Source organism: Streptomyces sp. NPDC060064 (assembly GCF_042736455.1).
GTDB lineage: Bacteria > Actinomycetota > Actinomycetes > Streptomycetales > Streptomycetaceae > Streptomyces.
Genome location: NZ_JBHWWF010000003.1, coordinates 171,428 through 226,439, shown reverse-complemented (window position 1 = coordinate 226,439; position 55,012 = coordinate 171,428). Strand labels below are relative to the sequence as shown.

General features: G+C 70.0%; 55 protein-coding genes and 4 pseudogenes (1 of these 59 only partly in view). 30 read left to right on the top strand and 29 right to left on the bottom strand.

The window, feature by feature from the left end; genetic code table 11:
- On the bottom strand, nt 1-640 hold the 5' portion of the coding sequence (locus tag ACFWDI_RS05330) for an MFS transporter (RefSeq protein ID WP_385301445.1). 656 nt of this gene lie to the left of the window's left edge; the window shows 640 of its 1,296 coding nt (coding positions 1-640); its start codon is at nt 638-640; its stop codon lies beyond the left edge, outside the window.
- Nucleotides 637-1,173, bottom strand: coding sequence for an ArsR/SmtB family transcription factor (locus ACFWDI_RS05325; protein ID WP_385301444.1), 537 nt, complete (start codon nt 1,171-1,173; stop codon nt 637-639). Before ACFWDI_RS05325 ends, ACFWDI_RS05330 begins: the two co-directional genes overlap by 4 nt.
- 138 nt (nt 1,174-1,311) lie before the next feature.
- Between ACFWDI_RS05325 and ACFWDI_RS05320 the strand changes: the two are divergent.
- Nucleotides 1,312-1,818, top strand: a pseudogene (locus ACFWDI_RS05320) (recombinase family protein); the annotation flags it as partial.
- On the opposite strand, the gene ACFWDI_RS05315 reads toward ACFWDI_RS05320, so the two are convergent.
- Nucleotides 1,771-2,004 carry a hypothetical protein gene (locus tag ACFWDI_RS05315; RefSeq protein ID WP_385301652.1) on the bottom strand — a complete coding sequence of 78 codons (234 nt, stop codon included), beginning with the start codon at nt 2,002-2,004 and terminating at the stop codon, nt 1,771-1,773. The pseudogene ACFWDI_RS05320 and the gene ACFWDI_RS05315 overlap by 48 nt on opposite strands.
- 103 nt (nt 2,005-2,107) lie before the next feature.
- Between ACFWDI_RS05315 and ACFWDI_RS05310 the strand changes: the two genes are divergently transcribed.
- Genes ACFWDI_RS05310 through ACFWDI_RS05290 form a run of 5 tightly spaced genes read left to right on the top strand, consistent with a single transcriptional unit; the run spans nt 2,108 to nt 9,376 of the window.
- On the top strand, nt 2,108-2,578 hold the full coding sequence (locus ACFWDI_RS05310) for a hypothetical protein (protein ID WP_385301636.1): 471 nt from the start codon (nt 2,108-2,110) through the stop codon (nt 2,576-2,578).
- Entirely contained in the window at nt 2,548-3,966 is a 1,419-nt protein-coding gene (locus ACFWDI_RS05305) for a hypothetical protein (protein WP_385301635.1), read from the top strand. Before ACFWDI_RS05310 ends, ACFWDI_RS05305 begins: the two co-directional genes overlap by 31 nt.
- Nucleotides 3,963-5,438, top strand: coding sequence for a VWA domain-containing protein (locus ACFWDI_RS05300; protein WP_385301443.1), 1,476 nt, complete (start codon nt 3,963-3,965; stop codon nt 5,436-5,438). The genes ACFWDI_RS05305 and ACFWDI_RS05300 overlap by 4 nt, the downstream gene beginning before the upstream one ends.
- A 12-nt stretch (nt 5,439-5,450) precedes the next feature.
- Complete coding sequence (locus tag ACFWDI_RS05295; protein WP_385301442.1) at nt 5,451-6,563, top strand: AAA family ATPase; 1,113 nt, start codon at nt 5,451-5,453, stop codon at nt 6,561-6,563.
- Nucleotides 6,560-9,376 carry a hypothetical protein gene (locus ACFWDI_RS05290; protein ID WP_385301441.1) on the top strand — a complete coding sequence of 939 codons (2,817 nt, stop codon included), beginning with the start codon at nt 6,560-6,562 and terminating at the stop codon, nt 9,374-9,376. Before ACFWDI_RS05295 ends, ACFWDI_RS05290 begins: the two co-directional genes overlap by 4 nt.
- A gap of 268 nt (nt 9,377-9,644) precedes the next feature.
- On the opposite strand, the gene katG is transcribed toward ACFWDI_RS05290, so the two are convergent.
- Together katG and ACFWDI_RS05280 are read right to left on the bottom strand one after the other, a co-directional pair.
- Nucleotides 9,645-11,876, bottom strand: coding sequence for a catalase/peroxidase HPI (gene katG / locus ACFWDI_RS05285; protein ID WP_385301440.1), 2,232 nt, complete (start codon nt 11,874-11,876; stop codon nt 9,645-9,647).
- 33 nt (nt 11,877-11,909) lie between these two features.
- Nucleotides 11,910-12,253, bottom strand: a pseudogene (locus tag ACFWDI_RS05280) (Fur family transcriptional regulator).
- Nucleotides 12,254-12,470: 217 nt separating this feature from the next.
- Between ACFWDI_RS05280 and ACFWDI_RS05275 the strand changes: the two are divergent.
- Entirely contained in the window at nt 12,471-12,881 is a 411-nt protein-coding gene (locus ACFWDI_RS05275) for a Fur family transcriptional regulator (RefSeq protein WP_385301439.1), read from the top strand.
- Here the strand turns inward: ACFWDI_RS05275 and ACFWDI_RS05270 are convergent.
- Nucleotides 12,878-13,009 (bottom strand): hypothetical protein, encoded by a 132-nt coding sequence (locus ACFWDI_RS05270; RefSeq protein ID WP_385301438.1) that lies wholly within the window; start codon nt 13,007-13,009, stop codon nt 12,878-12,880. The genes ACFWDI_RS05275 and ACFWDI_RS05270 overlap by 4 nt on opposite strands.
- Nucleotides 13,006-14,325, bottom strand: coding sequence for a hypothetical protein (locus ACFWDI_RS05265; protein WP_385301436.1), 1,320 nt, complete (start codon nt 14,323-14,325; stop codon nt 13,006-13,008). The genes ACFWDI_RS05270 and ACFWDI_RS05265 overlap by 4 nt, the downstream gene beginning before the upstream one ends.
- A 272-nt stretch (nt 14,326-14,597) precedes the next feature.
- Between ACFWDI_RS05265 and ACFWDI_RS05260 the strand changes: the two genes are divergently transcribed.
- Nucleotides 14,598-15,023, top strand: coding sequence for an acyl-CoA thioesterase (locus ACFWDI_RS05260; protein WP_385301435.1), 426 nt, complete (start codon nt 14,598-14,600; stop codon nt 15,021-15,023).
- Nucleotides 15,024-15,077: 54 nt separating this feature from the next.
- Here ACFWDI_RS05260 and ACFWDI_RS05255 read toward each other — a convergent pair whose 3' ends face one another.
- Nucleotides 15,078-15,977 carry a hypothetical protein gene (locus tag ACFWDI_RS05255; protein ID WP_385301434.1) on the bottom strand — a complete coding sequence of 300 codons (900 nt, stop codon included), beginning with the start codon at nt 15,975-15,977 and terminating at the stop codon, nt 15,078-15,080.
- A gap of 140 nt (nt 15,978-16,117) precedes the next feature.
- Here ACFWDI_RS05255 and ACFWDI_RS05250 point away from each other — a divergent pair, with 140 nt between their 5' ends.
- Together ACFWDI_RS05250 and ACFWDI_RS05245 are read left to right on the top strand one after the other, a co-directional pair.
- Entirely contained in the window at nt 16,118-17,182 is a 1,065-nt protein-coding gene (locus ACFWDI_RS05250; RefSeq protein WP_385301433.1) for a nitrous oxide reductase family maturation protein NosD, read from the top strand.
- 32 nt (nt 17,183-17,214) lie between these two features.
- Nucleotides 17,215-18,282, top strand: coding sequence for a methyltransferase (locus ACFWDI_RS05245; protein WP_385301431.1), 1,068 nt, complete (start codon nt 17,215-17,217; stop codon nt 18,280-18,282).
- An 84-nt stretch (nt 18,283-18,366) separates the two neighbouring features.
- Here ACFWDI_RS05245 and ACFWDI_RS05240 read toward each other — a convergent pair whose 3' ends face one another.
- From ACFWDI_RS05240 to ACFWDI_RS05210, 7 genes are all read right to left on the bottom strand, one after another.
- The gene (locus tag ACFWDI_RS05240; protein WP_327326751.1) at nt 18,367-18,699 is read right to left on the bottom strand and encodes a TcmI family type II polyketide cyclase; all 333 of its coding nucleotides are present in this window, start codon (nt 18,697-18,699) and stop codon (nt 18,367-18,369) included.
- Between the two features lie 27 nt (nt 18,700-18,726).
- On the bottom strand, nt 18,727-19,206 hold the full coding sequence (locus ACFWDI_RS05235; RefSeq protein ID WP_327326750.1) for an SRPBCC family protein: 480 nt from the start codon (nt 19,204-19,206) through the stop codon (nt 18,727-18,729).
- A 1-nt stretch (nt 19,207) separates the two neighbouring features.
- On the bottom strand, nt 19,208-19,462 hold the full coding sequence (locus tag ACFWDI_RS05230; protein ID WP_327326749.1) for an acyl carrier protein: 255 nt from the start codon (nt 19,460-19,462) through the stop codon (nt 19,208-19,210).
- A gap of 14 nt (nt 19,463-19,476) precedes the next feature.
- Nucleotides 19,477-20,727 carry a beta-ketoacyl synthase N-terminal-like domain-containing protein gene (locus ACFWDI_RS05225; RefSeq protein ID WP_385301430.1) on the bottom strand — a complete coding sequence of 417 codons (1,251 nt, stop codon included), beginning with the start codon at nt 20,725-20,727 and terminating at the stop codon, nt 19,477-19,479.
- On the bottom strand, nt 20,724-21,992 hold the full coding sequence (locus ACFWDI_RS05220) for a beta-ketoacyl-[acyl-carrier-protein] synthase family protein (RefSeq protein WP_385301428.1): 1,269 nt from the start codon (nt 21,990-21,992) through the stop codon (nt 20,724-20,726). The genes ACFWDI_RS05225 and ACFWDI_RS05220 overlap by 4 nt, the downstream gene beginning before the upstream one ends.
- Nucleotides 21,989-22,423 carry a cupin domain-containing protein gene (locus tag ACFWDI_RS05215; RefSeq protein ID WP_385301427.1) on the bottom strand — a complete coding sequence of 145 codons (435 nt, stop codon included), beginning with the start codon at nt 22,421-22,423 and terminating at the stop codon, nt 21,989-21,991. The genes ACFWDI_RS05220 and ACFWDI_RS05215 overlap by 4 nt, the downstream gene beginning before the upstream one ends.
- Nucleotides 22,424-22,493: 70 nt before the next feature.
- Entirely contained in the window at nt 22,494-23,615 is a 1,122-nt protein-coding gene (locus ACFWDI_RS05210) for a SchA/CurD-like domain-containing protein (protein WP_385301426.1), read from the bottom strand.
- Between the two features lie 267 nt (nt 23,616-23,882).
- Between ACFWDI_RS05210 and ACFWDI_RS05205 the strand changes: the two genes are divergently transcribed.
- Nucleotides 23,883-25,514, top strand: a complete 1,632-nt coding sequence (locus tag ACFWDI_RS05205) for an FAD-dependent oxidoreductase (protein WP_385301634.1) — start codon at nt 23,883-23,885, stop codon at nt 25,512-25,514.
- 316 nt (nt 25,515-25,830) lie between these two features.
- The gene (locus tag ACFWDI_RS05200) at nt 25,831-28,533 is read left to right on the top strand and encodes a SpoIIE family protein phosphatase (protein ID WP_385301425.1); all 2,703 of its coding nucleotides are present in this window, start codon (nt 25,831-25,833) and stop codon (nt 28,531-28,533) included.
- An 83-nt stretch (nt 28,534-28,616) separates the two neighbouring features.
- Here the strand turns inward: ACFWDI_RS05200 and ACFWDI_RS05195 are convergent, their stop codons facing one another.
- The 3 genes from ACFWDI_RS05195 to ACFWDI_RS05185 all read right to left on the bottom strand — a co-directional run bounded on the left by ACFWDI_RS05195 (nt 28,617) and on the right by ACFWDI_RS05185 (nt 30,756).
- Nucleotides 28,617-29,345, bottom strand: coding sequence for a DUF1775 domain-containing protein (locus ACFWDI_RS05195; RefSeq protein ID WP_385301424.1), 729 nt, complete (start codon nt 29,343-29,345; stop codon nt 28,617-28,619).
- Nucleotides 29,346-29,414: 69 nt separating this feature from the next.
- Nucleotides 29,415-30,005, bottom strand: a complete 591-nt coding sequence (locus ACFWDI_RS05190; RefSeq protein WP_385301422.1) for a hypothetical protein — start codon at nt 30,003-30,005, stop codon at nt 29,415-29,417.
- Nucleotides 30,006-30,180: 175 nt separating this feature from the next.
- Nucleotides 30,181-30,756 carry a histidine phosphatase family protein gene (locus ACFWDI_RS05185; RefSeq protein ID WP_327326741.1) on the bottom strand — a complete coding sequence of 192 codons (576 nt, stop codon included), beginning with the start codon at nt 30,754-30,756 and terminating at the stop codon, nt 30,181-30,183.
- A 262-nt stretch (nt 30,757-31,018) separates the two neighbouring features.
- Here ACFWDI_RS05185 and ACFWDI_RS05180 point away from each other — a divergent pair, with 262 nt between their 5' ends.
- Both ACFWDI_RS05180 and ACFWDI_RS05175 read left to right on the top strand, forming a co-directional pair.
- Complete coding sequence (locus ACFWDI_RS05180; protein ID WP_385301421.1) at nt 31,019-31,231, top strand: CbtB-domain containing protein; 213 nt, start codon at nt 31,019-31,021, stop codon at nt 31,229-31,231.
- 21 nt (nt 31,232-31,252) lie between these two features.
- The gene (locus ACFWDI_RS05175; RefSeq protein ID WP_385301420.1) at nt 31,253-32,026 is read left to right on the top strand and encodes a CbtA family protein; all 774 of its coding nucleotides are present in this window, start codon (nt 31,253-31,255) and stop codon (nt 32,024-32,026) included.
- A 102-nt stretch (nt 32,027-32,128) separates the two neighbouring features.
- On the opposite strand, the gene ACFWDI_RS05170 is transcribed toward ACFWDI_RS05175, so the two are convergent.
- From ACFWDI_RS05170 to ACFWDI_RS05160, 3 genes are all read right to left on the bottom strand, one after another.
- Entirely contained in the window at nt 32,129-33,016 is an 888-nt protein-coding gene (locus ACFWDI_RS05170) for an ABC transporter substrate-binding protein (RefSeq protein ID WP_385301419.1), read from the bottom strand.
- 112 nt (nt 33,017-33,128) lie between these two features.
- Entirely contained in the window at nt 33,129-34,250 is a 1,122-nt protein-coding gene (locus ACFWDI_RS05165) for a sensor histidine kinase (protein ID WP_385301418.1), read from the bottom strand.
- Between the two features lie 5 nt (nt 34,251-34,255).
- Nucleotides 34,256-35,026: a response regulator transcription factor gene (locus ACFWDI_RS05160; protein WP_385301417.1), complete on the bottom strand. Its 771-nt coding sequence runs from the start codon at nt 35,024-35,026 to the stop codon at nt 34,256-34,258.
- Nucleotides 35,027-35,169: 143 nt separating this feature from the next.
- Between ACFWDI_RS05160 and ACFWDI_RS05155 the strand changes: the two genes are divergently transcribed.
- The gene (locus ACFWDI_RS05155) at nt 35,170-35,565 is read left to right on the top strand and encodes a VOC family protein (RefSeq protein ID WP_385301416.1); all 396 of its coding nucleotides are present in this window, start codon (nt 35,170-35,172) and stop codon (nt 35,563-35,565) included.
- Here the strand turns inward: ACFWDI_RS05155 and ACFWDI_RS05150 are convergent.
- Together ACFWDI_RS05150 and ACFWDI_RS05145 are read right to left on the bottom strand one after the other, a co-directional pair.
- Entirely contained in the window at nt 35,505-36,275 is a 771-nt protein-coding gene (locus tag ACFWDI_RS05150; RefSeq protein WP_385301415.1) for a DUF6597 domain-containing transcriptional factor, read from the bottom strand. The two genes, ACFWDI_RS05155 and ACFWDI_RS05150, sit on opposite strands and share 61 nt — an antisense overlap.
- A 101-nt stretch (nt 36,276-36,376) precedes the next feature.
- Entirely contained in the window at nt 36,377-37,558 is a 1,182-nt protein-coding gene (locus ACFWDI_RS05145) for a YihY/virulence factor BrkB family protein (protein ID WP_385301414.1), read from the bottom strand.
- Nucleotides 37,559-37,575: 17 nt separating this feature from the next.
- Here ACFWDI_RS05145 and ACFWDI_RS05140 point away from each other — a divergent pair, with 17 nt between their 5' ends.
- The 14 genes from ACFWDI_RS05140 to ACFWDI_RS05075 all read left to right on the top strand — a co-directional run bounded on the left by ACFWDI_RS05140 (nt 37,576) and on the right by ACFWDI_RS05075 (nt 50,976).
- Nucleotides 37,576-39,210 (top strand): acyl-CoA dehydrogenase family protein, encoded by a 1,635-nt coding sequence (locus ACFWDI_RS05140; protein ID WP_385301413.1) that lies wholly within the window; start codon nt 37,576-37,578, stop codon nt 39,208-39,210.
- 269 nt (nt 39,211-39,479) lie between these two features.
- On the top strand, nt 39,480-40,763 hold the full coding sequence (locus ACFWDI_RS05135; protein WP_385301412.1) for a GAF domain-containing protein: 1,284 nt from the start codon (nt 39,480-39,482) through the stop codon (nt 40,761-40,763).
- 143 nt (nt 40,764-40,906) lie between these two features.
- Nucleotides 40,907-41,473, top strand: coding sequence for a GNAT family N-acetyltransferase (locus tag ACFWDI_RS05130; protein WP_385301410.1), 567 nt, complete (start codon nt 40,907-40,909; stop codon nt 41,471-41,473).
- 98 nt (nt 41,474-41,571) lie between these two features.
- Complete coding sequence (locus tag ACFWDI_RS05125) at nt 41,572-41,655, top strand: putative leader peptide (protein WP_351448512.1); 84 nt, start codon at nt 41,572-41,574, stop codon at nt 41,653-41,655.
- A 117-nt stretch (nt 41,656-41,772) separates the two neighbouring features.
- Complete coding sequence (locus tag ACFWDI_RS05120; protein WP_385301409.1) at nt 41,773-43,470, top strand: nitrite/sulfite reductase; 1,698 nt, start codon at nt 41,773-41,775, stop codon at nt 43,468-43,470.
- The gene (locus tag ACFWDI_RS05115) at nt 43,467-43,646 is read left to right on the top strand and encodes a hypothetical protein (protein ID WP_327326729.1); all 180 of its coding nucleotides are present in this window, start codon (nt 43,467-43,469) and stop codon (nt 43,644-43,646) included. The genes ACFWDI_RS05120 and ACFWDI_RS05115 overlap by 4 nt, the downstream gene beginning before the upstream one ends.
- Nucleotides 43,643-44,344, top strand: coding sequence for a phosphoadenylyl-sulfate reductase (locus tag ACFWDI_RS05110; protein ID WP_385301408.1), 702 nt, complete (start codon nt 43,643-43,645; stop codon nt 44,342-44,344). Before ACFWDI_RS05115 ends, ACFWDI_RS05110 begins: the two co-directional genes overlap by 4 nt.
- On the top strand, nt 44,341-44,898 hold the full coding sequence (cysC, locus tag ACFWDI_RS05105) for an adenylyl-sulfate kinase (protein ID WP_385301407.1): 558 nt from the start codon (nt 44,341-44,343) through the stop codon (nt 44,896-44,898). Before ACFWDI_RS05110 ends, cysC begins: the two co-directional genes overlap by 4 nt.
- Nucleotides 44,895-45,830, top strand: a complete 936-nt coding sequence (gene cysD, locus ACFWDI_RS05100; RefSeq protein ID WP_385301405.1) for a sulfate adenylyltransferase subunit CysD — start codon at nt 44,895-44,897, stop codon at nt 45,828-45,830. Before cysC ends, cysD begins: the two co-directional genes overlap by 4 nt.
- 2 nt (nt 45,831-45,832) lie before the next feature.
- On the top strand, nt 45,833-47,173 hold the full coding sequence (locus tag ACFWDI_RS05095; protein WP_385301404.1) for a sulfate adenylyltransferase subunit 1: 1,341 nt from the start codon (nt 45,833-45,835) through the stop codon (nt 47,171-47,173).
- 218 nt (nt 47,174-47,391) lie between these two features.
- On the top strand, nt 47,392-48,504 hold the full coding sequence (locus ACFWDI_RS05090) for an aliphatic sulfonate ABC transporter substrate-binding protein (protein ID WP_385301403.1): 1,113 nt from the start codon (nt 47,392-47,394) through the stop codon (nt 48,502-48,504).
- Between the two features lie 36 nt (nt 48,505-48,540).
- Nucleotides 48,541-49,341: an ABC transporter ATP-binding protein gene (locus ACFWDI_RS05085; RefSeq protein ID WP_385301402.1), complete on the top strand. Its 801-nt coding sequence runs from the start codon at nt 48,541-48,543 to the stop codon at nt 49,339-49,341.
- Nucleotides 49,328-50,221: an ABC transporter permease gene (locus ACFWDI_RS05080; protein ID WP_362677222.1), complete on the top strand. Its 894-nt coding sequence runs from the start codon at nt 49,328-49,330 to the stop codon at nt 50,219-50,221. The genes ACFWDI_RS05085 and ACFWDI_RS05080 overlap by 14 nt, the downstream gene beginning before the upstream one ends.
- An 8-nt stretch (nt 50,222-50,229) precedes the next feature.
- Nucleotides 50,230-50,976 carry a sirohydrochlorin chelatase gene (locus tag ACFWDI_RS05075; protein WP_385301400.1) on the top strand — a complete coding sequence of 249 codons (747 nt, stop codon included), beginning with the start codon at nt 50,230-50,232 and terminating at the stop codon, nt 50,974-50,976.
- 40 nt (nt 50,977-51,016) lie between these two features.
- Here ACFWDI_RS05075 and ACFWDI_RS05070 read toward each other — a convergent pair whose 3' ends face one another.
- The 3 genes and pseudogenes from ACFWDI_RS05070 to ACFWDI_RS05060 form a co-directional block, all read right to left on the bottom strand.
- Nucleotides 51,017-51,598, bottom strand: coding sequence for a TIGR03086 family metal-binding protein (locus ACFWDI_RS05070; RefSeq protein ID WP_385301398.1), 582 nt, complete (start codon nt 51,596-51,598; stop codon nt 51,017-51,019).
- A gap of 79 nt (nt 51,599-51,677) precedes the next feature.
- Nucleotides 51,678-51,776: pseudogene (locus tag ACFWDI_RS05065) on the bottom strand (disulfide bond formation protein DsbA); the annotation flags it as partial.
- A 3-nt stretch (nt 51,777-51,779) separates the two neighbouring features.
- Nucleotides 51,780-51,911 (bottom strand): annotated as a pseudogene (locus ACFWDI_RS05060) (2-dehydropantoate 2-reductase N-terminal domain-containing protein); the annotation flags it as partial.
- A gap of 36 nt (nt 51,912-51,947) precedes the next feature.
- Here ACFWDI_RS05060 and ACFWDI_RS05055 point away from each other — a divergent pair.
- A complete protein-coding gene (locus tag ACFWDI_RS05055; RefSeq protein WP_385301397.1) occupies nt 51,948-52,784 on the top strand; it encodes an aldo/keto reductase in 837 nt (278 codons plus the stop codon).
- A gap of 42 nt (nt 52,785-52,826) precedes the next feature.
- On the opposite strand, the gene ACFWDI_RS05050 is transcribed toward ACFWDI_RS05055, so the two are convergent.
- The 3 genes from ACFWDI_RS05050 to ACFWDI_RS05040 all read right to left on the bottom strand — a co-directional run bounded on the left by ACFWDI_RS05050 (nt 52,827) and on the right by ACFWDI_RS05040 (nt 55,007).
- Complete coding sequence (locus ACFWDI_RS05050) at nt 52,827-53,189, bottom strand: DUF4440 domain-containing protein (protein ID WP_385301396.1); 363 nt, start codon at nt 53,187-53,189, stop codon at nt 52,827-52,829.
- Nucleotides 53,182-53,730 (bottom strand): DUF1697 domain-containing protein, encoded by a 549-nt coding sequence (locus ACFWDI_RS05045; RefSeq protein ID WP_385301395.1) that lies wholly within the window; start codon nt 53,728-53,730, stop codon nt 53,182-53,184. Before ACFWDI_RS05045 ends, ACFWDI_RS05050 begins: the two co-directional genes overlap by 8 nt.
- Nucleotides 53,731-53,807: 77 nt before the next feature.
- The gene (locus ACFWDI_RS05040; RefSeq protein ID WP_385301393.1) at nt 53,808-55,007 is read right to left on the bottom strand and encodes a S8 family peptidase; all 1,200 of its coding nucleotides are present in this window, start codon (nt 55,005-55,007) and stop codon (nt 53,808-53,810) included.
- Nucleotides 55,008-55,012: the final 5 nt, after the last annotated feature.

The window sequence follows — 55,012 nt, the reverse complement described above, 5'->3', positions numbered from 1 at the left end:
AGGCCCCGGCCCGCGCCTGCCGAAGCAGCGACTCGCGGGCCTCCGGTACGGGCCGGGGCACGGCGGGAAGCGACCGTACGAGCAGTGCGGAGAGCATGAACGACACCGCGTCGGCGAGCAGCGGAACCGCCCGCCCGAGCGCGAGCAGGGCACTGCCCGCAGGCGGCCCCGCGAAGCCGGACATGGCGGTCTGGGCTCCGCGCAAGCGAGAGTTGGCTCGCTCCAAGAGTGCGGGGTCGCGGCCGAGTAGATCCGGAAGATAGGCCGTGGCGGCCGTGTCGAAGAAGAGTCCGCCGAGGCCGAGCAGGAAGGCGACGGCCGCGAGCAGTGGAATGCTCAGCACGTCGAGCGCGGCCGCTGCCGCCGGTATCGCGAGCAGCACCGCACGCGCTGCGTCCGTGACCCACATGGTGCGCCGGCGGTCCCAGCGGTCCACCAGCGCACCGCCGAGCACCCCGAAGAGCAGCCACGGCAGCGTTCCGGCGGCCGTGACGACGGCGAGCGCCATCGGATCCCGCGTCAACGTCAACGCGAGCAGCGGCAGCGCGGCATGCGACACCCCGTCACCGAGCGAGGACACCGTCTGCGCGGTCCACAGCCGTCCGAACCCGGTCGGCAACTTCCGAACGTCTGAGGTCACTTGGCGTCCCCTTCGGCCTGCTCGCGCGGTGCCGGATGGAACAGTGCGAAGACGAGTGACGCGTCCGGCAGCGACGGATCGGACAGCTCCTGGTACTCGTCCGCCAGTGCCTGCAGCCGCGCCCCCAGCTGCGCGAACTGCTCCTCGGTGAGCCGCAGATGCGCCATCCGTACGTGCCGCTCATCCACCGGCGACGCCTCCAGGTCCGCCACCGCATGGCGCATCAGCACATCCGGCCCTCCCTCGCCCGGATCCGGCAGCGCGATCGCCCGCGCGGCCATCGCGTAGTACCGCTCGGTGACACCCCGCACCTTCCGCGTCCGTACCACCTTCACCAGGCCGGCCCGCTCCAGCAGCCGCACGTGATAGCTGGAACTCCCCTTCGCGAGGCCCACCCGCTCGGCGATCTGCGTGATCGTCGCCGGCTCGAAGCGGAGCACGGCCATGATCCGGTGGCGCGTGAGATTGGAGACGGCGCGCAGTTGCTCGTCAGTGGTGACGTGAAACGTCTCGGGAAGATCATCGGTAGGCATGCGAGCAATGGTCAACGATTCTTGACCATTGAGCAAGGGGATTTCGCGCGGACCTCCAGAATCTGCCGTCCGGCGCGCGAGACCTTCTGTCAAAGCCCCCCACCCGCTGCCGATCCGGGGAGCTGTCAAAACGCCCGGGTGTCGACGGGCGGGCAGAAGCAGGAGCGGCAGCTCGACACGCTCATCGCCGCCGGGTGCCGGAAGATCTTCGCGGACAAGAAGTCCGGTAAGGACGCGCTCCGCCCCGAGCTGAAGGCGTGCCACGCCTTCCTCGACGCGGGCGACACGCTCGTGGTCCCCTCGCTCGACCGCTACGGTCGCAGCCTCCAAGACCTCATCAGCATGGTCGCCGAGCTGCGCGAGCGCGGCATCGGCTTCACCTCGCTGCACGAGAACCTGGACACGACGACCCCCGGCGGTCGGCTCGTCTTCCACGTCTTCGCCGCGCTCGCCGAATTCATCCGCGCACTCATCGTCATCGGCACCAAGGAGGGCCTCGCCGCGGCACGCGCCCGCGGGCGGGTCGGCGGACGCCCCACGGTCGCCACCGAGGAGATCATCCGCGCCGCCCGCGACCTGCTGCCCGACCCGGGCCGCTCAATCACCTCGATCGCCAAGCTGCTCGGCGTCTCCCCGGGCGTCGTTGACGTCGTTGACGTCGTTGACGTCATTGACGTCATTGACGTCATTGACGTCGGGAAGCCCCGTCTCGACCGAGACCCGCGCGGTGCTGGTGTTGTGGCTCGCCGCACTCCGCGGCCCCGTTTCCGGCTTCGCGAGCAGTGCGTGACGCGGCCGTGCGTCCGCGATCAGCGTTGTCAGTGGCCGCAAGTATGTTCAGTCGTGTCCCGCCGTTGTGGCGCGGAAGTCCCCTTGGTGCATAGGAGATGGCGCGTTGTCAGATTCAGATTGGGAGAGGTCGAGCACGGCACGGGTGGTAGCACCCGCACGGCCGCGCAAGCTCGCCAAGGTCCCGTTCGTCGAGCTGGCCGACGGACGCTTGCAGGGCGTGGTGTCCAGCGGCTCGGACATCGAGCGGGTCTATGTCTCGTCGGTCGCGGCCGGCACCTACGCGTTCGCTTGCAGCACCAACAACAACCGGCCCTGCGGCGGCGCGCGGGGCTCGTTCTGCAATCACATCCGGGCCCTGATCAACGAGGCGGTGCTGCAATACGGCGCCGAGCGCGTCGTCCGCTACCTGAGGGTCGAGAGCGTGGACGGGGAGCCGAGCGCGCAGACCATCGCCGCCGACATGAGCAACACACGTCCACCGCAGGGGGACTCCAAGGCCGCCGCACCCGTCTTCAGCCGGTTCCTGCGCCACCTGGCCTACCTGGAACTCGCCCCGACCACCGCGCCGTTGCCGGAGATGCAGTGGTTCCCGCCGACCAGGGCGGTGGCGTGATGCGCGCCGACCTGCTCGCCGAAACCATCTCCGGGCTCGACGAAGCCCTGGCGGTCGTCGACGCCTTCGACCGGGCTCTCGTCGTCGGCCTGCTCCGCCCCCAGCCTGCCCAGGCCGCCGGCCTGACAGAGCTCGCCCACGCCGTCACGGGGACGCCGCTGGCCGCCAAGGTCGCCGAGGCGGCCGAGAAGACGGCGGCCGGAGCCGCGAGCGAAGACCACTTCGTCGCCCTCGCCGCAGCCCGCACCGCACTGCTCGGCTCCGTCCACGACGCACTGATGACCCGCGCCGACGAGGCGACCGGTCGGCCCCGCAACGAGGAGACCGTCCCGGCGCCCGGCGGGCAGCAAGCGGCGAACCTGCTCGCCGCCGCCCGCTCCTGGCTGTCCGATCTGGCGCGCTCCGGGTGGCAGGGCATCGACCACGACGTGGTCTCCGGGTCGGCGCAAGTCGTCTCCGCGATGCTTCCGGACCCGGCGCTGCGCCGCCTGGCGACGCTCCTCGACGGCTTCGCCGCCGAACTCGCCGCGTCCTGCCCGGGCGCGGCCCTGGAACGCATCCCGGCACGCCGCTGGGCCGACCTGTGGTCGCGCGCGATGCTGCTGACCCTGCCCGGCGCGGCCGGCATACCCAAGACCGGTACGGCCACCGGACGCCTCCTGCCCCTCGGCGTGGACGTGCAGGAACACGCGACCGCCGCACAGGCCCAAGTCCACGCGGTGTTCGAGCCCGCCGACGGCACCGCGCCCCGCCTGGTGCGCGCCGGCGTGTCGGTGCCGAAGCCTGACACGGTTGTCGGAGCCGGCCTCTGGCAACTGCTCCGCCCGCACATGTCGCTCCTGGCGGCCGTCAGCGAAGGCCGCTCGATGGACCTCGCCGGTATGCCCGTCACCGCCGAGGGCGACCTGGTCTGGAGCGACGAGCACGCACGCCCGAGTGAGCCCGCCGACGCCTTCGCCACTGCCCGCGTCGCCCTGCCCACCGCCACCGACGCGGCGACCGCACCCCTGGACCGGCACCCGGCGCGCATCGCCGTACCCGTGTTCCTGGAGGGCTACGCCGCCCAGAAGGACGACGGCGCAGTGACGTTCACCGTCGCCGGACACCTTCTCGCTGTCGACACCGACCGCATTCCGACCGCCGGACCACTCACCCCCGAGGCCGTTGCGGCGTCCGGCGCGTGCATCGGGCTGCTCCGCTGGGACGCCGGGACGTATCGCGTCCAGCCTCTGGCCGTCGAGACGACCGTGCGGAAGAAGGCTGTCGCGATCCACGCCGGGGGATGGGCCGGGGGCACGACCGACAAGGCCGGCGTCAAGGCCGAGAAGGCCGCCACCGACGCCGTGACCGTGCTGCGGGAGCGTGCCGGGAGGCTGCTGCGGAAATGACGGACCACACGACCGGGCAAACGACCGAAACCGAGCAATCGGCCGACCGTACGAACCCGCAGAACCCCGAGGTGGACCCCCACGACAACCGCCGTCAGGCCCTGTACTGGCGGCTCCTCGCCCGCCTCTTCGACCACGAGGAGCAGGCCACGCTGGAATCGGCGAGCCTCGCCGTCGTCGAGGACATCGGTCTGCCGTCCGCGCTGCTGGACCCGCAGGCCTCCGTCGACTCGATCGTGCAGCGCCACCCGGAGCTGGCCGCCGAGTTCGACGGTCTGATGGCGCCCGCCCCCGACGCCGCCGACGGTGCCCGCGACCGGGCCGCCGAAGTACGGCGCGCGGCGCTGGTGTCGAAGGTGCTGCTCAACGTCTTCGCCTCCGACTCCGGCACAGTCACCGCCGGACAGCTGGCGCGCTGGCAGTCCGACGCGGGCTGGCTGGAGCGCGCGCTCGGCTGCAAGCCGGGCGAGCTGCGCGGCGGCCGCGCAGGCGGAGGTTCCGGGCGGGGCGCCGCAGGACCGGGTGTCAGCCCGACCGGCACCGGCGGCCCGGGCACGACGCCCGATCTCAGTCGGCTGATTCCGGCGATTGGCCCCGAACTCGGCGCCATCGAGGCCGACCTCGTCAAGCGGATGCACCTGCGCGAGGTGCTGGCCGACCCCAAGCTGGCCTCGCAGCTGACCCCGAGCATGTCGCTGATCGAGCAGCTGCTGCGGGACAAGAACAACCTCTCGGGCGTGGCCCTGGCCAACGCCAAGGCACTGATCCGCCGTTTCGTCGACGAGGTCGCCGAAGTGCTGCGCACCCAGGTGGAGAAGACCACGGTAGGCGCCCTGGACCGCTCCGTCCCGCCCAAGCGGGTGTTCCGCAACCTCGACCTCGACCGCACGATCTGGAAGAACCTCACCAACTGGAGCCCGGAGGAGGAGCGGTTGTACGTCGACCGCCTCTACTACCGGCACACCGCACGCAAGACGACGCCCCAGCGGCTGATCGTCGTCGTGGACCAGTCGGGCTCGATGGTCGACTCGATGGTGAACTGCACCATCCTGGCGTCGATCTTCGCCGGGCTGCCGAAGGTGGACGTCCACCTGATCGCGTACGACACACAGGCGCTCGACCTCACTCCGTGGGTGCACGACCCCTTCGAGAGCCTGCTGCGCACCAACCTCGGGGGCGGCACCGACGGCACAGTCGCCATGGCACTGGCCCAGCCGAAGATCGCCGAGCCCCGCAACACCGTTGTGGTTTGGATCTCCGACTTCTACGAATGGCAGACCGAGCCGCTGTTCGAGAGCATGGCCGCCATTCACCGCTCCGGAGCCAAGTTCATCCCGGTCGGCTCGGTGACCAGCTCCGGCCGCGGCAGTGTCAACCCGTGGTTCAGGGAGCGCTTCAAGGACCTCGGTACGCCGGTGATCTCCGGCCACATCCGCAAGCTCGTCCACGAACTCAAGACGTTCCTCGCTTAGAAAGGCCCTGTTATGTCCGACATGTTGCGCGCCCCTGCCGAGATCAAGTACGCCGAGGAACTGGACTGGCTGGAGTCCATCGACGACAACCCCAAGCCCTTCTCCTGGCGACTGTCCCCGAAGATGGTCCGGCTGTTCGTCCTGGGCTCCGAGCGCTCCGACGGTCTGGACCGGGAGATCTCGCAGAAGTGGTACGGAGATCGCAGTTTCGTCGAGCGCTCCATCGTCACGCTGGCCTCCGACCGCGGCCTGCTGCTCATCGGCGACCCCGGCACCGGCAAGAGCTGGCTGGCCGAGCTGCTGTCCGCCGCGATCTGCCGCAACTCCACGCTGGTCGTGCAGGGTACGGCCGGCACCACCGAGGACCACATCAAGTACTCCTGGAACGTGTCCATGGTCATCGCCAAGGGCCAGTCGCGGGAGTCGATGATCCCCTCGCCGATCATGACCGCGATGGAGAGCGGCGCGATCGGCCGTTTCGAGGAACTCACCCGCTCCACCAGCGACGTCCAGGACGCGTTGATCTCGATCCTGTCGGAGAAGTACATCTCGGTTCCCGAACTGGACAGCGAGAACATCGTCTTCGCCGAGCCCGGCTTCTCGATCATCGCCACCGCCAACAGCCGTGACCGGGGCGTCAATGACCTGTCCTCGGCGCTCAAGCGCCGCTTCAACTTCGTCCGCATCCCGGTGGTGACGAACAAGAAGAGCGAGGCGGAGATCGTCCGCTTCCGTACCGAGGAACTGCTGCGCCGCCACCAGATCGAGCTGGACGTGCCGCCGACGCTGCTCGACGTGCTGCTGCAGAGCTTCGCCGACCTGCGCGCCTCGGCGGCCGCGGCCGGCAGCGACGACGAGAAGCTGGAGTCCGCGCTGTCCACCGCCGAACAGATAGGCGTGCTCGAGGACGCGATCCTGCACGGCAATTTCTTCGGCGAGCGCGCGCTGACCGCCCACACGCTGGCCTCCTCGCTCGTCGGGTCACTGGCCCGGCGCGAGCCCGAGGACTTGGCCATCCTCAACAAGTATCTGCATGGCGTCGTCGAGCCGCGCAGCAAGGAAGAGGGCGGATCCTGGCCGGAGTTCCTGGAGGGCGGCCGCGACGCGATCGCCACCCTGTCATGAGCGGTACGCACGAGGGGACCTTCGAAGCGCTGCGCGCGCAGCTGCAGGAGGCCGCAGCCACGTTCGCCGACGGGCCCGGCGCACTGGAGGGCATCCTCCTCGGCCTCGTCGAGGACGTCGACCGCGCGGTGGGCGAGCCACTGGAGATCTTCCCCGTCTGTCACCACTCGCCCGCCTCGGCGCTCGCGATGGCACGCCGCCTGCGGGAGAAGCAGCCGAAGGTCGTGTACCTCGAGCTGTGCGAGGACATGGCGCCGCTGCTGACCGAACTGCGCAACTGCAGGCTCCCGGTGGCGGTTCAGGCGTTCGCGACCGAGGTCGACGGCTTCCCGGCCGAGTGGTCTCCGCTGTCGGTGGTCGCGCCGATCACCGAGGCCTCGGCCGAGTACCAGGCGATCGCCTACGCGCTGGACACGCCGGGTGTCGAACTGGTCCTCGTCGACCGTTCCTCGGACCATGTCTACCAGTGGGACGCGCGCGGGAGACACCCCGACGACCCGGCCGAGCTCGGCGCTGATCCAGGGGTGTCGGACACATCGCCCGCCGAGGAGGAGGCCGCGCTGCACGGCGACGCGGTGGGCGTGGGGATCGGCGACCTGCGGCCGCGCTTCGCCGAACTGGAGGAACACCTGCTGCGTCACGGCAGGGTGCGGCACTGGTCGGAGTGGTGGCACCAGTACGTCGAACTGCCGCTCGGCGACAGCGACCACGACACCTACCGGCAGGTCATGCTCCTGATCGGCAGCCTCTTCCGGCGCCTCGCACCCGGCGACCCCCATCGGGTGGACGTGGACGAGGACCGCGAGCGCTACATGTGGACGAGGATGCGCCAGCACCTGGCCGCGACCGGCACCGATCCCGCGGACTGCCTCTACATCTGCGGTGCCTTCCACGCGGCCAGCCGTGTCGCGGAGTTCGGCGTCCGTGGCACCGACACCTTCGAGATCAGCCCGCGCAGTGCCACCAAGTGGCAGCACGGCCTGATTCCGTCCAGCCACACAGCGATCGAGGCGCAGTTCGGCCTGGCCGCCGGCTCGGTGTCGATCGCCGCGACGGTCTGGGCGAAGAACGTCAGGCGCACGCGCGTGGAGCCGTACCGCCTGGCGGGACAGGCGGGCGCGAAGAAATCGAAGGCCAAGAAGGCCGCGGCCGCGGCGGCTCCCGTACCGGCGGTCCCGCCCTCCGACAAGCTGACCGGCTTCCTGCAGCAACCGCCCGTCCTGGACCGGCTGGACGAGACCGAACTGCTCGGCTGGTCGGTGGAGATCGTGCGCGCCGCGCGCCGCAACGGCTACCTCGCCTCCACCGCCGACGCCATCGCGGTGTTCGAGACGTCGATCCTGCTGGCCGGCATGCGTGACCGGGCCAAGCCGACGCCGTACGACTTCCAGGACGCGGCCGTCACCTGCATCGAGAAGGACACCGTGCCCGGCCGCCGCGACGTGCGCCGCCTCGTGGAGATCATGATGGGCGGCGACAGGACAGGCCAAGTCGGCTACGACGCGCTGCCACCCCTCGCCCGCGACGTGCACGACCGGCTCGCGCCCCTGAACCTGAAGCTCCAGCAGCGCGGTGTGCAACGGGCGTTGCTGGACATCGCCTCCCGGCCGGAACTGGGGCAGTGCTCCGACGTGCTGTGGATGCTGCGCTACCTGATGCCGCAGGGCGCCGCGCGGCCCATCATGGGCGAGCGGAGGCTCGGCGAGGGCTCGATCCAGGAGTCGTGGGACCTTGCGCTGGGCACCCACCAGCGTGCGCTCATCGAGCTCGGCTACGAGGGCGTCAGCATCGAGCAGGTCCTGGAACAGCGCCTGCGCCGCACGGCGTACGGCCCGCAGGCCACCGCGGCAACCGTCCTGGAAGCCGTCGAGAACGCGACGCTGTACCTGCGCAGCCGCCGGCTTGCCGACGAGCTGGGCACACGCGCCCTGGAAGTGCTGTCGGCCGAACGCAGCGTCGACGGCGCACCGGAGGTCCTGCGCCGGGTGCGGCGGCTGCTGGCGTACTACCGCACCAGTGAGCCGGTACTGCCGCCGTGGATCGAGTCCTTCGTCAAGACGGGATACGCGCACTACTGCACCCTGCTGCCGACGGCGTTCACCGACGACGACGCCACCGTCCGCCAAGTGGCGGCGATGCTGGGCTTCTTGTTCAGCATGGAGAGCCTGGCGCTGTCTCTGGGCTGCGACCGGACCCAACTGGAGCTGGCGGTCGCCCAGTCGCATCCACAGGACCAGTCGAAGACGGCGCTGCTGTGGGCGGCCCAGACGCAGCTCGGGCACCTCTCCCGCGCGGACCTTCGGGCGAGGTGTGACGAACTGCTGGGCAACCCCTTGGTGGTGCCCGCCTATCCGCGCTACCTCAGCGGCTTCGTACACGCCTTGGAGCCCGTCCCAGGCCTCACCGACTTCGTCGTGGAAGCGGTGTCGAACGCGTTCGGACGGCTGCCGGACCCGGTGCTCCTGCCGTGGCTGCCGACCCTGATCACCACCCTGCGATCAGGGGGCACCGAGCTGGCGCCGCTGCTGATCCGTGAGGCCGGACGGATCTTTCCCGGCCGGCTTGCAGCGCTGGACGAGTGGATGCCGCCGTGGCGGGCGCAGCCGGAAGCCGTGCATCCGGCTGGGCGCACGGACGGCAGCCGAGGTGGCACGCTGCTCGCTGCCCACCCCGCGACGTGCGACGCGGTGGCGAGACTGCTGGGCTGCGACGGGACGTGGGAAACGGCGGATCCTGGCCCGCAGGGCGCGGCGCTGGTAGGCCGCCATCCGGACACGGCGATGGCGCTGGAGGTGCTGCTGGCCGGCACCTGACTTCGGCGGGGTGAAACCCACGCAGCGGATTCGCCGCCGACGGCGACCCGAGCTGCGGGCGCCGCCGACGCGGCCCGGCAAGCGGGCCCAGGGCCCGCCGCAGCCGCGCGAAGTCCACGGTCGGCTGCCGGGCCACGGCCGCCGTTCACGTCCACCCGGGGCCAGGGCTCGGGCTCCGGGCCTGCCCGATCATCACCTGGTGTGCCGGAGCTGCGGAGCGGTCAAGGACGTCCAGGTCGGCCGGCGGGGGCCGACCTGGACGTCATGATCAGACGAGGTCGAACCGGTCGAGGTTCATCACCTTGTCCCACGCCGCGACGAAGTCCTTCACGAACTTCTCCTTCGCGTCATCGCTCGCGTAGACCTCCGCGAGCGCGCGCAGCTCGGAGTTCGACCCGAAGACGAGGTCGGCACGGCTGCCGGTCCACTTGACCTCGCCCGTGGCGGCGTCGCGACCCTCGAACGTGTTCGCGTCCTCGGACGTCGCCTTCCACGTCGTGCCCAGGTCGAGCAGGTTGACGAAGAAGTCGTTGGTCAGAGACCCGGGGGTCGTGGTGAAGGCGCCGAGCGACGACTGCTGGTAGTTCGCGCCCAGGACGCGGAGGCCACCGACGAGGGCCGTCATCTCGGGGGCGCTCAGGGTCAGGAGGTTCGCCCGGTCGGTCAGCAGGTACTCGGCCGGCAGCCGGTTGCCCTTCCCGAGGTAGTTGCGGAACCCGTCGGCGGTCGGCTCGAGCGCGGCGAACGACTCCACGTCGGTCTGCTCCTGCGACGCGTCCACGCGGCCCGGCGTGAAGGGGACCTCGACATCGAAGCCGGCGTCCTTTGCGGCCTGCTCGACGGCGGTACCACCGGCGAGCACGATCAGGTCGGCGAGCGAGATCTGCTTGCCGCCGGTCCGGGCGGCGTTGAAGGCCTCCTGGATCCCACCCAGGGTGCGCAGCACCGTCGCCAGCTGGTCCGGGTCGTTGACCTCCCACCCGCTCTGCGGCTGGAGGCGGATGCGCGCACCGTTGGCGCCGCCGCGCTTGTCGCTGCCGCGGAAGGACGAGGCCGACGCCCACGCGGAGGACACGAGCTGGGACACCGACAGGCCCGAGGCGAGGATCTGGCCCTTGAGGGAGGCGATGTCCTCGGCGTCGATGAGCTCGTGCGTCACCGCGGGGAGGGGGTCCTGCCACAGCAGTGTCTCGGCCGGGACCTCAGGGCCGAGGTAGCGCACGATCGGGCCCATGTCGCGGTGGGTCAGCTTGAACCACGCGCGGGCGAAGGCGTCCGCGAACTCGGCGGGGTTCTCCAGGAAGCGCCGTGAGATCTGCTCGTAGGCCGGGTCGAACCGGAGCGAGAGGTCGGTCGTCAGCATCGTCGGGGCGTGGCTCTTCGACGGGTCGTGGGCGTCGGGCACGGTGCCCGCCCCGGCGTCGTCCTGCGGCCTCCACTGGTGCGCGCCGGCGGGGCTCTTGTACAGCTCCCACTCGTTGCCGAACAGGATCTCGAAGAAGCTGTTGTCCCACGTGATCGGGGTGTTCGTCCAGATACCCTCGAGACCGCTGGTGATCGCGTCGCCACCCTTGCCGGTGCCGAACGAGTTCCTCCAGCCGAGGCCCTGCTCCTCGAGCGGGGCGGCCTCGGGGTCGGGGCCGACGCTCTCCGCCGGGCCCGCGCCGTGGGTCTTGCCGAAGGTGTGACCGCCCGCGATCAGGGCGACCGTCTCCTCGTCGTTCATCGCCATCCGGCGGAACGTCTCACGGATGTCGCGGGCCGCGGCGAGCGGGTCCGGGTTGCCGTTCGGGCCCTCCGGGTTGACGTAGATGAGGCCCATCTGGACCGCGCCGAGGGGGTTCTCCAGCTCCCGGTCGCCGGTGTAGCGCTCGTCGTCGAGCCAGGTGGTCTCGGGACCCCAGTAGACGTCCTCGTCGGGCTCCCAGACGTCCGGACGACCGCCGCCGAAGCCGAAGGTCTCGAAGCCCATCGACTCCAGGGCGACATTGCCGGCGAGGATCATGAGGTCGGCCCACGAGAGGCTCTGGCCGTACTTCTTCTTGACCGGCCACAGCAGGCGGCGGGCCTTGTCGAGGTTCCCGTTGTCGGGCCAGCTGTTGAGGGGGGCGAAGCGCTGCTGGCCGGCCCCGCCGCCGCCGCGGCCGTCGCTGATCCGGTAGGTACCCGCGCTGTGCCACGCCATCCGGATCATGAACGGGCCGTAGTGGCCGAAGTCGGCGGGCCACCAGTCCTGCGAGGTCGTCAGCACCTCCGCGATGTCCTGCTTCACGGCCGGGAGGTCGAGGGTCTTGAACGCCTCGGCGTAGTCGAACCCCTCGCCGAGGGGGTTGGCCACGGCGGGGTTCTTGGCAAGGATCTTCAGGTTGAGCCGCTCCGGCCACCACTGGCGGTTTCCGCCGCCCTGAGTCGGGTGCGGGGCGCGCCCGTGCGCGACCGGGCAGCCACCTCCGCCCTCCGTCTTCGCGTCTGTGACGATCGCATCATGGTTCTCAGACATGGGAATCCTTCCGAACTGGGCGGATCATGGTGCTCAGGAACTGCGGGCGGTGGAACAGTCGGGGCACAGGCCCCAGTGGGTGACCTCGGCCTCGTCGATCGAGAAGCCGTGGTCGTCGGATGCGGTCAGACAGGTGGCCTCGCCGACCGCGCGGTCGACGTCAGCGACGACACGAGGCGTCCCTCGAACCGGGCCGGGCTGCCGGCCGGATCGATGCGGCGTACGAGTCCCGCCACGGTGAGCGCGTGGAGGGCCTCACACACGACTTGAAGGGAGATATGGCCCACGCGATCGCGCACCCCGGAGGCAATCGCCTCGACACCGAGGCGGTCACCGTCCCGGACGGTCTCGAGCAGCGCGACGCGGGCGGCCGTCACCCGCAGGCCGGCACCGCGCAGCTCCGCGGCGGTGGTCCCGTCACGTCTCTGTCTCCTGTCTGTACTGGAGTCTTCCTGTCCCTTGGCTATCACCGGAACCGATCCTACGATGGACAGAATCCAAGTCAAGAAGTGCGCCAAACCCCTATCCAATCGGAACCCGGATGTCCACCAGTAAACTTCGGGTATCCCACCGAACCTGAATAGGTGAACCGATATGAGTGACCTGCTGGAGCGACTGCGAGGGCGTGGCTGGCGGATGACCTCCCAGCGGCGTGTCGTTGCGGAGGTCCTCGACGGCGACCACGTGCATCTCACGGCCGACGAGGTGCACGCCCGCGCGGTACAGCGGCTGCCCGAGATCTCCCGGGCGACCGTCTACAACGCCCTGGGCGAGCTGGTCTCCCTCGGTGAGGTCATAGAGGTCTCCACCGACGGCCGCGCCAAGCGTTACGACCCCAACGCGCACCACCCGCACCAGCACCTGGTGTGCTCCAACTGCGGCACCATCCGCGATGTCCACCCGACCGGCAGTCCGCTGACCGACCTCCCGGCGGAGGAACGGTTCGGCTTCACGGTGTCCGAGGTCGAGGTCACCTACCGCGGGCTGTGCCCCTCCTGCGCCTAGGCAACGCCTGCCCTGTCGAGGTCGGTCGCGGCCTGCCCGTTCGTCCCACCCGCCGCACAGCGCAGCACGATCTTCGCGAGCAGCGCCAGGAACTGCGCTGCCTTCGCCCACCTCGCCCACCGGGTCAACTGGGCCCGCTCCGCCTCGTCCAGGACGAGATCGCGCCGGATCCGGGCGGGGATTCGAGTGCGTCCCGCCTGGCGTCGTGCCACACGAGGCGGGACTGCCGCAGTCGGTCGAACACGTCGGCGTAGATCTCCGAGAGCAGGTCGACGGCCTGCCGCAGGAAGGCCGTGGTGCTGTCGTCGACCACGCGGACGAGGACGGCGTCGACCTCTTGGCGCTGCTGTTCGGTGGCGGACCGGATGGCCCCCTCGGCCAGCAGGCCACCGATCAGGCTGAACCCCGCGCCGTAGATCATCGGTACAGGTGCCGACCGGGCGAGGGCGATCATGTAGCCGACGATGGCGCCGCCCTGGGCGCCGAGCCGGGTCGCCAGCCGGGTCCTGGACAGGTCGGAGATCTCGCCGGAGAGCTGCGGTTCCACGGCGGGTCCGAGCCAGGCCGAGGCGGGGCCGTGGGAGGCACCGGGCAGCCGCCCGGCGACCTCGGCGTCGAGCCAGTCGGTGTCAGCGGTGAGGCCGGGCAGGACGGTGCGCTCGGATCGCTGGGCGAGCAGCGACAGTTCGTGCCGCAGCCGGAACGGCAGGTCCCGTTCCCACCAGCCACCCGGGTCCTGGGAGCGTTCCAGTTCCCAGCGCAGCCGCTCGATGAGACCGTCGCGTTCCTTCTGGATCTGCGTGCGCAGCCGGGTGGTGAGAGCGAGTTGACGCACCGTCAGGTCAATGCGGAGCTGCTCCCACTGCTGTTCCTCCTTCTCCAGCAACGTCTGTGCCTGCCTGGCCCGCTCGTCGGCCTCGGTACGCGACAGTTGCCCGGCCGCGATGGCTTCGGCGGCTATCCGGGTCATCGCCTCGCAGTGGTCGGCGACCTGGGCGGCGATGCGCCGGTCACGCCACAGCGCCCGTCCGCTGCCCCGGGTGAAGCCTTCGACGACTGAGCGCAGGACCGCCAGCTCCGGCTCTCCGCCGCCGGGCACCGGAGCCGGTATTACGGGGATGCGGCCGGGCAGGCCCTCCAGCCGCTGCCTGAGGTGCCGTACGGTCTCCTCGTGGTCCTCGGCGTCGACCAGGTCCATCATGGTCACCACGACGGCGGTGAACGGTACATGACGGCACAGGACCTCCTCCTGGAGGAGGCGGTGTTCCGTACTGCTCATGGGGGAAACGGCGGAGACGACCGCGCGGAGATGGCAACGCAACAGGTCCCGACGTTCGGCGGGGAGGCGAAGACTGCCGAGCAGGCCGTGGATCCACCGCAGATGTCCGTCGACCGCCGAGGCCCACGCCTCCCCCTGACCGTTCACCACCAGCTGTTTCGTCACGCCGCCAGCGTAGGAACGGCTGCTGGGTCAACTTCTCATCAGGCGATGGGATCGGCGCGATATGCCCCTCACCTCGACCCGGCCCACGGGCCCCCGGCGCCGACAAGGGGGAACCCCTCACCGCGTCCGGGGGACGAAGGAACCCTGCCCCGCGACGCAACGCCACCCTTGTGCAGATGTCCAGGCTCGCGACCGACACTAACTCCCGGATGGAAGTGGCCCGTTACCTTGCACAAGGCGCTTGAACGGCGCCCTGTTGAAGGGATTGAAAAATGGCAGACCTGTTTACCGTGAGGGTTACCGTCCGCGGTTACGAGATCGATGCGCAGGGGCACCTCAACGGCACGGTGTATCTGCAGCATGCGGAGCACGCGCGCTGGGAGTTGCTGCGGGCAGCCGGAATCGAGCAGAAGGCACTGCTGGCGAAGGGCGTCGGCCCGATCAATCTGGAGACCACGATCCGGTATCACCGCGAGGTGGTCGCGGGTGATGACGTCGACATAACCTGCGCGTTCATCTTCGGGGAGGGCAAGTCGTTCCAGGTGGAGCAGACGTTCCACCGTACGGACGACAACACTCTCGTGGCCGAGGTCGTCAGCGTCGGAGGTCTGCTCGACCTGGAGGCACGCAAGCTGGTCGCCGACCCGCACGAGTACTTCCGGGCCGTGGCCTCCGACCCCGGCGTGTTCGGCCTCTGACACGGTTCCACCGGGCCGCTGTCGCGGCCCGGTGGAGCTCGGGTGTGAGGAGTGTCAGCCGCCGACCAGGCGCACCGTGCTCAGGATCTTCCGTACCGTCGCGTCCGGCACCTCACCCGCAACGTCCTTCGCGCCGAGGAAGGTCCAGGACACGAAGTCGCCCTTGGAGTCCTCGAAGGCGAACGTGGTGGCCTTGCCGTCGGTGTCGCACTTGCCCTTCTTCTCGACGCCGGAGGACACCGCCGTCGCCACGCTGCCCTTGATGCCGGACCTCGCGGTGTACGACTCCACCGCACCGGTCTTGATCTTCTTCTTGTCCGGCTGGGTGTACGCGCCATAGAGCCACAGGGACACGCTGTTGCGGGCGGCCTCCTCGGTGGTCCTGGCCCCCTTCTCGCCTCTGGATCCGGCAGTGGCGAGCGCCGTGTCCTCCGGGGTGCCGTTCTTGTCGTCGTCGGACTGGCACCACTTCTCCTTGAACATCGCCGGGGCCGAGAAGCCGATGAGGGGCTTGTCCTCCGGGTCGTTGTTGTCGGAGACGTAGCTGGACCAGCTCGGCGACTTGAGCCCCCATTCCGGGGGAACGTCGAAGGCGATGCCGCGCTTCGGGTTCACCACGACCTTCCAGCCGGGAATCACCGGTTTCGGGTCGGCGGCGTCGCGCGCACCGTCGTCACCCGAACCGGTCGGCCCGGACACCGGGGACGACGCCGATCGGGTCGGCCCCGGATCCGCCGTGTCGTCCTTGTCGCCGCCCAGGACCAGATAGCCGGTGACACCGGCGGCGATGACGACGGCGGTGGCCGCGGCGACGGCGACGGCCGTCGTGCTGCGGCCGCCGCGCGGAGGCTCGGGCGGCGTACCCGTCGCGTACGGATTCGGCTGCTGATACGGATTCACATACCCGTCCTGGGAGTGCTGCTCGCCCCCCGGCGGCTGCTGTCCTGGCCACATGAGAAGCCACCTTAGAGGGGCCGTCGGGAGGGGCTGGGGCCGGGCCGCGCGACCACCGAAAAACACCCACTCGCGCACGGGATGTATCCATACGCTCACTCCATGTGGCGAGCGGGGATGATCGCCCATAACTTCGGCTCATGACGAAACGACAGTTCACGTGCCTCGCATGCACCGCGGTCATCATGGTCTCCGGCCTGGGCGCAGCCGCTCCGTCCGCCGGCGCGGCCACCCACACGGTGCATCCGGGCGAATCGATCCAGAAAGCGGTGAACGCCGCCAGTCCGGGAGACACCATTGTCATCGCGGCCGGTACCTACCGCGAAAGCGTCCTTGTCACGAAGTCGAACCTGACCCTGAGCGGGATGGGCGAGGCGACCGTGATCAAGCCGCGGAAGGCGACCACGCCGGCCGCGAACGTCTGCGCCCGGGCCGGCAACGGCATCTGTGTGACGGGTAAGGCGAAGAAGGACGTAGTAGGCGTCAGCATCCGCTCACTGACCCTCTCGGGCTTCAAGAAGAGCGCCATCTGGGCCACCCGCACCGACCGGCTGACGGTCCAGCAGGTGACGGCCGAGAAGAACGGCACCTGGGGCATCGGCCAGGAGATGTCCACCCGGTCGGTGATCCGTAACAACACGGTCCGGGGCAGCGGAGACGCCGGCATCTTCATCGCCAACACGGTCGACCGGGAGGGCGGGGCGACCGACACCAAGAAGACGGTGATCGCGTACAACCGGCTGACGGGCAACCGGATCGGAGTCACGGTCAGGCGGGTCAGAAACCTCAGCGTCCGCGCCAACACCATGACCGGGAACTGCGCCGGATTGTTCATCGTGGGCGACGAGTCGAAGCCCACAGCCGGGGCGATGACCGTCCGCGACAACTGGATCTACCGGAACAACAAGTTCTGCCCCGCCACCACCCGCCTCCCCGCCATCCAGGGATCCGGCATCGTCCTCACCGGTACCGAGTCCGCCGTCGTCCAATCGAACCTGATCATGGAAAATGTCGGCTCCTCGCCGCTCTCCGGCGGAGTCGTGCTGTTCCAGAGCTTCGTGGGCGCCGTCAACACCGGCAATGTCATCAAGGACAACTGGGTGCAGGGCAACAAGACGGCTGACCTGGCCAACCGGGGTGGCGGAACGCGCAACGAGTTCCTCAGCAATGAGTGCCTGGCTTCCGAACCCGCAGGGATGTGCTGAGTGTTCACCCTCAGCAGGAGAATCGAGGCGGTATGACCACCGTAAGTCCCACCCCCGTCACCACCACCATCACCACCCCCGTCGTGCCCACCCCGCCGCCCGCCATGCGGCTGCGGGAGCTTGTCTTCGGGGCGGCGTGCGCCGCTGCCGTACGCGCGGCTGCCCGGCTGGGCGTGGCCGACGCGCTCGGCGATTCACCCGCCACCGCGGAGCAGCTCGCGACCGCGGTGGACTGCGAACCCAAGTCGCTGCGCCGGCTGCTGCGCACCCTGTCCTGCTACGGCATCTTCGTCGAGACCGAGGACGGGACGTTCGCCCACACGGACATGTCGCTGATGCTGCGCGAGGACGATCCCAACAGCCTGCGGTACATCGCCCTGTGGTGCACAGAGCCGTGGACCTGGGACGCCTGGCCCCGGCTCGACGAGGCGGTGCGTTCCGGCGGGAGCGTCTTCCACGAGCTGTACGGCAAGGGGTTCTTCGAGTATCTGCACCAGGACGCGCACGAGTCGGCCCAGGTGTTCAACCGGGCCATGACCACGTCCAGCAGGCAGTCGGCGCTGGAAGTCGCGGAGCTCCTCGACCTGACCGGTATCTCGGTGGTCGCGGACATCGGCGGCGGCCAGGGGCATGTGCTCGCGAGCCTGCTGGAGAAGCATCCGGCCGTCCGGGGCACGCTGCTCGATCTGCCCGACGTGGTCGCGAAGGCGGATCCACGGCTGCGCGAAGGGGGTTCGCTCGCGGATCGGGTCCGTATCGTCCCCGGGGACTGCCGCCAGGACATCCCGGTCGAGGCCGATCTCTACATCATCAAGAACATCCTGGAGTGGGACGACGAGAGCACCCGCAGAACCCTGGGGAACATCGTGGCGGCGGCGCGGCCGGGGGCCCGGGTCGTGGTCATCGAGAACCTCGTGGACGACACTCCCTCGATGAAGTTCACCACGGCCATGGATCTGCTTCTGCTGCTCAACGTCGGCGGCGCGAAGCACACCAAGCAGAGCCTGGTGGAGAGGGTGACGAAGGCGGGTCTGCTCATCGGCGAGATCCGCCCGGTCAACCCGTACCTCGACGCGTTCGAATGCACCGTCCCCGGGTGACCGTGGTCGCTCTGCGCACCTCAACACACGCAACAACGCCCCGAGTCCGGCTTCTCAGCCCGGACCCGGGGCGATCGCATGTCCTCATGTGGTTCCGTCGCGCTCCCACCGGTAGAACTGGTGGGCCATCGCGTCCTTCGGGGTCCGCCAGGTCTCCGGGTTGTACGGACTGACGAAGGCCGTGAGCCGGTCGCTGATGTCCCGGAAGGCCGGATGTTCCGTCACCTTCGCGATCTCGGGGCCGGGCGGCTTCTCGGACTCGATCAGGTGCATGTACACATCGCCGAACTGGAACAGGCTGCGGCGGGTGACGCCGACGAGGTGCGGAAGTTCACCGGCGTCGGAGGCCGCGAACAGCTTGGCGATGTCCGGGGCCGATTCCGGCGCCATACGGGCGACGATCAGAGCTTGGTGCATCGGGAGGCTCCCTTTCCTTGCCCGGGCTCAGTTGGGGGTGACGGCGGCGGTACGGCTGTCGCGGTCGCGCTGCTCGATCTTGTCCCGGATGAGTTCCATCTGGACCCGGGAGTTGCGGTTGATGTTGTCGGTCATCCAGGCGTCGTCGACCGGGGCTTCCGGCTTCATCGCGAAGTCCTGGGTCCAGTGCATCCGGGTGCCGCCGGGGACCTCCGTGTACTCCCACCGGATGTCCATGCGCTCGAAGGGGCCGGTCTCGACGCGGCGGGCCCGCACCTTCCGGCCCTTGCGGTCGATAGTCCGTTCCGAGACCCAGCTCCAGATCTTGCCGTTCTCGTCGGGATGCATGGTCAGCCGGAAGGTCGTCGTATCGCCCTCCCGGGACAGGACTTCGACCGACGCGTACTCGCTGAACAGCTGAGGCCAGTTCTCGAGGTCGTTGGTCATGTCCCAGACGAGGTCCAGGGGGGCGGCGACGGTGATTTCGTTCTCGGTGTGTCCGGGCACGTCAGGCTCCAGTCATGAGGCTGTTGTTGACGAGTTCGAGGAACTCCTGCGGGGTCTTGCACCGGTCCGCGTCGGCGGGAAGGGGACGGCCGTGCCGGTTCTCCAGCTCGCCGACGATGCCGAGCAGGCCCAGCGAGTCGAGGCCGAACTCGTCGAAGCGGGTGTTGGGCCGGTTTGCCAGGTCCAAGGGGTCGACGGTGACGCCGGCGCCCTTCTTCATCAGTGCGGCCAGTTCTTGGATGGTCAGAGCGGACATGAGTGCTCTCCTTCTCATGAGGGGGTTTCGGTGGCGTGCCGCAGCACCAGTGCCGCGTTCGAGCCCATGAGCCCGCGGCTCAGCACCAGCGCCGTCCGCAGCTGAGCGGGGCGCGCCCGGCCGGTCACGACGTCGAGGTCGTGGCACACGTCGAAGACATTGGGAGTGGGTGGTACGAGGTCGCGCTCCATGGACAGCACGGCGGCGGCCGCGTCGAGCACGGGTCCGCCGCAGTAGGCCCGGCCGATCCCGGTCTTGGGCGCCGTCACCGGTACCTTGCTGCCGTGTGCGCCCAGCGCGTCGGCGATCGCCATCGCCTCGGCGCGGTCGGCCTCCGGTACGCCGAGCGCGTCCGCGAAGACCACGTCGATCTCCTCCGGCGCGCACTCGGCGTCTCTCAGAGCGCCACGGATCGCCTGGGCCAGTCCCTCGCGGGACTCCTCCCACCGCGACGGTCCGGTGAAGGTCGCTGCGTGCCCGGCCACCCGGGCGCGGACCCGGGCCCCTCGGCGGCGGGCCGCCACCTCCTCCTCGACCACGAGCATCGCGCCGCCTTCGGCTGGGACGAAGCCGCAGGCGTCGGCGGTGAACGGCCGGTAGGCGCGGTCCGGTTCCTCGCCGGTGCTCAGATCGTCGTACCCCAGCTGGCAGACGACCGAGTAGGGCGCCAGCGGGGCTTCCGCGGCACCGACCACGACCGCGTCGGTGCCGCGGCGGATGACACCGGCGGCATGCGCGAGCGCGTCGAGCCCGCCCGCCTCGTCGCTGGCCACGACGCCGCACGGCCCCTTGAAGCCGCCGCGGATGGATATCTGGCCGGTGCTCGCGGCGTAGAACCAGGCGATGGACTGGTACGGGCCGACGAAGCGGGAGCCCTGTCCCCACAGCCGCTGCAGTTCGCGCTGTCCGAACTCGCCACCACCGGAGCCCGCCGCGGTCACCACACCCACGGCGAAGGGCGAACCCTCGTAGTCGCCGCGGCCGAGCCGGGCGTCGTCCATGGCGAGATCGGCCGCTGCCATCGCGAAGTGCGTGAACCGGTCCGTCTGGACGAGAAAGCGCTCCTCTATCAGCGCAGTCGCGTCGAAGTCGCGCACCTCGCCCGCGACGCGGAGCGGAAGATGCTCGCAGCCCTCGCGGGTGACGCGGTCGAGGACGCTGAGGCCCTCGTGGGTCGACTTCCAGAAGGCCTCGGTGTTGGCCCCGTTGGGGGCTATGACACCGATGCCGGTGACGACCGTGTGCCGATCCTGCCGGGAGCTCATAGGGTCCTCCCACTTGGTCTGGTCATGACGACCGCCGACTGGAAACCGCCGAATCCGCTGCCCACCGAGAGCACGCTGTGCAGCTTCCGTGAGCGGGCGGTGCGCGGCACATAGTCGAGGTCGCACTCGGGGTCGGGGGTCTCGTAGTTCGCCGTCGGCGGCACCACCTGGTGGGCCATGGCCAGTACGCAGGCCACGAGTTCGATCGCGCCGATGGCGCCCAGCGAGTGGCCCACCATGGATTTGATGGAGCTCATGGGCGTTTTGAAGGCGTGGTCGCCCAGTGAGCGTTTCACCGCGGCTGTCTCGTGCCGGTCGTTCTGTTTGGTGCCGGAGCCGTGTGCGTTGACGTAGTCGATCTGTGAGCGGTCGATACGGGCGTGGTCGAGGGCGGTGTTGATCGCCTGGGCCATCTCCAGTCCCTCGGGGGTGAGCCCGGTCATGTGGTAGGCGTTGCCGAAGGTGGCGTAACCCCCTATCTCGCAGTACACGGTCGCGCCGCGGGCGCGAGCGTGCTCCAGGTCCTCCAGGATGAGGACGGCGCCGCCCTCGCCCATGACGAACCCGTCCCGGTTGGCGTCGAACGGCCGGGAGGCGTGGGCCGGGTCGTCGTTGTTCGGCGAGGTGGCCTTGATCGCGTCGAAGCACGCCACGGTGATGGGTGAGATGGGCGAGTCCGACGCGCCCGCTATGCAGACGTCGAGCCGGCCCTCCTCAATGGCGTGGAAGGCGTAGCCGATCGCGTCGAGTCCCGAGGTGCAGCCCGTCGAGACGGTCTGCACCGGGCCGTGGGCACCGACCTGCTCGGCCACCGCGGAAGCGAGTGAGCTGGGCGAGAACGCGCGCTGCAGATGAGGTCCGGCCGGGTGGTGGTCCACGTCCCAGTACGTGCCGCTCTCGCTGACGGCGACGTAGTCGTGCTCGAGACGTGTGGTGCCGCCGACCGCGGTGCCCAACGACACCCCGATGCGCCAGGGATCCTCCTTCTCGGGGTCGAGACCGGCGTCACGTACCGCCTCCCGGGCGGCCACCAGCGCGAACTGGATGTACCGGTCCGAGCGCGCCACCTGGTTCTCGTCGAGACCGTGCGCCGCCGGATCGAAGTCGACCTCGGCGGCGATACGGGAGCGGAAACCCTCCGGGTTGAAGAGGGTGATGCCCCGCGTCGCCGTACGGCCGTTGGCGAGCAGGTCCCAGAACGCCGTGGCGCCGACTCCGCCGGGGGCGACGATACCGACCCCGGTGACCGCCACCCGCCGGTTCACGACACCGCCCCAGTCCGTTCCGGCGGCAGGCCCTGCTCGGAGTTCTCGGTGTCCTCGGTGTCGACGTGCCCGAGCTCCGGGCGCGGGGCCAGCGGACCGAGGTGGAACACCATGCGGGCCTCCACGTTTCCGACGTTGCGGAACCGGTGGCGCATATTCAGCGGGATCATGAGGCCCTGATCGGGTCGCATCGCATGCGTCTCTCCGTCCAGGTCCACCTCGAGGAGCCCGCTGACGACGTAGACGAACTCCTCGGAGTACGGGTGGTAGTGCTCCCCGATGCGCTCACCGGGCTGCACGATGGCCAGCCCCATGAAGCCAGTGGTGGCACCCACCGCGGTCGGGGTGAGCATGGCGCGCAGGTCGCCTCCGCGCCTGCGGTTGGGCTGGGTCTCGCTGAGGTCCACGATGCGTGGGCGGTGCGTGGTCATGACTGCTTCCTCCAGGTGCGTTGCCCCCGACGGCCTTGGCCGCGTGGCTGGATGGGCCGGACAATCGGGTTCAGGATTCCGACGAGGCGCACCGGTCCGTGATCAGGCGCATGTCGGAGCTGGCGAGGAAGCGTGAGAACTCCTCGTCGGTGGTCGGCACGCCGTCCTTTCCGGTGGCCAGCAGACGGGTGAGCGTGGCTGCCTTCCTGGCACCGCTGATGCCGAGCGCCAGTTCGGGCCGCGCTTCGAGCGGGCCGTTCATGTCGATGAGCCGGACCACGATGTCGTCGCGCTGGAAGATGGTGCAGCTCGCGATGGGGGTCGTGGGATCGTTGGCCGCCGTCTCGGCCTGCTTGGCGAGCAGCCGGGCCAGGGCCATCCCGCAGCCCTCCTTGGCCTGGTAGAGCAGCGCGTGCCGGTGTACGTCGGTGGGCGGGGGCCCGTCGGCCGCCACATGGTGGACCGCCGGGAGCGCCGCCCGGGTGAAGAACATCCGGGCGGAGTCCTGATCGTCCAGGTCCCGGTCCTGCTCCAGATACGGGTTGATGGCCTCCTCCACCTTCCTGACCTCCGGCTGGCGGGCCACGTAGCGCAGTGCCGCAAGCAGGTCCCCCTGCACCTCGATGGCCCGCACGACGCGGTTGCCGTGCATGAAGAGCGAGGTACGGCGCAACCGGGTGTGCTCGTCGACCTGGGCCGCCGGGGAGGTGTAGCCGGCGAGGATCTTCGCGACCTCCTTCTCGCTGCCCGGCTTGACCGTGAAGGTGAGCGCGTGCCGGACCACGCCGTCCCCGAGCCTGGGCGAGGCCTGGAGCCCGCCCTTGAGCTTGTCAGGGGCACCGCCGGCGGCTCCTTCGGTCTCCCGCAGAACGCTGAACCGCAGCGACCGCGTGTCGCGCACGCAGTTGTGCAGCGGCTGGACCGTCTCGACGTGCTCCTCGCTGTTCACCCAGGCCAGGAAGGGCGGTGCGCTCTCCCATTCGCTGGTGATGAGCCACTGCGACGGGTTCTCGATCGACTGGCAGAGCTGGTCGCTGATGTGACCGGGGATCGACGCCACCTGGTTGCGCAGATGCTCGTACGCCTCCAGGAACTGGTTCTGGGCACCGTCATGAAGATCCAATAGCAGGACGACCCGAAGCCTGGAGCCGTCGAAGGCGGACTGCGATGTCCGTTCCGACAGGGTTGTCATCTTTCACTCTCCTTTGCGACAGCGTGGCCGCCACTTCGCGTGGACCTCGTCCGTCGTCAGTGGAATCCGCCGGGTCAATCGCCCTGCGGATACGGACGGTCCGCCTCCCATGTGTTGGGGGGCGCTCCCGCAACCGATCGTGGTCCGGTACCACGAGTGGCGCGAGAGCTGAGAACCATGCGGGTGAATGCGGGAGCAAACGGCTTCCGTAGAGGGCATGAAAGTTCCATCCCCCTAGGGCGGCAGGAGCTGGAGCAACTCATGGAATTGGAAGAGAACATCGACCACCGCGTGCCGGTCCTGATCGTGGGCGGGTCCTTGGTGGGCCTGTCCACCTCGCTGTTCCTGGGCCGCCTCGGCATCAGTCACCTGCTGATCGAGAAGCACTCAGGCACTTCGAAGCACCCGCGTGGACGCGGGAACAACGTTCGGACGATGGAGCTGTTCCGCGGCGCCGAGGCAGAGCCGGAGATCCGGCAGGCCGCATCGGTCCTCGCGGAGAACCACGGCATCCTGCAAGCGGGATCGCTGACCGGCGACGACCAGGAGTGGCTGTTCAAGGAGATCGACCCCGGTGGTGCGCTCGCGCGCTTCAGCCCGAGCTCGTGGTGCCTGTGCAGTCAGAACGACCTCGAACCCGTGCTGCTGTCCTGCGCCCGGAAGGAGGGCGGCGACCTGCGGTTCTCCACCGAACTGATGACCTTCGAGCAGGACGCGACGGGCGTGAGCGCGGTCATGAAGGACCGGGAGACCGGCAAGCACACCAAGGTGCGCGCGGACTATCTCGTCGCGGCCGACGGGCCGCGGAGCCCTATCCGGGAGCAGCTCCGCATCGGCCAGACGGGCCACGGCGACCTGTTCCACAACGTGAGTATCACCTTCCGTTCGCGGCGGCTCGCGGAGGCGCTGGGCGACCGGCGCTTCATCTGCTGCTACCTCACCAACCCCGAGGCGGACGGCGCTCTGCTGCCGGTGGACAACAAGGAGCAGTGGGTGTTCCACGCGCCGTGGCACCCGGAGCAGGGCGAGACGCTCGCGGACTTCACCGACGAGCGGTGCATCGAGCACATCCGCCGGGCAACGGACGTGTCAGGCATGGATGTTGAGATCACCGGCATGGCGCCGTGGCACGCCGCGGAACGGGTCGCCGAGCGGTACTTCTCGGGCCGGGTCTTCCTTGCCGGGGACTCGGCTCACGAGATGTCCCCGACCGGAGCTTTCGGCTCCAACACCGGAATCCAGGACGCGCACAACCTCGCCTGGAAGCTCGCGGCGGTGCTGGAGGGCGCGGCGGGGCCGGAACTGCTCTCGACGTACGAGTCCGAGCGGCTGCCGGTGGCGCGCGCGACGAGCGAGCGCGCGTCGGCCCGCTCCGCCGAGCACAGCCACCCGGGGTACGCGCCCGTCGCCACCCCGGGCGGCGGGCGGCAGGGCGGGATCCTCAATGTGGCCATGGGCTACGGCTACCCCCACGGCGCCGTCCTGGGTGTGGACCCCGAACGGCCCGTGGTGCCCGAGCGAATGCAGCTGACGGGCGAACCCGGCACCAGGTCCCCCCATATGTGGGTCGTCGGATCGGGTGAGCGGATGTCCACGCTGGACCTCTACGAGCGGGCGTTCGTGCTGCTCAGCTCGGAGGGCACGGCGTGGCGTGCGGCGGCCCGGAAGGTCGCCGAGCTGCTGTCCGTGCGGCTTGACGCGTACGCGATCGGTGCGGGACCGGACGCCGACCTGACGCCCGGGAACGGGGCCGACTGGGCCGAGACGCACGGCACGACGGCGGATGGCGCGCTGATCGTACGCCCGGACGGCTTCGTCGCCTGGCGGTCGGCGGGCGCGGTGGCTGATCCGGAGGCCACCGTCCGCGAGGTCATGACGAAGTTGCTGTACCGCGACTGACCGCAGCGCCGAAAGCCGCACTGGCCAGACCAGACCCGGCCCGCATCCGGCAGCACCAGCACCGCCCCCGACAGCGGGTGCGGGCGGGTGAGGCCGGTGCGGGCCGAGGTGATGTACGGATCCCGCAGGCACGCTCCCCGGGCTGCCCCCGACGCCTGGCGCCGCCCCGGCCCCGACCGACCTGTACCGGCCATGATCCACCTGGTCCAAAACCCGGCCCGGAGCCGCTGATTACGGCAAGTGCGTCGCGTGCGCGCCCCCTGCGATCTACGGTATGCGGATCGCCCAGCGTATGCCGGAGGTGTACAAATAGCACATGGCCGGACGCTACGGCCGCCCGCGCTCGGTTCTGAAGATGCGAACTGTCGCAGGTCAGGTCTTTCTCCTGCAGGTGGCGATCGTGGTGTTGCTCGTCGCCGCCGCCATGGCGGCGCTCGTGCTGCAGTCCCAGTCCGACAGTGAACGTGAGGCCCGCAATCGGTCCGTCGCCGTGGCCCAGACCTTCGCGCATTCACCCGGCATCGTGGCAGCCCTGTCCAGTCCCCACCCCACCGCGATACTGCAGCCCCTGGCCGAACGGGCACGCAAACGGTCCGACGTCGACTTCATCGTCGTACTGAGCACCGACGGAATCCGCTACACGCACCCACTTCCCGACCGGATCGGAAAGAAATTCGTCGGCAACCTCCAGCCGGCGCTGAACGGCGGCATCGTCACCGAGAAAATCGTCGGAACCATCGGGCCTCTGGTGCAGGCCGTGGTGCCCGTCACCGACACCCATGGCAAGGTCGTCGGCCTGGTTTCGGCCGGGATCACCATCGCGCATGTCAGCGGCGTCGTCCAGAATCAGTTCCCTCTTCTGTTCGGCGCCGCCGCCGCGCTGCTCCTCGTGACCGCGGGCGGAACGGCGCTGGTCAGCAGACGGTTGCGGCGCCAGACCCACGGTCTGGGCCCTGCCGAGATGACCCGGATGTACGAGCACCACGACGCCGTTCTGCATGCCGTACGGGAGGGTGTGCTCATCGTCGGCGGCGACGGACGGCTGCTCCTCGCCAACGACGAGGCGCGCCGGCTGCTCGAGCTCCCTGCGGACGTGGAAGGGGCCCCGGTCACCGAGCTGGGGCTGGATCCGCTCACCGCCCGGCTGCTGGTCTCGGGCAGGATCGCCAACGACGAGGTGTATCTGGTCGGAGAGCGGCTGCTCGCCGTCAACCAGCGCTCGACGGACCAGGCCGGCGGGCCGCCCGGCAGCGTGGCGACGCTGCGCGACACCACCGAACTGCGGGCGCTCTCCGGCCGGGCCGAGGTGGCGCGGGGGCGCCTGAAGCTCCTGTACGACGCCGGTACGGAGATCGGCACCACGCTCGACGTGGTGCGGACGTGCGAGGAACTGGCGGAGTTCGCCGCGGCCCGCTTCGCCGACTTCGCCACCGTCGATGTGGTGGAGGACGTGCTGCGTGGCGAGGAGCCGACGGGAGCCGGCCCGCAGATGCGTCGTACGGCTTTCAAGGGCCTCCGGGACGACACGGCGCTCTACCCGCTCGGCCAGCTGATCCGCTTCGTACCGTCCACCCGGCTGGGTTCCGGCATCGGGGCGGGAGAGGCTGTCCTGGAGGCGGATCTGGCGGCCTTCGGCGGCTGGCAGGAACAGGATCCGGAACGAGCCCGCAAGCTTGTCGCCGACTACGGAATCCACTCGATGATCGCGGTTCCGCTGCGCGCCCGCGGCGTCATTCTGGGCGTGGCGATGTTCTGGCGCTCGGAGAAGCCCGAGCCGTTCGAGGACGAGGATCTCTCGCTCGCCGAGGAGCTGGTCGCCCGGGCCGCGGTGAGCATCGACAACGCCCGGCGCTACTCGCGCGAGCACACCATGGCGGTGGCCCTGCAGCGCAGCCTGCTGCCGCGCGGCCTGCCGGAGCAGAACGCCATCGACGCCGCCTACCGGTACCGGCCCGCGCAGGCCGGGCTCGGCGGACTCGGCGGAGTCGGCGGCGACTGGTTCGACATCATCCCGCTGCCCGGCGCCCGGGTGGCGCTCGTGGTGGGCGACGTCGTAGGTCATGGGCTGCATGCCGCGGCCACCATGGGCCGGCTGCGGACGGCGGTCCACAACTTCTCCGCCCTGGACCTGCCGCCCGACGAGCTCCTGTGGCACATCGACGAGCTGGTCGCCCGTATCGACCAGGACGAGGCCGTGGACGGCTCCGAGGCGCGAGTCACCGGAGCCACCTGCCTGTACGCGATCTACGACCCGGTCTCCGGCCACTGCACCATGGCACGGGCCGGCCACCTCCAGCCCCTGCTCCTGCGGCCGGACGGCAGCGCGGAGTTCGCCGACGTACCGGGCGGCCCGCCGCTCGGGCTCGGCGGTCTGCCCTTCGAGACCCTGGAAATCCGGCTGCCCGAAGGCAGCGGACTGGTGCTGTACACGGACGGGCTCGTCGAGGACCGGCGCCGGGACATCGACGACGGCCTGGCCCTGCTCCGCCGTACGCTCTCCGACCACGCGGCCCGGACACCGGAGGAAACCTGCGAGGCGGCACTGCAAGCGCTGCTGCCCGAGAGCCCGAGCGACGACGTGGCACTGCTCGTCGGCCGTACGCGCGTGCTGGACTCCGGGCGAGTGGCGGACTGGGAGGTTTCGCCCGAGCCCGCAGAGGTGTCACGCGTACGAGCGGCTGTGGCCGAGAAGCTGGCGGAGTGGGGTCTGGCGGAGGAGGCATTCACCACCGAGCTGATCCTGAGCGAGCTGGTCACCAATGCCATTCGGTACGCCTCCGGCCCGATCCGCGTACGGCTGATCCGCGACCGCAGCCTGATCTGCGAGGTCTCCGACCACAGCAACACCTCGCCGCATCTGAAGCAGGCGGCGATCACGGACGAGGGAGGCCGGGGGCTGTTCCTCGTCGCCCAGTTCGCGGAGCGCTGGGGCACGCGGTACACCGCCGACGGCAAGGTCATCTGGACGGAACAGCCACTGCAGACCGACGGGTTGCCGGACCCCACAGGCGGACCGTGACCGGTCGGTGCGTCAGCCGTTGCCCGAACGCCGGGGACGCCCGGGCCGGGGTGCGGCAGCCTGCCGCGCCCCGGCCCTCCGGCTCAGGCCGATCCGGCGCCCGGACGGCGCTTGAACCACCACAGGCCGACGCCCGCGGCGATCACCACCACGACGGCGGCGACCGCGACGACAACCCCGCTGCCTCCGCCGTCGTCCTTCTTCTTCGCCGCCGACTGCTGCTGCTGCTGCTGTGAGAGCAACGGCGCGGGCGAGGCCTTACTCGGCTCCTTGCTGGGAGTGGGACTCGAGCCGGCATTGATCGGTGTCGAGCCCGGCGCGGCCGGCTTCAGGGTGAGCACCGGCGCCGGATTCTCCGGCTCCTGGGCGCCCTTGGGCACCTCGATCCAGCGGTCGATCTTTCCGTCGCCGTACGTCTCCACGGTCTTGAACACCAGCGACTTCACGTCCGGCAGTTGCGTCACCGTGATGCTGTGGACCACGTCCGTGCCGGTGGCCAGCGCCTTGCCACCGATGGTGTAGCCGCGTTCGCCCGGCGTGAGCTTCCAGCCGTCGGGCGCCTTCTTCAGCTTCACCGCATCCGGCGCGATGCCCTCGGGCAGGACGATCTGCAGTTTGGCGATGCCCGCAGTGTCCGACTCCGCCTCGGACGTGAACGTCAGCGTCACGTCCTTCGCCAGGGCCCGCTCGTCGGAGGCGGTCACTTCGACGTGGGCGGCGGCCGGACCGGCCACAGCGAGCACTGTGCCGACGGCCAGGGTGGCGACAAGCAACGACCGCCGGACGGCGGAAGGCAGGGGAAAGGTACTCATGGTGTGGATCTTCTCCTCGAAACTCGGAGGCAGCGCAGCCCTCGACAGGGCGAGAGGCCCGCTGGTCGGTCATGGACGGGACGGTGAGGGTGACAGTGACGGTCCATGACCGGGCGGCCCCCGGCGTACCACGATGTGCGCGAGGACGACGCACGCCGGCTCTCCTGGGAGCGGCCGCGATCCGGCGACTGCTGGAGCGGCGTCCGGGCAGCGGAACGCGTACGCACTCCACCGGCCGAGCAGGCGCGCCACGGTGTCGCGGACCGTGCCGGCGAGAAGGCCCACGAGCCGTGGGAGCGCCGCCAGTTGGTCGTCCGTCTGGTGCAGCAGCACCGCCACGGCCACGGCGGCCAGCGTGTGCGCCAGGAGCATCACGGCCGTGCCCGGATGCAGGCCGTGATCACCGGCCATCGGGTGGGCGGCTGCGTGCGGTGTGCCGTGCCGGCCGGGCCCGGCCGTCGCCAGCACCTGGTGGAGGACGAGCTGCGCGGCGCAGGTCGCGGTCACCACCACCGCGAGCGAACGCCGCCGCCCCGCCCAGGGCAGCGCCCCGAGGAAGGCTGCGCCGGCCGCGGCCGGCAGCAGCAGCCAAGCGACCGGTTTTCCGGACGCCACATGGTGTCCGACGCCGGCCAGGCCCATGCTCGCCAGTGCGAACACACCCGCCCGAGCGCCCCGCACACTCCACCGAGCGCGCGGCGCGCTGCGAGACGGAGGACGGAGGGTCTGCGGCATGCCGGGCCCATCATTCACGACCGGGAGGCCCGCGGGTGCCCCAACCTGCTGATCTCTCCGTACTGACCGCCGAAGGTCAGTCCGTACTGACCGCCGAAAGTCAGTCCGCGTCCGCCGCCAACGGCCGTCCGCAGCGCAGATTCCAGCGCCCGGCCCGTCCGCTGAGCTCGGTCAGGGTCAGGGGCGCGATGTCCAGCCGCCAGAACGCCTCCGCCGGCAGCGCCAGCGCATGCACGATCGCCGCACGCGCCACCGCGGGCTCGGTGACCGCCAGCACACGCCCGTCGGCCGACAGCGACTCGAGCCAGCCGCCGACCCGGGCGCACAGAGCCAGCAGCGACTCACCGCCGTGCGGAGCGGCCGAGGGATCGGTCAGCCACGCCGACACCGCCTCCGGCTCGCTCACGCTCACTTCTTCCAGCGTGCGCCCGCGCCAGCGGCCCATGTCCCAGTCCCCGAGCCGCAGTTCGGGATCGGCCCGCAGCCCCAGCACCTCGGCCGTCTCACGGCAGCGCGCGGACGGGCCGCTCACCCACCGGCCGGCGCGCGGCAGCGCACCGGCGGCGGCGCGGGCGCTGCGGACTCCCGCCTCGTCCAGGGGTACGTCCCCGTCGAAGCGCGCCCCGCGCAGCGCGGCACTCATCGCCGGTGAGACCAACATCACCCGTACCGTCATCCCGGACACTCCTCTCCGCCCGACGGCCCATGATGCAAGCACATCACGGGCGTTGAGGCGCCCCGGCATGCGCCCCTGCGCCGTAGCGGTGCAGGCCGCCAAGCGGTACGGTCTCGTGGACATGACGACGGTGTGACGGAAGTCCGGTGAGAATCCGGCACGGTCGCGCCACTGTGAACCCGTACCTCTGCGGGAAGTCAGACCCAGCACCTTCGTCTCAGGCACCACGATCGGGACGCGTGTTCCCCCAGGAGGTTCTGTCATGGCACAGACCGCTGCACCCGCCGCCGCACCGGCCATCACCCCCATCTCGCTGAAGGCAATCGCCCCGTGGGCACTCTTCTTCGGCGTGCTGATGCTCGTCCTGCTCTACTTCGTCGGCGCCGAGCAGGGCGCCACCGCGCTCATCTCCGGCGAGAGCGTGCACGAGTGGGTCCACGACGGACGCCACCTGCTCGGCTTCCCCTGCCACTGAGAACCAGGGGAACACTCACTCATGAACTCCATCTCTGTCAGAGCTCTGCTCGTCCGCGGCATGCTCGCCGGCCTCGTTGCCGGCTTCTTCGCCCTGGTCGTGGCCTACCTGCTCGGCGAGTCCCCCGTGGACTCCGCCATCGCTTTCGAGGAAGCACACAGCCATGAGCACGGCGGCGAGGAACTCGTCAGCCGTGCCATGCAGTCGACGGCCGGCCTCGCCACTGGTGTGCTGGTCTTCGGCGTCGCGATCGGCGGCATCGCCGCCCTCGCCTTCTGTGTCGCGCTCGGCCGCATCGGCCGGTTCGGCCCGCGCGCCACGGCCGCCCTGGTCTCCCTGGGCGCGCTGCTGGCCGTGTACGTCGTGCCGTATCTCAAGTACCCGCCGAACCCGCCGGCCGTCGGTGACCCCGAAACGATCGGCAAGCGCACCACCGTGTACTTCCTGATGATCGTGCTCAGCGTGCTGCTCGCTGTCGCAGCGGTGATCCTCGGGAAGCGGCTGGCTCCCCGGCTGGGCAACTGGAACGCGACCGTCGCCGCCGCGGCCGCCTTCATCGCGGCGGCCGGGCTCGCCTTCGCCTTCCTGCCCTCGTTCAACGAGGTGCCCAAGGGCTTCCCGGCCACGGTGGTGTGGGACTTCCGACTGGCCACGCTCGCCATCCAGGTCACCCTCTGGACGTTCTTCGGGCTGGTCTTCGGTCACCTCGCGGAGCGCCTCCTGGTGCCGAGTGCCGCCCGGACGGCGGCCGCGGGAAGCAGCACGCCCTCGCGGACAGCTTCTGCCGCGGGCTGACGCGACATATCAGCGCCATCAGAACCCGCCGGGGATTCCCCGGCGGGTTCTGGCGTTGCCGCGGGTTCCGGCGTTGCCGCGGCGGCCGGACGAGGCGGACGTTCAGCTGCCGGACGAGGCGGTCGCCTGCACCGCGTCCGCCACGGCGTCGAAGAAGCGCGCGTGTGCCAGATGGCTGCAGGGAACCTCAGGGTTCCACGGCACGATCCGGGCCCTGCCCGCGCATGCCTGCCACTCCTCGACTCCCTCCAGTGCACCGATCGGCAGGGCATTGGCCCGTACGTCCGTCAGCACAATGTCCGGCTCCAGTGACGCGGCCACCGTCCAGTCGACGGTGGACCAGTTGGCCCCCGGACCCCGCTCGGGCTCCACCAGGCCGATACCGCACTCGGCCAGCGCCCTGAGGTCCGGCCACGCGCGTGGCCTGGCGAGATGGACGCTCTCCGGCGTGCCGGGCGACAGGGCCAGGATCCGTAGGTGAGCGGCGTCGGCCGCCAGCGTGCGCAGCCGGCCTTCCGCGCGGTCGAGTTCCACCGCCCCCGACAGGTCCTGCTCGGCTCCGAGCGACCGGGCGAGCGCCGTGAACCGGTCCCGTACATCGGCGAGCGAACGCCCTTGGCCCACGTCGCACACCACCACGGGCACATGTTCCTCGATGTGCTTCGCCGTGTCCGGATCCAGGCCGTAGACCTGGTCGGAGCCGTAGCCGACGCCGACCACCAGGTCGGGTTCCGCGTCGAGGATCGCGTCCACCCCGACGCGGGTGCCCGATCCGAGGTACGCGATGTCCTCGAGCGGCAGCCTGCCTGCCTTCGCCGGGTCGGCGGTTTCGCCGTCGTGGTGGGATCCGAAGAGGCCCACCGGCCGGATGCCGTGGTCGAACAGGGTCGCTCCGGCCTGGATGTAGGCAACCAGCCGCGACGGCGTTTGCGCCGACGTCGCCGACCGCCCGCGATCGTCCAGGAATTCCCAATCCGTCTGTCGCGCCATAGGTCCCCACCCCTGCCTTCTGCCGGTTACAGATCGCGAGGCCTCCGCCCAAGGCCATCGACGTGTGACTGCCCGTCAGTCTCCGCGGTCACTCATACAGACGCTCGCTGTTTCAACCAAGTGGGGCTGCCGCGGCGGGCAGCGTCACCTCGAAGCGGCAGCCGCCCGTCACATTGCGTACGTCGGCGTGGCCGGCGTGCGCCTCGACGATGCCGCGGACGATCGCGAGGCCGAGACCGGCGCCTGCCGGGGGCGTACGGGCCTGAGTGCCGCGCCAGCCGGTGTCGAAGACGCGTGGGAGGTCCTCATCGGGAATGCCGCCGCAGCCGTCGGTGACGGAGAGGACGACCCACTCCTCGCGGCGTTCGGCAGCGACGGCGACCGTGCCGTCGGCGGGGGTCCGGCGGATCGCGTTGACCAGGAGGTTCGCCAGTACGCGGGTCATCTCCTTGCCGTCCACCTCGACCGGGACGGACTCGACGCTGTCGCCGACGAGGCGTACGCCGTGCTCGCGCGCCAGCGGGTCCGCGCCGGCGATCGCCTCGCCGATCAAGTCGTATACCGACATCCTGGTGGGGGTGAGGGCCAGCGTGCCGGCATGGATGCGGGAGAGCTCGAAGAGATCGCCCACCATGGAGTTGAGCCGGTCGACCTCGGTACGGATCTGGCGGAAGTAGCGCTCCGGGTCCTGGACGACACCGTCCTCCAGCGCTTCGGACATGGCGCGCAGCCCGGCCAGGGGGGTGCGCAGGTCGTGGGAGATCCACGCGACGAGCTCGCGGCGGGAGGTCTCCAGAGCGCGTTCACGCTCGCGGGACGCGGCGAGCCGGTCGCTGGTGGCGGCGAGTTCCCGGCTCAGTGCGGCCAGTTCCGCGGTGGAGGCGCCGTCGGGTGCGGCGAAGGAGCCACCGTCGCCGAACGAACGTGCCGCCAGGGCGAGTTCGCGGCTGCGGGCGACGACCCAGCGGCCGAGCAGCAGCGCGGTGGCGAGCGAGACGACCGCCGCCATCGCGACGACCGTGGTGACGACGGTGAGGTCGTGCGCGGACAGGAACATCGCCTGGGCGACGGCGAGTGTCCCGGCGAGCATCGCGGTGACGGCTACGGCGGCGACGATCGTGAGGGAGACGGCGACGGACCGGTGGCGCAGCGCCCGCAGGGCCACGGCCCCGAGCAGGCCGACGGCCGCGGCCCCGAGAAAGGCGAAGAGGGCGATGAGGAGCATGTCCCACACGACGATCAGGCCTCTTCCCGCGGCAGCTGCGAGGGCGATGGATCCCTCGGCTCGTCCCGCGCTACGTCTCGCGGTACGTCCCCGTCACCCGGCACATCGAAGCGGTAGCCCACGCCCCACACCGTCTGGATCAGTCGCGGCCTGGCGGGATCGTCCTCGATCTTGCCGCGCAGCCGGCGTACATGGACCGTGACGGTGGACAGATCGCCGAACTCCCAGCCCCATACGTCCTGCATCAGCCGCTCCCGGCCGATCGCCTCGCCCGGGTGCCGCATCAGATGCGCCAGCAGGTCGAACTCCCTCAGGGTCAGCGCCAGTTCATGGCCGTCCTTGGTGGCCCTGCGGGCGGTCGGGTCGAGGACGATGCCCGCGGCCGCCGGCCCCGGCCCGGCCCGCCGCTCCCCCGCCGCGGCCCCTCTGCGGAGTACGGACTCGACCCGCAGCACCAGCTCGCGCGGGCTGAACGGCTTGGTCACATAGTCGTCCGCCCCTATCTCGAGCCCCAGGATCCGGTCGTCCTCGTCGCCGCGCGCCGTCAGCATGATCACGGGTACGGCGGCGAGCGCACCGGCCCGTAGCCTGCGGCACACCTCCAGCCCGTCCATACCCGGCAGCATCAGATCGAGGACGACCAGGTCCGGCCGCCGCCCGGCGGCAAGCCGCAGCGCCTGCGGCCCATCGGCGGCCCGGTCCACGGCGAAGCCGGCGCGCTCCAGGTAGCCGGTGACGACCTCGGCGACGGTCGGATCGTCGTCGACGACCAGAATGTTGTGCATACGGTCAGTGTCCTCCGAGGAAGTGCGGTCGATCACGCGCGGCGCCTTACGGAACTATGACGTCCCGCGCCGATGACGTCCCGCGACGGAGGGACGTCCGATTCGTTCAAGACTCCGGGTCCCGGCCTGTCTACGTTGAGGTCATGACTCCACGACTCGACGCGATCGGCCTCGTCGCCTCCGACATGGCCGCCTCTCTCGCCTTCTACCGCCGACTCGGCCTGGACATCCCCGCCGACGCCGACACCGCGCCCCACGCCGAGGCGACGCTGCCCAGCGGGCTGCGCGTGCTGTGGGACACCGAGGAGACCATCCGTTCCTTCGACCCCGATTGGACCCGGCCACCGGGCGGCGGCGAACGGCTCGGGCTCGCCTTCGCCTGCGACAGCCCCGCCGAGGTGGACTCCGTCTACGCCGAGCTGACCGAGGCGGGATACCGGGGGCACCTCAAGCCCTGGAACGCCTTCTGGGGGCAGCGTTACGCGGTGGTCCTCGACCCCGACGGCTGCGGTGTCTCGCTGTTCGCCAGCGCCGAGTAGGCGCCGAGGGTGATTCCTGCCAGGTCGCGCATCTCGCGTGCGAGGTGCGCCTGGTCGGCGCAGCCCGCGCCGAGTGCCGCCTCGGCGTACGGCGCACCCTCCCGTACGAACGTCAGCGCCCGTTGCAGCCGCAGCACCCGGGCCAGCGTCTTGGGCCCGTATCCGAAGGCGTCCAGCGAACGCCGGTGCAGCTGCCGGGCGCCCAGGCCCACCGCGTACGCCGCCCCGGCCACCGTGCCGCCCGCCTCCAGCCGGCGCACCACCTCGCCCAGCAGCGGGTCCGGCGGCAGGGCCGCGTCCGCCCGCCCAAGCGCCACGGCCTCCAGCTCGGCCACCGGGTCCGGGGCCGCGTCGATCCGCGCGGTGAGCCGGCGCGCCTCGGCCCCGCCCCACACATCGGCGAGCTCGACCCGCCGGTCGCGCAGCTCGTACGCCGGTACGCCGAGAATCGCGGGCGCGGTCCCGGGCGCGAAGCGCACCCCCGCCCACCGGGTGCCGAGGCCGCTCCCGGGGGTGTGGGCGTGGGTGTCGGGTCCTGCCACGAGGAGCCGGCCCTCGAACCAGAGCAGGTCCATGCAGCCGTCGGGCAGGACGGGGTGGACCGCACCGGCGTACCGGTCCACGGTCCGCGTCCAGACGACGGCTCCTTCGAGCCGCGACGCCCATTCCTCGTACACCCTTACCAGGCTATCCCGCAGCTGCCCGCGCATGCCCGCGCGATCGAGAACGGCCCCTCGGTCCAACGCCGCTGATGTCGGGGGCTGTTATGAACGCGCTCAGGGGATTGACCCGCACGGACGCGGGGCCCGGCTCAGGGTTTCCGCTGCTGCCTGGTCTCCTTGTCACGGCTGCTCTCACGGCTCTCCCGGCCGTTCTCCCGACCCGCGTGCAGCCGCGACTTCACATCGTCCGGCGGCAGGAACCGCGACCACCGCTCCGGGAATTCCGATGGCATGGCCCCCTCGTCCTCGTCCTCGCTCTCGCCCTCCCCGTAGACCTGGGCGGCCTCCGCCCGGGCGAGGAGCTCTGCGGCGTTGAGCGCACGCATCCGCTCGTTGGCCGCGCGGGCCGCGGCCGTGGCGACCGACGGCCAGACCCGGTCGATGGCGGCATTGACCGCCGCGCCCACCAGGACCGCGAAGGCGGTCAGGCCGATCCACAGCAGGACGGCGATGGGCGCGGCGAGTGAGCCGTAGATCGTCGGGCCCTCGACCGTGCTGGTGAGGTAGATACGCAGCAGGAATGAGCCCAGCACCCACATCCCGAGCGCCACCAGCGCACCCGGGACGTCCTCGATCCAGGGCGAGCGCACCGGGACGGACACGTGGTAGAGCGTGGTGAGGAAGGCGATCGAGAGCAGACTGACCACCGGCCAGTACAGGACGCTGACGACTTCCGTGCCCCACGGAATGAACTCCACCACCCGGTCGGGGCCGACCACCGCCAGCGGCAGTACCACCGCGCCGATCAGCAGCGCCACGATGTAGAGCAGGAAGGCCAGCAGCCGGGTGGCGACGATGCCGCGCTGGCCGTCGAGGCCGTACATCACGGTGATCGTGTCGATGAAGACATTGACCGCCCGCGAACCGGACCAGAGCGCGATGGCGAAGCCGATGGAGATGACGTCCGGCCGGCCGCCGTGGGTGACGTCCTCCAGCAGGGGCCTGGCGATCTGGTTGACGCCCCGGTCGGAGAGCACCGTGCCGGCCGCTCTCAGGATGTTTTCCTCGATCGAGGCGACGGTGGTGGTGTTGGTCCACACGTCCACATAGCCGAGGAGACCGATCAGACCGAGCAGCAGCGGCGGCAGGGACAGCAGCGTGAAGAACGCCGCCTCGGCCGCGAGGCCCAGGATGCGGTACTCGATGCACGAGTTGACCGTGTCCTTCAGCAGCAACCATGCCATCTTCCGCTTGGAGACGTTGCGGTAGAGGACTCGGGCCCGGTGGAGTCGGCCCGATGGCCGCTCGGGTGTTTCATTTGCTGCCTGCACCTCCTTACCGTATCGGCATGGCAGCTATCACCCACACAGTGACCAACCAGGCTCCGCCCCTGGTCGGGTACGACGTCTTCAGCGCCGACCAGGCCCTCACGGAGGGCGTGGAACGGCATGTCGCGCCCGAATGCCTCGACGAGGCCCGAGAGGAGCTCGAGACGCTCGGCAGCACCGCAGGCTCCGCGCAGGCCCAGGAGTGGGGTGTGCAGGCCAATGAGAATCCGCCGAAACTGCGCACCCACGACCGGTACGGGAACCGGATCGACGAGGTCGACTTCCATCCCGCCTGGCACCGGCTCCTCGGCAAGGCCGTGTCGGCGGGGCTGACCAACGCCTGGGGCAGGCCGGCCGGGCATGTACGGCGTGCGGCCGGGTTCCTGGTGTGGACGCAGGCGGAGGCCGGGCACGGCTGTCCGGTGTCGATGACGCATGCGACGGTGCCCGCGCTGCGTACGGACCCGGCGCTGGCCGCGGAGTGGGAGCCGCGGCTGACCTCGCAGGTGTACGAGGAGGGGCTGCGGCCCGCCTCACTGAAGGCCGGGGCCCTGTTCGGCATGGGAATGACCGAGAAGCAGGGTGGCAGCGACGTCAGGGCGAACACGACGAGGGCCGAGCCGCTGGCCGGTGACGGGGAGTATCTGCTCACCGGTCACAAGTGGTTCTGTTCCGCTCCTATGTGTGACGGTTTTCTGGTACTCGCCCAGGCGGCAGGGGGTTTGACCTGCTTCCTGGTGCCCCGGGTGCTGGACGACGGGACCCGCAATGTGTTCCGGATCCAGCGCCTCAAGGACAAGCTCGGCAATAAGTCCAATGCGTCGAGCGAGATCGAGTTCGACGGGACATGGGCACGCCGGGTGGGCGACGAGGGTCGCGGGGTGCGCACCATCATCGAGATGGTGGCGGCGACCCGGCTCGACTGTGTCATCGGGTCGGCCGCGCTGATGCGGCAGTCGGTGGCACAGGCGATCCACCACTCCGCGTACCGCAGCGCGTTCGGCGGGCTGCTCATCGACAAGCCGCTGATGCGCAACGTACTGGCGGATCTGGCGCTGGAGTCGGAGGCCGCGACGACACTGGCGCTGCGGCTCGCCGCCGCGTACGACGCCGATACGGACGAGGAGCGGGCCTTCCTGCGGCTCGCGGTGCCCGCCGCCAAGTACTGGGTGACCAAGCGCTGTACGCCCACGGTGGCCGAGGCGCTCGAGTGTCTGGGCGGCAATGGCTACGTGGAGGAGTCGGGGCTGCCGCGGCTGCTGCGCGAGTCGCCGCTCAACTCGATCTGGGAGGGCTCGGGCAACGTGCAGGCGCTCGATGTCCTGCGTGCGCTGCAGCGGGAGCCGCAGGCCCTGAACGCCTTCCTGCAGGAGGTCGGCAAGGCGCGCGGCGCCGATCACCGGCTGGACGCGGCGATCAAGGACCTGCTGACCGAACTGGCCGATCTGAACGGGATCGAGGCGCGGGCGCGTCGACTGGTGGAGCGGATGGCGCTGGTGCTGCAGGGATCGCTGCTGGTGCGGTGGGCACCGCCGGAGGTGGCGGACGCGTTCTGCGCTTCACGGCTCGGCGGGGACTGGGGCACGGCCTTCGGCACGCTGCCGCACACACTCGATCTGGCGTCGGTCGTCGAGCGGGCGCGAGCCGTGGTCTGAGGCCCGCGCCGCCGACGGCTGTCGGGGTGGTGCTGCGCCGACACGGCACCACCCCGCGCGCTGTCATGCGCCCCGCAGTGCAGGGCAGTGCGGTGCATGACGACCGGCGAACCGGTGTTCCACCACCTTGATATATGTGCACGCCTGTACGCGAGAGTTGCAAGGGGTTGCAGTCTTGTGGCCCAAATCGCCACGCATTGCCGCGGGAAGGGGCACGATTGAGCCAGCCCCCCCGCATCCGGACGCCGGCGCCGCCCAGGAGGACCCCGGTGCAGAGCACATCACTCGACCTGGCCAGGCTCGCCGCCATGGACACCGCGGAGGCCGCCAGGTTACTGAAGGGCGTGCGGGACGCCACGCTCAACGGCCGGCGCTCGCAGGTCGGCCCACGGGCGGACATCAACGAGTCGTGGCAGCGGATGCTGCGCGGCGGTATGGATCCCGACCGGGACCACAGGGCGGGGCTGCTGCCGCCGGAGGAGATAGAACGCCGTCGGCTCGCCTCGCCGCTTCGCGAGGTGCTGCCGGTGCTGCGGGACGGCCTGGTGTCGATCGCCGAGGCGGCCCAGCACATCATGGTCGTCGCGGACACCGAGGGACGGATGCTCTGGCGCGAGGGCAAGGCGACCGTGCTGCGCAAGGGCGACTCGCACGGCTTCGTCCTCGGCGCCGACTGGAGCGAGGGGCTCGTCGGTACGAACGGTATCGGCACTCCGCTGATATCCCGGCGGCCGGTCCAGGTGCACTCCGCCGAGCACTTCGTCTCCACCCACCACACCTGGACCTGCGCGGGCGCACCGGTCACCGATCCGCGCGACGGCAAGCTGATCGGCGTCGTCGACATCAGCGGACCCCTGTCCACCATGCATCCGGCGACGCTCTCCCTGGTCACCTCGGTCGCCCGGCTCGCCGAGGCCGAACTGCGCAACCGGCACTTCGCGGCGCTGGACCGGCTGCGCAGCGTGGCGTCGCCGCTGCTGGCCCGGCTGACCGGCCGGGCGCTGGCCGTGGACGTCAACGGCTGGCCGGCCGCGGTCACCGGCATGCCGCCCACCGGTCGGCTTTCGCTGCCGAAGTCCGTCGTCGGCGGTCGGCTCTGGCTGCCCTCGCTCGGCATGTGCACGGTCGAGCCGCTGCCCGGCGGCTGGCTGATACGGGTCGACGAGAGGAGCTCCGCGGCGCCGCCGGGCCGGGTGGTGCTGGATCTGAGCAGGCCACGGCAGCCTTCGGTCACCGTCGCGGGGGCCGCCGGCAGCTGGGCGCAGGAGCTCAGCCCGCGCCATGCCGAACTGCTGTACATGCTGGCGCTGCACCGGGACGGGCGGACCGCGGCACAGTTGGCGCAGGCGCTCTTCGAGGACCCGACGCGCACGGTGACGGTGCGGGCCGAGATGTCGCGGCTGCGGCGGCATCTGGCGCAGGTGCTGGCGCACCGCCCGTACCGCTTCGTCGACGAGGTCGAGGTGGAGCTGGTCCAGCCGGACGATCCGGCCGATCTGCTGCCGCAGTCGAGGGCCCCAGCGGTGGTGAGCGCGCGCCGACCGCCGGACTGACCGAGCGGCTGCGGGCGGAAGGCGGACAGCTCGGCGCGGCTGCGGGCGGCTCCGGGTGACTCCGGGTGACTCAGCGAGGCCGCGGGCGGCTCGGAGAGGACTCGGCTTTGGCCGGATCAGGACCTCGTGGTTCCCTGGCGCTCATGAGCATCACTGTGACCACCTGGTCCCTGGAGCAGACCTCGCCGGCAGATCTGCGGCCGGCCGCCGCGCCCGAAGGGGATCTGCGGATCGTACGGGCCGAGGTGCCTTCGCCCGAGTTCAGCCGCTTTCTGTATACGGCCGTCGGCGGTGACATCCGCTGGACGGACCGGCTGGCCCTGACGTACGCGCAGTGGGAGGAGACGCTCGCCAGGCCGGGCACCGAGACCTGGGTGGCGTACGAGAAGGGGACGCCGGCCGGCTATGTGGAGCTGGAGGCGCAGAGCGAGGGCTCGGTCGAGATCGTCTACTTCGGGCTGATCCCGGCGTTCCGGGGCCGGCGGATCGGCGGCCATCTCCTCTCCTGGGGTGTCGCGAGGGCCTGGGACCTGGCGGAGCGGTGGCCAGGGCTGACGCCGACGAAGCGGGTCTGGCTGCACACCTGCTCCAAGGACGGCCCGCATGCCATGGACAACTATCTGCGGCGTGGGTTCACTCTCTTCGACACCAAGACGGAGGAAGAGCCCGAGGTGGCCGCGCCCGGCCCCTGGCCAGGTGCCCACGTCTGAGAGTGACCGGCAACACACCGTCTTGCGATGCGGGACAGTGTTGTCCACATTCTGGATGACGGTGGACTGACTTCGGACCGCCGTGACACGCTTCCGTCATGTCTCGAGCTGGAATTGCCTTGGTGAGTCGGCGGCACGTCGACCTCGGCCGCATGTCCAGCGCCATCTGTCCGGTCTGCTGAAAGACCAGCACAGCCGAGCATTCCCCACTCTCTGTTCCCCTCCTGCGCATTGTCGCGCCCTCGCGCGAGTGTGCAGCTCAGAGCCGCCCTCCTGCAGTCTCGAAGGACGTATTCGCCATGGCCGCCTCCCCTGAAAAGCCCGCCCCCGCCGCGCCCCGCCGCAAGGCCGGACGTCACCGCGGCGAGGGTCAGTGGGCTGTTGGCCATATGACGCCGCTCAACGCCAATGAGCAGACGAAGAGGGACGACGACGGTCTCAATGTGCGGACACGCATTGAGACGATCTATGCCCACCGCGGCTTCGACTCGATCGACGGGGCCGACCTGCGCGGGCGTATGCGCTGGTGGGGGCTGTACACCCAGCGCAAGCCCGGCATCGACGGCGGCAAGACCGCGATCCTCGAGCCGGAGGAGCTGGACGACAAGTACTTCATGCTGCGCGTCCGTATCGACGGCGGCCGGCTGACCACCGAGCAGTTGCGGGTCATCGGCGAGGTCTCGCAGGAGTTCGCACGCGGCACCGCCGACATCACCGACCGGCAGAACGTGCAGTACCACTGGATCCGGATCGAGGATGTCCCGGAGATCTGGAATCGGCTGGAGGCCGTGGGACTGTCCACGACCGAGGCCTGCGGTGACACGCCCCGCACGATTCTCGGCTCGCCCGTGGCGGGCGTCGCCGAGAACGAGATCATCGACGGCTCCTCCGCCATCGACGAGATCCACCGCCGCTTCATCGGCAACCCCGCCTACTCGAACCTGCCGCGCAAGTTCAAGACGGCCATCTCCGGATCCCCGCAGCTCGATGTCGCGCACGAGATCAACGACATCGCCTTCGTGGGCGTCAACCACCCCGAGCACGGTCCCGGTTTCGACCTCTGGGTCGGCGGCGGGCTCTCCACCAACCCCAAGCTCGGAGTCCGCCTCGGCGCCTGGGTCCCGCTGGACGAGGTGCCGGACGTGTACGGCGGCGTCATCAGCATCTTCCGTGACTACGGCTACCGCCGGCTGCGCACCCGCGCCCGGCTGAAGTTCCTGGTCGCCGACTGGGGCCCGGAGAAATTCCGCCAGGTCCTGGAGGACGAGTACCTCAAGTACCAGCTTGTCGACGGTCCCGCGCCCGAGGAGCCGGCCGAGACCTGGCGTGACCACCTCGGCGTGTACCGGCAGAAGGACGGCCGCTTCTACGTCGGCTTCGCCCCGCGCGTGGGACGTGTCGACGGAGCGACCCTGACGAAGATCGCCGAGCTTGCCGAAGCGCACGGCTCGGGACGGCTGCGTACCACCACCGAGCAGAAGATGATCGTGCTCGATGTGGCCGAGGACCAGGTCGAGTCGCTCGTCTCCGGTCTCGAGGCGCTGGACCTGCGGGTCAACGCCTCCCCGTTCCGCCGGGGCACGATGGCCTGCACCGGTATCGAGTTCTGCAAGCTGGCGATCGTCGAGACCAAGGCGCGCGGCGCCTCGCTGATCGACGAACTCGAGCGCCGCATCCCCGAGTTCGACCACCCGATCACCATCAACCTCAACGGCTGCCCCAACGCCTGCGCCCGTATCCAGGTCGCCGACATCGGTCTCAAGGGCCAGCTGATGCTGGACAAGGACGGCAACCAGGTCGAGGGCTTCCAGGTGCACCTGGGCGGCGCGCTGGGCCTCGAGGCGGGCTTCGGCCGCAAGGTCCGCGGTCTGAAGGTCACCTCGGCCGAGCTGCCGGACTACGTCGAGCGCGTCCTCAAGCGCTTCCAGGCGGAGCGCGAGGACGGCGAGCGCTTCGCGACCTGGGCCGCGCGTGCGTCCGAGGAGGCCCTGTCATGAGCGAGCGTGCCGCGCCCTTCTACTGCCCGTACTGCGGTGACGAGGACCTGCGTCCGAACGAGCAGGGCCACGGCGCCTGGGAATGCGCAGCCTGCAATCGAGCCTTCCAGTTGAAGTTCCTCGGGCTGCTGTCCCGTGGACTTCAGCGCAACGACGGTGGAGGGAACGAGATATGACGGCGGTTCAGACCAAGGACGAGCTCAAGTCGCTCGCCGAACAGGCCGGGCGGGACCTGGAAGAGGCCTCGCCCCTGGACATCCTGAAGTGGGCGGCCGACACCTTCGGGCCGCGCTTCTGCGTCACCTCCTCGATGGAGGACGCGGTGGTGGCCCACCTCGCCTCCCGTGCCCTTCCGGGCGTCGACGTCGTCTTCCTCGACACCGGCTACCACTTCCCCGAGACCATCGGCACGCGTGACGCGGTCGAGGCCGTGATGGACATCAACGTCATCACGCTCACGCCGCGTCAGTCGGTCGCCGAGCAGGACGCGGAGTACGGTCCGAAGCTGCACGACCGCGACCCCGACCTGTGCTGCGCGCTGCGCAAGGTCAAGCCCCTCGAAGAGGGACTGACCGGGTACGACGCCTGGGCGACGGGTCTGCGCCGCGACGAGTCCCCGACCCGGGCGAACACCCCGGTCGTCGGCTGGGACGAGAAGCGGCAGAAGGTCAAGATCTCGCCGATCGCCCGCTGGACGCAGGAGGACGTGGACACGTACGTCGCCGAGCACGGCGTCCTCACCAACCCGCTGCTGATGGACGGATACGCCTCCGTGGGCTGCGCGCCCTGCACCCGCCGGGTGCTGGAGGGCGAGGACGCGAGGGCCGGACGCTGGGCCGGGCGTGGCAAGACCGAATGCGGGCTGCACGGATGACGATTCTGGGAGACAAGAACGTGACTGGGGCCACCATCTGGCTCACCGGGCTGCCGAGCGCCGGCAAGACCACCATCGCCTACGAGCTGGCCGGTCGGCTGCGCGCCGAGGGCCACCGGACCGAGGTGCTCGACGGCGACGAGATCCGGGAGTTCCTCTCCGCCGGTCTCGGTTTCAGCCGCGAGGACCGTCACACCAACGTCCAGCGGATCGGCTTCGTCGCCGAACTGCTGGCGTCCAACGGCATCAAGGCGCTCGTGCCGGTGATCGCCCCGTACGAGGACAGCCGCGAGGCCGTCCGCAAGCGCCACGCCACCGAGGGCACGGCGTACGTCGAGGTGCATGTCGCCACTCCGGTGGAGGTCTGCTCCGTACGCGATGTGAAGGGTCTCTACGCCAAGCAGGCCGCCGGTGAGATCCGCGGCCTGACCGGTGTCGACGACCCGTACGAGGAGCCGCAGAACCCGGATCTGCGGATCGAGTCGCACCAGCAGACCGTGCAGGAGTCCGCAGCGGCGCTTCACGCGCTGCTCACCGAGAGGGGTCTGGCATGACGACGGCCGCCACTGTTCACGAAGGCACCGACAGCCCGTACGCCCTGTCGCATCTGGACGCCCTGGAGTCCGAGGCGGTGCACATCTTCCGCGAGGTGGCGGGCGAGTTCGAGCGACCGGTGATCCTCTTCTCCGGCGGCAAGGACTCGATCGTCATGCTGCATCTGGCGCTCAAGGCGTTCGCGCCGGCGCCGGTGCCGTTCACCCTGCTGCACGTGGACACCGGGCACAACTTCCCCGAGGTTCTCGAGTACCGCGACCGCACCGTCGCCCAGCACGGGCTGCGGCTGCATGTCGCCTCCGTACAGGAGTACATCGACGCCGGGAAGCTGCGCGAGCGCCCCGACGGCACCCGTAACCCGCTGCAGACCGTCCCGCTGACCGAGGCCATCCAGCAGCGCCGCTTCGACGCGGTGTTCGGCGGCGGCCGCCGGGACGAGGAGAAGGCGCGCGCGAAGGAGCGGGTGTTCTCGCTGCGCGACGAGTTCTCGCAGTGGGACCCGCGCCGGCAGCGGCCCGAGCTGTGGCAGCTCTACAACGGCCGCCACGCGCCGGGCGAGCATGTCCGGGTGTTCCCGCTCTCCAACTGGACCGAGCTGGACGTCTGGCAGTACATCGAGCGCGAGAAGATCGAGCTGCCCGAGATCTACTTCGCGCACGAGCGCGAGGTCTTCAAGCGCTCCGGCATGTGGCTGACCGCCGGTGAGTGGGGCGGCCCCAAGGAGAGCGAGAGCGTCGAGACGCGTCTCGTCCGCTACCGCACCGTCGGCGACATGTCCTGCACCGGTGCCGTCGACTCCGACGCCACCACGCTGGACGCCGTGATCACCGAGATCGCCGCATCCCGGCTGACCGAGCGGGGCGCGACCCGCGCCGACGACAAGATGTCCGAGGCCGCGATGGAAGACCGCAAGCGCGAGGGGTACTTCTAACCATGACCACCACGACCGGGCCACTCTCCGGGATCTCAGCCACCACCCTGCTGCGCTTCGCCACCGCCGGGTCCGTCGACGACGGCAAGTCAACCCTGGTGGGGCGGCTGCTGCACGACTCCAAGTCGGTTCTCACCGACCAGCTGGAGGCCGTCGAGCACGCCTCGCGCTCGCGCGGTCAGGAGGCGCCCGACCTGGCGCTGCTCACCGACGGTCTGCGGGCCGAGCGGGAGCAGGGCATCACCATCGATGTGGCGTACCGCTACTTCGCCACCCCGCGCAGGCGGTTCATCCTCGCCGACACCCCCGGGCATGTGCAGTACACCCGGAACATGGTCACCGGCGCGTCCACGGCCGAGCTCGCGGTCGTGCTGGTCGACGCACGCAACGGCGTCGTCGAGCAGACCCGCCGCCATGCCGCGGTCGCGGCCCTGCTGCGCGTCCCGCATGTCGTTCTCGCCGTGAACAAGATGGACCTCGTCGACTACGCCGAGCCCGTCTTCGCTGCGATCGCCGAGGAGTTCACCTCCTACGCGGCGTCGCTCGGCGTTCCGGAGATCACGGCGATCCCGATCTCCGCGCTCGCCGGCGACAATGTGGTGGAGCCCAGCGCCAACATGGACTGGTACGGCGGTCCGACCGTCCTGGAGCACCTGGAGACGGTCCCGGTCAGCCACGATCTGACCGGCTGCCACGCGCGGCTGCCGGTGCAGTACGTGATCCGTCCGCAGACCGCCGAGCACCCCGACTACCGGGGCTACGCGGGCCAGATCGCCGCCGGCACCTTCCGGGTCGGCGAGCAGGTGACCGTTCTGCCGGCGGGCCGCACCTCGAAGATCGCCGGGATCGATCTGCTCGGCGAATCGGTGGACATCGCCTGGACCCCGCAGTCCATCACTCTTCTCCTCGAGGACGACATCGACATTTCGCGTGGCGATCTGATCGTGCCGAGCGGCGACGCGCCCGCGACCACGCAGGACATCGAGGCGACGGTCTGCCATGTCGCGGACCAGCCGCTCACCGTCGGCCAGCGGGTGCTGCTCAAGCACACCACCCGCACGGTCAAGGCGATCGTCAAGGAGATCCCGTCGCGGCTGACCCTCGACGACCTCTCGCAGCACCCGAACCCCGGTCAGCTGGTCGCCAATGACATCGGCCAGGTCAAGGTCCGTACCGCCGAGCCGCTCGCGCTCGACTCGTACGCGGACTCCCGCCGCACCGGGTCGTTCCTGCTGATCGACCCCGCGGACGGCACCACGCTGGCGGCCGGCATGGCGGGCGACTCCTTCGCCACCAGCGCCGAGGTCGTGCACGAGGCCGACGACGAGGGGTGGGACTTCTGATGACCACCGACTTCTACGCGACGTTCGCGAAGGAGGGCGGCCGCGTCGGCAGCGGCAACCTCGGCGCGGGAACGGGCGGGGTGGCGCGATGTGCGCGATGACGTACGCGCACTGCCTGCGCGCCCGCACCCCCCGCACCCTGCACCGACGAAGACCGCCGACACCCCGGCCACGTCCGAAGTGACGTAAGAACCGGGCCTCCGAGAGGAAACCCTCCCGTGCCTGCCAGCCGTACCACCCTGCGCCGCAGCCTCGCCGCTGCCGCCGCCCTTCCGCTGCTCGCCGTGGCGCTCACCGCCTGCGGCTACGGCTCGGACGCCAAGAAGGACGACAAGGTCGCTCCCGCCGCCAAGGGCGAGAAAGTCGACGGCCTGGACACCGTGAAGGTCGGATACTTCCCGAACCTCACACACGCCACCGCCCTGGTCGGCGACCAGGAAGGCATCATCCAGAAGGAGCTGGGCGGCACCAAGCTGGCCGCCTCGACCTTCAACGCCGGCCCCTCCGAGATCGAGGCGCTGAACGCGGGCTCCATCGACATCGGCTTCATCGGCCCCTCGCCGTCCATCAACGGCTACGTCAAGTCCAAGGGCCAGAGCCTGCGGATCGTCGGCGGCGCCGCGTCCGGCGGTGTGAAGCTCGTCGTCAACCCCAAGAAGATCAAGTCCCTGGACGACATCAAGGGCAAGAAGATCGCCACGCCGCAGCTCGGCAACACCCAGGACGTGGCGTTCCTCAACTGGATCTCCGAGAAGGGCTGGAAGGTCGACGCCCAGAGCGGCAAGGGCGACGTCTCCGTGGTCCGTACGGAGAACAAGGTCACCCCGGACGCCTACAAGTCCGGTGCCATCGACGGCGCGTGGGTGCCGGAGCCGACCGCGTCCAAGCTGGTCAGCGAGGGCGGGAAGGTGCTGCTCGACGAGTCGACGCTGTGGCCCGACAAGAAGTTCGTGATCACGAACATCATCGTGTCGCAGAAGTTCCTCAAGGAGCACCCCGACGTCGTCGAGGCGGTGCTGCGTGGCTCGGTGAAGACCAACGCGTGGATCAACGCCAACCCGGACAAGGCGAAGGCGTCCGCGAACGCCAAGCTCAAGGAGCTCAGCGGCAAGGCGCTGCCGCCCGAGGTCATCGACCCGGCGTGGAAGTCCATCCAGTTCACGGACGACCCGCTGGCCGCGACGCTGCAGGCGGAGGCCGAGCACGCGGTCAAGGCCGGTCTGCTGAAGCAGCCCGACCTCGCCGGGATCTACGACCTGAAGTCGCTGAACAAGGTCCTCAAGGCCGCGGGCAAGCCCGAGGTCGCCGACGCCTCGCTCGGCGTCAAGTAACCCTCGCTCCCCGTTCACTCCCAGGAGGTGACGACCATGGCCCAGACCCTCACCAAGGACAAGGCCCAGGCCGAGGACCGTGCGACGGACCTGCCCGCCGCCCGTCTCGAGCATGTCTCGAAGTCCTTCGCCGGACCTTCCGGGCAGCAGCTCGTGCTGGACGACATCAGTCTCGATGTCGCTCCGGGTGAGTTCGTCACCCTCCTGGGAGCCTCCGGGTGCGGAAAGTCGACGCTGCTCAATCTGGTGGCGGGGCTCGACCGTCCGACCGCGGGGTCCATCGAGACCCCCGGCGGGCGGCCCGCCCTGATGTTCCAGGAGCATGCGCTGTTCCCGTGGCTGACCGCGGGCAAGAACATCGAACTGGCGCTGCGGCTGCGCGGCGTGCCCAAGGGTGAGCGGCGCATCGAGGCGGAGCGGCTGCTCGATCTCGTACGCCTCCAGGGTTCGTACGACAAGCGGGTGCACGAGCTGTCGGGTGGTATGCGACAGCGCGTCGCGATGGCGCGGGCCCTGGCGCAGGACAGCCAACTGCTGCTGATGGACGAGCCGTTCGCGGCGCTGGATGCCATCACACGGGACGTGCTGCACAACGAGCTGACCCGGATCTGGCGCGAGACGAACGTCTCGGTTCTCTTCGTCACGCACAACGTCCGTGAGGCGGTGCGGCTGGCGGAGCGGGTGGTGCTGCTGTCATCGCGTCCGGGCCGGATCGCCCGGGAGTGGACGGTCGACATCGAGCAGCCGCGCCGTATCGAGGATGCCGCTGTGGCGGAGCTGTCCGTCGAGATCACCGAAGAACTTCGTGGGGAGATCCGCCGACATGGCCAGCACTGACACCACCCCGAAGGTGGCGAAGGCCGACGATCTCGCCGGTCTGGAAGCCGGCCTCGACGCACTCGACGCGGTGCAGGTCAACCGCACGCCCGTACGCGAGGTGCTGCTGAAGAAGGTCCTGCCGCCGCTGATCGCCGTCGCGCTGGTGATCGTGGTGTGGCAGGTGCTGGTCTGGGCGAAGGTCACCGAGGAGTACAAGCTGCCCGCGCCGTCCGCGGTGTGGGACAGCGTGTCCCAGATGTGGCTGGAGGGCACACTGCTCGAGGTCGTGTGGACCAGCGTCTCGCGCGGTCTGCTGGGCTTCCTGATGGCGCTCGCCATCGGTACGCCGCTGGGGCTGCTGGTCGCCCGGGTGAAGTTCGTACGGGCGGCGATCGGTCCGATCCTGTCCGGGCTGCAGTCGCTCCCGTCGGTCGCCTGGGTGCCGCCGGCCGTCATCTGGCTCGGCCTCGAACCGTCGATGATGTACGCGGTGATCCTGCTGGGCGCCGTGCCGTCCATCGCCAACGGACTGGTGTCCGGTGTCGACCAGGTGCCGCCGCTGTTCCTGCGGGCCGGTCGCACGCTCGGCGCGACCGGGCTGCGCGGAACGTGGCACATAGTGCTGCCGGCCGCGCTGCCCGGCTATGTGGCGGGGCTCAAGCAGGGCTGGGCGTTCTCCTGGCGTTCGCTGATGGCCGCGGAGATCATCGCCTCCTCGCCCGAACTGGGCCTGGGCCTCGGTCAGTTGCTCGAGAACGGCCGCAACAACGCCGATATGCCCGGAGTCTTCCTCGCCATCATTCTGATCCTGATCGTCGGTATCGCGATCGACCTGCTGATCTTCAGTCCGCTGGAGCGGTGGGTGCTGCGCAGCCGCGGTCTCCTTGTGAAGAACTGAGCTCCGCCATGCACCGTCCTGTCCTCCTCGTCATCGCCCACGGCAGCCGCGACCCGCGGCACGCGGCGACCGTGCACGCCCTGGTGGAGCGTGCCCGTTCGCTGCGGCCGGGGCTGCGCGTGGAGACGGGCTTCCTCGACTTCAACGCCCCAACCGTCCCCAGGGTGCTGGAGCGGCTGGCGGCCGAGGGCGTCGAGGATGTGGTCGCGCTCCCGCTGCTGCTGACGCGCGCCTTCCACGCGAAGGCCGACATCCCCGCCGTACTGCACGAGGCTTCGGCGCGGCTGCCGCGCCTGCGGATCCGTCAGGCCGACGTCCTCGGTCCGTCCCCGCTGCTCCTCTGCGCCCTGGAGCGGCGGCTGTACGAGGCCGGGCTCGACCCGTCCCAGAAGCGCTCGACGGGGCTGGTTCTGGCCTCGGCGGGCTCCACAGACCCGGAGGCGATCGCAGTGATCGCTGAAATCGCGCGGGAGCTGCGGCACACCGGTTGGTGCGCCGTGCGGCCTGCGTTCGCCTCCGCATCTCTTCCGCGCACCGAGGACGCGGTGCGCGAGCTCCGGGCGGAGGGCGTACGGCAGGTGGCGGTGGCTCCGTATGTCATCGCTCCGGGCTTTCTCCCGGACCGCATCGCCCGCGGGGCCGAGGATGCGGACGTGATCGCCGATGTCCTGGGCGCCGCGCCGGAGCTGGCGCGGCTGCTGCTCCGGCGCTACGACGCGGTACGGGTCGACCGGCCGCTGGCGGTCACCGCGTGAACATGGCCGCGCTGTCCCCGATCGCCGGACGGGCCGGCCATCAAGCCCACCGCGGGTCGCGGCCGCTGTCGGCCAGCGCCCGCTCGAAGGCCGGGGCCTCGTCCGGCTGCGGTACGGGGTCGGCGAAGCCGTCGTACTGGCGGTAGACCTCGGCGTGCTCGTCGACGACGGTCAGGATCAGCGCCGCGGCCGCCTCCGAGATCCGGTGGTCCTGCCCGGTCGCGCGTGCCAGGTCCCAGCCGTGGACGGCCAGTTCCTTGGTGATCAGCGAGGCGATCTCGGGCGCGGGCATCGCGGCGAAACCGAGGTCCACCTCGCCCTCCCAGACGGCCGGATCCGACCAGGCGGCAATGGCGCGGTCCAGCTGAGCCGCGTACTGCTCCGCCCAGTCGGCCTCGGTGGTGAAGTCGCGGCCGGTGAGCTCCTCGGGCAGCTGCTTGCGCAGCGCACGGTGCTCGAGGCCGTGCGAGGAGTAGAGGACGAGATGGTTGACGAGTCCGCGGACGTCCCACTCCTTGCAGGGCGTCGGTGCGGACAGCCGGTCGGCGCTGACGCCGCGGGCGATACGGGCGGCTTCGGTGGCGCACTCGGTCAGGTACGGGTACACGGTGTCCTTGTCCATGCACAGCACACTATTTTCGGTCGCGGGGCCGGGTCTTGAACAAACGCGACGCCGCCGGACAGCCCCGCGCGGCCCTGGCTCAGTCGAAGGCGAGGCTGCCGGTGCGGGTGCGCTTGAGCTCGAAGAAGTCCGGAAAGCCGGCGATGACACGGAAGCTGTCGAAGAGCCGGGCCGCCTCTTGCCGCAGTCCGTTCGTCCGCAGCGCCTCGAAGTGCGCGCCGCGTGCGACGAGCACCACCTCGTGCCCCGCCCCGGCAAGCCGTCCGCCGATGGTGCCGCCGATCGCCCCTGCCCCGATGATGATGTAGCGCATACGTACGAGGCTCGCACATTCGGGTACGGTCCAGCCATGATCGTGGATACTTTCCGGCTCGGCGGGGAGCGGACCGTACGCCGACTCGGCTACGGCACCGCACAGCTCGCCGGCCGGGGGTACTGGGGGCCGCGCGGTGAGCGCGCGGACGCCCTCGCGGTGCTGCGGCGGGCGGTCGAGCGGGGCGTCACGCTCATCGACACCGCCGACAACTACGGCCCGCACCTTGCCGAGGAGCTGGTCGCCGAGGCGCTGCACCCGTATCCGGCCGACCTGGTCCTCGCGACGAAGGGCGGGGTGGTGCGTACGAGCGACAGTGCCTGGCACATCGCGGGACGGCCCGAGCAGTTGCGCGCGATGTGCGAGGCGAGTCTGCGCCGGCTGCGTACGGAGACGATCGGCCTGTACCAGCTGCACCGGCTGGACCCGGAGGTGCCGCTCGCCGAACAACTGGGCGCGCTCGAGGAGTTGAGGGCCGAGGGCAAGATCGGGCACATCGGTCTGGACACGGTCACCGCCGGTCAGCTGAGAAAAGCGCTGGCCCTCGCGCCGATCGCCTCGGTGCAGAACCGCTTCAATCTCATCGACCGGGAGTCGGAGGCGGTGCTCGAGGTGTGCGAGACGAACGGTCTCGCCTTCCTGCCGTGGTTCCCGCTCGCCAATGGAGCCCTGACCGGCGGGACCGCCGCCGCGCTCGACACGGTCGCCGCACGCCATGGCGCGAGCAGGGGCCAAATCGCCCTTGCCTGGCTGCTGTACCGCTCCCCGGTGCTGTGTCCGACGCCGGGTACCGGATCGCTCGCGCATCTGGAGGAGAACCTGGACGCGGCCACGATCCGGCTCACAGAGGCGGATCTGACAGCCCTTCGGTGACCGGCCCCTCGGTGACCGACCCTCCGGTGACCTGCTCCTTCATCACTGAGCCCGCGTGCCCTGGTGGAAGTAGAGAAGCCAGTTGCCACTGGTCAGGCGCCACAGCGAACTGCGGTGGGCACGGTGAGCGCCCGACTCCGTGTCGAAGGTCAGATGCACCACGTCCGGTGCGAGCTGTACACCCTTCATCTCCGAGGTGGTGATGGGCCGCGGCGCGGGCACGTCCCGCGCCATGAGGGTGGCGAGAATCGACGCCCGGTCCCAGCGCCTGCCCGAGGTGCCGAACTCCAGGTACTCCGGGTGGAACAGATCGGCAAGCAGCTGGGGCGAGGAGCGCACCATCGGGTCGAGAAGACGGAATTCCGCCTCCATGGCTCCATGGACGGCCTTGGTGAGATCAGTCACGGGTCAGCTCCACCAGTTTGCGGACGGTGTTCCAGTTACGGCTGGTAGCGACGATGCCCTTGAACAGGCTCGGTTTCGCGAGCGCTTCGGCCAGCTTGGAGCGGCCGAGGCCGTTCGGGGCATAGAGATACAGCACCCGGTCGCCGAGCCGGAACTCCTCCGGCAGATGCGCCGATACGTTGATGGGGGCGAGCCGCTCGGGGCCGACACGCTCCGAGAAGTAGGTGACGTGCAGTTGCCTGCCCTCGAGCGAGGCGGCGGGAAAGGGGCACGCGTCGGCGACCGCCTTCAGATACGTACCGCTGCGCACCAGGCAGTCGACGCCGAAGCCGAAGCGCTTCTCGATGGCCCGCTCCAGAGAGGCGCCGAGTGCCTTCTCGTCGTCCGAGTCGCTGGTGAAGACGGCGTTGCCGCTCTGCAGATACGTGGCGACGTCGCCGTGCCCCAGTTCCGCGAGCAGTTCACGGAGTTCCACCATGGGCACCTTCCTGTGCCCACCCACATTGATCCCGCGCAGCAGGGCCGCATACCTCATGGTCATCGCCACACAATAAGGCGGCCGCCGCGCCCCGTGGGGGAGGGCACGGCGACCGCCGGTTCAGCGATGGACTCCGTCGGCTACTCGACGACCTTCAGCAGCTTGTTGGGCGTGCCCGCGCTGGGGTTGGAGATCTTGTCGGGCGTGGCGCCGTCGGTCAGGGCCTTGGCGACCTGCTCCGGGGTGGCGTCCTTGTGACCGCCGAGGTAGACCGCCGCGGCGCCGACCACATGCGGGGTCGCCATCGAGGTGCCGGAGATGGTCTTCGTACCCTCGTCGCTGTCGTTCCACGACGAGGTGATGTCCGAGCCCGGGGCGTAGATGTCCACGACCGCGCCGAAGTTGGAGAAGTCCGACTGCTGGTCCTCCTTGGTGGAGGAGGCGACGGTGATCGCTTCCTTCACGCGCGCCGGGGAGCCCTGGCTCGCGTCGGCGGACTCGTTGCCGGCCGCGACGGCGAAGGTGACGCCGGAGGCGATCGCCTTGCGGACAGCCTCGTCGAGCGCTTCGTCGGCGCCGCCGCCGAGGCTCATGTTGGCGACGGACGGGCCCTTGTGGTTCTTGGTGACCCAGTCGATACCCGCGACGACCTGCTCCGTCGTACCGGAGCCGTTGTTGTCGAGGACACGGACGGCGACGACCTTCGCCTTCTTGGCGACACCGTAGGTGGCGCCGGCGATGGTGCCGGCGACATGGGTGCCGTGGCCGTTGCCGTCGTCGGCGGAGTCGTCGTTGTCCACGGCGTCGAAGCCGTGCGTGGCGCGACCCGCGAAGTCCTTGTGGGTGATACGGACTCCGGTGTCGATGACGTACGCCGTCACACCCTCGCCCGCGCTGTCCGGGTAGGTGTACTTCTTGTCGCCGGCCGTGTCGGCCTGGTCGATCCGGTCGATGCCCCAGGACGGCGGATTGTCCTGGGTCGCGTTGATCGAGAACTTCTTGTTCTGGACGACCTTGGCGACGGACGGGTCGGCGGCGAGGCGCTTGGCCTCGGTCTCCGTGAGGCCGCTGGCGGAGAAGCCGTTGATGGCGGAGCTGTAGTTGCGCTGCAGCTTGCCGCCGTACTCCTTGGCCAGGTCCTGCTTGTCGGCCTTCTTGTCCAGCATCACGATGTAGCTGCCGTCGATCGCGCCTGCGGCATTCGCACCGTAGATGGTGCCCTGTGGGGAGGGCGCCGCGCCGGCGAACGAGGTGTTGAGTACGGTCACTCCGGCTGCGGCAGCCACGGCGGTTATCGCCGCGGTGAGCTTGATCCTGCTCGCGCGCTTGTGAGTTGCCATGAAGA

Bases quoted from the DNA above. Each gene is read 5' to 3' on its own strand.
- ACFWDI_RS05325 (WP_385301444.1), bottom strand. From the start codon at position 1,173: ATGCCTACCGATGATCTTCCCGAGACGTTTCACGTCACCACTGACGAG.
- ACFWDI_RS05300 (WP_385301443.1), top strand. From the start codon at position 3,963: ATGACGGACCACACGACCGGGCAAACGACCGAAACCGAGCAATCGGCC.
- ACFWDI_RS05295 (WP_385301442.1), top strand. From the start codon at position 5,451: ATGTCCGACATGTTGCGCGCCCCTGCCGAGATCAAGTACGCCGAGGAA.
- ACFWDI_RS05290 (WP_385301441.1), top strand. From the start codon at position 6,560: ATGAGCGGTACGCACGAGGGGACCTTCGAAGCGCTGCGCGCGCAGCTG.
- katG (WP_385301440.1), bottom strand. From the start codon at position 11,876: ATGTCTGAGAACCATGATGCGATCGTCACAGACGCGAAGACGGAGGGC.
- ACFWDI_RS05275 (WP_385301439.1), top strand. From the start codon at position 12,471: ATGAGTGACCTGCTGGAGCGACTGCGAGGGCGTGGCTGGCGGATGACC.
- ACFWDI_RS05260 (WP_385301435.1), top strand. From the start codon at position 14,598: ATGGCAGACCTGTTTACCGTGAGGGTTACCGTCCGCGGTTACGAGATC.
- ACFWDI_RS05255 (WP_385301434.1), bottom strand. From the start codon at position 15,977: ATGTGGCCAGGACAGCAGCCGCCGGGGGGCGAGCAGCACTCCCAGGAC.
- ACFWDI_RS05250 (WP_385301433.1), top strand. From the start codon at position 16,118: ATGACGAAACGACAGTTCACGTGCCTCGCATGCACCGCGGTCATCATG.
- ACFWDI_RS05245 (WP_385301431.1), top strand. From the start codon at position 17,215: ATGACCACCGTAAGTCCCACCCCCGTCACCACCACCATCACCACCCCC.
- ACFWDI_RS05240 (WP_327326751.1), bottom strand. From the start codon at position 18,699: ATGCACCAAGCTCTGATCGTCGCCCGTATGGCGCCGGAATCGGCCCCG.
- ACFWDI_RS05230 (WP_327326749.1), bottom strand. From the start codon at position 19,462: ATGTCCGCTCTGACCATCCAAGAACTGGCCGCACTGATGAAGAAGGGC.
- ACFWDI_RS05225 (WP_385301430.1), bottom strand. From the start codon at position 20,727: ATGAGCTCCCGGCAGGATCGGCACACGGTCGTCACCGGCATCGGTGTC.
- ACFWDI_RS05215 (WP_385301427.1), bottom strand. From the start codon at position 22,423: ATGACCACGCACCGCCCACGCATCGTGGACCTCAGCGAGACCCAGCCC.
- ACFWDI_RS05210 (WP_385301426.1), bottom strand. From the start codon at position 23,615: ATGACAACCCTGTCGGAACGGACATCGCAGTCCGCCTTCGACGGCTCC.
- ACFWDI_RS05200 (WP_385301425.1), top strand. From the start codon at position 25,831: ATGGCCGGACGCTACGGCCGCCCGCGCTCGGTTCTGAAGATGCGAACT.
- ACFWDI_RS05195 (WP_385301424.1), bottom strand. From the start codon at position 29,345: ATGAGTACCTTTCCCCTGCCTTCCGCCGTCCGGCGGTCGTTGCTTGTC.
- ACFWDI_RS05185 (WP_327326741.1), bottom strand. From the start codon at position 30,756: ATGACGGTACGGGTGATGTTGGTCTCACCGGCGATGAGTGCCGCGCTG.
- ACFWDI_RS05180 (WP_385301421.1), top strand. From the start codon at position 31,019: ATGGCACAGACCGCTGCACCCGCCGCCGCACCGGCCATCACCCCCATC.
- ACFWDI_RS05175 (WP_385301420.1), top strand. From the start codon at position 31,253: ATGAACTCCATCTCTGTCAGAGCTCTGCTCGTCCGCGGCATGCTCGCC.
- ACFWDI_RS05170 (WP_385301419.1), bottom strand. From the start codon at position 33,016: ATGGCGCGACAGACGGATTGGGAATTCCTGGACGATCGCGGGCGGTCG.
- ACFWDI_RS05160 (WP_385301417.1), bottom strand. From the start codon at position 35,026: ATGCACAACATTCTGGTCGTCGACGACGATCCGACCGTCGCCGAGGTC.
- ACFWDI_RS05155 (WP_385301416.1), top strand. From the start codon at position 35,170: ATGACTCCACGACTCGACGCGATCGGCCTCGTCGCCTCCGACATGGCC.
- ACFWDI_RS05150 (WP_385301415.1), bottom strand. From the start codon at position 36,275: ATGCGCGGGCAGCTGCGGGATAGCCTGGTAAGGGTGTACGAGGAATGG.
- ACFWDI_RS05140 (WP_385301413.1), top strand. From the start codon at position 37,576: ATGGCAGCTATCACCCACACAGTGACCAACCAGGCTCCGCCCCTGGTC.
- ACFWDI_RS05130 (WP_385301410.1), top strand. From the start codon at position 40,907: ATGAGCATCACTGTGACCACCTGGTCCCTGGAGCAGACCTCGCCGGCA.
- ACFWDI_RS05125 (WP_351448512.1), top strand. From the start codon at position 41,572: ATGTCTCGAGCTGGAATTGCCTTGGTGAGTCGGCGGCACGTCGACCTC.
- ACFWDI_RS05120 (WP_385301409.1), top strand. From the start codon at position 41,773: ATGGCCGCCTCCCCTGAAAAGCCCGCCCCCGCCGCGCCCCGCCGCAAG.
- ACFWDI_RS05115 (WP_327326729.1), top strand. From the start codon at position 43,467: ATGAGCGAGCGTGCCGCGCCCTTCTACTGCCCGTACTGCGGTGACGAG.
- ACFWDI_RS05110 (WP_385301408.1), top strand. From the start codon at position 43,643: ATGACGGCGGTTCAGACCAAGGACGAGCTCAAGTCGCTCGCCGAACAG.
- cysC (WP_385301407.1), top strand. From the start codon at position 44,341: ATGACGATTCTGGGAGACAAGAACGTGACTGGGGCCACCATCTGGCTC.
- cysD (WP_385301405.1), top strand. From the start codon at position 44,895: ATGACGACGGCCGCCACTGTTCACGAAGGCACCGACAGCCCGTACGCC.
- ACFWDI_RS05095 (WP_385301404.1), top strand. From the start codon at position 45,833: ATGACCACCACGACCGGGCCACTCTCCGGGATCTCAGCCACCACCCTG.
- ACFWDI_RS05085 (WP_385301402.1), top strand. From the start codon at position 48,541: ATGGCCCAGACCCTCACCAAGGACAAGGCCCAGGCCGAGGACCGTGCG.
- ACFWDI_RS05080 (WP_362677222.1), top strand. From the start codon at position 49,328: ATGGCCAGCACTGACACCACCCCGAAGGTGGCGAAGGCCGACGATCTC.
- ACFWDI_RS05075 (WP_385301400.1), top strand. From the start codon at position 50,230: ATGCACCGTCCTGTCCTCCTCGTCATCGCCCACGGCAGCCGCGACCCG.
- ACFWDI_RS05070 (WP_385301398.1), bottom strand. From the start codon at position 51,598: ATGGACAAGGACACCGTGTACCCGTACCTGACCGAGTGCGCCACCGAA.
- ACFWDI_RS05055 (WP_385301397.1), top strand. From the start codon at position 51,948: ATGATCGTGGATACTTTCCGGCTCGGCGGGGAGCGGACCGTACGCCGA.
- ACFWDI_RS05045 (WP_385301395.1), bottom strand. From the start codon at position 53,730: ATGACCATGAGGTATGCGGCCCTGCTGCGCGGGATCAATGTGGGTGGG.
- ACFWDI_RS05040 (WP_385301393.1), bottom strand. From the start codon at position 55,007: ATGGCAACTCACAAGCGCGCGAGCAGGATCAAGCTCACCGCGGCGATA.